The following is a 55,514-nucleotide window of genomic DNA, read 5'->3' as shown; positions in this document are numbered from 1 at the left end:
AACGGCGCGGCGGAAGGCGGGCGGAGGGCTGGCATGGACGGGCTCCTGGCGTCGGAGCCTCGTGCTTAGGCGGGCGCGTTGCAGGGGCGGCGGCGCGGACGTGCACGGCCCGACCGCTCGTCGTGCAGATCCGGTGCAGACGTAAAAAAGGGCGGCGCGAGATCGCGCCGCCCGAAAGTCGGAGGGGAATTCAGAGAGAGAGAGAGAGAGAAAACGGTCGGTCGCGGTTAGGCGGCCTTTTCGCCTTCGATCACGGCGGTGTCGGCGCCGGCGTTGATCGGGATGGTGCGGGGCTTGAGGGCTTCCGGCAGCTCGCGCTTGAGCGAGATGGTCAGCAGGCCGTCGGCCAGGGCCGCGTCGGTCACCACCACGTAGTCGGCCAACTGGAAGCGGCGGTCGAAATTGCGCTCGGCGAGGCCGCGATGCAGGTAGCGCTTGGTCTCGTCGTTGGCCGCCTTGCGGCCCGAGACGGTCAGCAGGCCTTCCTTGGCCTCGATCGACAGCTCTTCCGGCTTGAAGCCGGCGACGGCGATCTCGATGCGGTAGGAATTCTCGTCGGTGCGCTCGATGTTGTAGGGCGGATAGCCGGAGGCGGCTTCGGTCTTGGCGGCGGCGTCGAGTTGCGCGGCCAGGCGGTCGAAGCCGACGAGCGAACGGTACAGCGGCGACAGGTCGATAGTACGCATAAGTGTAGAACCTTCTCTTCAAGCAAGGTTGCAGTCAGTGTTCGAACCTTCGACGACCCGAGATCGGCCTCGTCTGTGATCCGGAAGGCCCGGCTGTCCAGCGCCTTCGGTTGAATAGTTGGGAGATGGTTTTTCGACTTCAAGGGGTGCGGCGTTTTTGAGTGCGGCCGTCGCGGGTCGCGGCCCGTGCAAGGTGGGCGGGCGCGTGGCTGGGCGGGCCGGAATCGCTTGATCGACCGCCACCCAAGGTTAAGGTCCGTCACCTCGACGACGACGGAGACAGACCATGCCCGCCCGCCGCCACCTGCTGATCCTCGCCGCCGCAGCGGCCCTTGTTCCCGCCACCGGCGCCCTGGCCGCCGACGCCGCCCTGAAGGCGGCCGTGGCTTCGCCGGACCGCACGCCGGCCAGTGTCGCCCGCGACGGCGCCCGCCATCCCTACGAGAGCCTGGCGTTCTGGGGGCTCAAGCCCGGCCAGACCGTGATCGAGGTCTCGCCCGGCGGCGGCTACTGGACCGAGATCCTCGCGCCCTACGCCAAGGCCACCAAGGGGACCTATGTCGCCGGCGTCGCCGACCTGGCCAACCCCAAGCTGTCGGAAGGCGCCCGCAAGGGCCGCGCGGCCTTCGAGGCCCGCTTCGCCGACGAGGCCAAGTACGGCAAGGTCAAGTTCGTCGACTTCGGCCCGGTCGCCGCGCCGCTGGGCGCGCCGGGCTCGGCCGACGTGGTGCTGACCGCCCGCAACGTCCACAACTGGACCGGCCGTCCGGGCGAGGTCGACAAGATCTTCGCCGACTTCTTCGCCGTGCTGAAGCCGGGCGGCGTGCTGGCCATCGAGGAGCACCGCGCCGAACCCGCCGACGAGAAAAGCCCCGGCGCCGGCGGCTACATGGCCACAGCAACCGTCGTGGCCATCGCCGAGAAGGCCGGCTTCAAGCTCGACGCCAAGTCCGAGATCAACGCCAACCCTAAGGACACCAAGGATCACCCCTTCGGCGTCTGGACCCTGCCGCCCACCCGCCAGTCGGCGCCGGGCGGCCAGCCGGCCGATCCGAACTTCGACCGCGCCAAGTACGACGCCATCGGCGAGAGCGACCGCATGACGCTGCGCTTCAAGAAACCGGCGTGATCTGGCGTCGCCATTTGAACAAGGTCGCGGTCTAGGGCTGGGATCCATGCGTAACGGGGGATCGATGGACCCAGTCTTTTCCTGGTCGCGTCGCGGCCTGCTCGTCGCCGCCGGCGCGGCGGGCCTCGTCGGCTGCGGCCGCAAGAAGGACGAACCGGCCCAGGCCGAGGCGCCCAAGCCCGCCGCGGCCGCCGCCAAGGGGGGAGCGTCCACCCTGGCCGGCGCGGTCGCCGGCGACTGGCGTAACGGCGCCGACAAGGCCCGCGACGCCTGGCGCCATCCCATACAGAGCCTGGAGTTCTGGGAAATCAGGCCCGGGCAGACGGTGGTCGAGTTCTGGCCCGGCGCGGGCTGGTACACCGACATCCTGGCCCCCTTCCTGGCCTCGACCGGCGGCAAGCTCTACGAGGCGGTGCTCGAGGCCGATCCGGCCGACCCCGCCGCCGCCGAGATCGTCGCCGCCTTCCGCCGCAAGCTGGAGGCCAAGCCGAAGCTCTACGGCAAGGTCGACATCACCACCTTCGGCCGCGGCAGCGGCCCCGTGGCGCCGGCCGGAACCGTCGACCGCGTGCTGTTCCTGCGCAACCTGCACAACTGGATGGCCGGCGGCATCGCCGAGAAGGCCTTCAAGGACGCGCTGGCGGCGCTGAAACCGGGCGGCATCCTTGGCGTCGAGGAGCATCGGGGCGAGCCCGGCCGCGTTCAGGACGTGCTGGCCGCCGACGGCTACGTCCAGCAGGCCTATGTCGAGCAGCTGGCCAAGGAGGCCGGCTTCGTCCTTGCGGGATCCAGCGAGATCAACGCCAACCCGAAGGACACCAAGGACCATCCGTTCGGCGTCTGGACCCTGCCGCCGACCCGCCTGTCGGCGCCGCGCGGCGAGCCCGCCGAGCCCGATTTCGATCACGCCAAGTACGACGCCATAGGGGAGAGCGACCGCATGACCCTCAAGTTCGTGAAGCCGAAATGAGCGCCCGGCTCGGCAGGCGGGCGGCGGTCGCCGGCGCCCTGGCGCTGGTCGCCGGTTCGGCTTTCGCCCAGGCCAGCAAGACCGCTCCGGCCGACAAGGTCTTCAGCTACCTGGAGAACTTCCTCAAGGTGCCGGCCCAGGAGCGCTCGCGCACCCGCGTCGCCTTCGCCCTGTCGCGCGACGGCAAGCCGGCGGCGGGCCTGAAGGCCACTCTGGTCGAGGCCGGCGGCGCGCGCACCCCGCTGCCGATCGGGAGCGATGGTCGCTTCGAGCGCCTGCCGACGCTCGCCCAGCTGCAAGGCGGGGCCAAGATCGAGTTCGAGGCGCCCGCCGACGCCAAGTTCGGCTCGACCCTGATCATCGAGCCCGTCCTGAAGCCGGCGCCCGAATACGATGTCGCCGAGTTGAAGACGGTGCTCGACTCGACCAACGGCGTCATCGGCAAGGCCGCCGGGCCCATGGCCATGCTGGCGCCGAAGATGACGGGCTTCGGCTTTCCCGGCGCGACCGGCGGCGTCGTGGTCGGGGCCGACGGCAAGTCGCAATCCCTGCCGCTGTCGGGCAAGACGCCGATCCTGCGCCTGGCCGACTTCAAGGGCGCGACCCGCGTGCGGTTGTCCGGAACCCCTGCGCGGGTTGGTTTCATCCAGAGCAAAAAATAGCGTGGAGAGCGTCTGAACGGTGTTTACTTGCGGCCCGGCTCCGGCCAGGGTGCCCACCAAGTTTTCACGCGCAGAACGCTCAAGCGCAGAAAAGAGGGAGACAGCGTTTATGGCCACGTTGCAGGAAATCACCGACAAGATCAAAACCGCCGTGGGCGACGACAGCGGCCTGGGCAAGAGCCTGAAGTTCGACCTGAAGGGCGAAGGCGTCATCCTCATCGACGGCGGTTCGGTGTCGAACGACGACGGTCCGGCCGACCTGACCATGACCCTGTCGAAGGAAGACTTCCTGGCCATCGGCGCCGGCTCGCTCGACCCGACCATGGCCGTCATGACCGGCAAGCTGAAGCTGTCGGACATGGGCGCGGCGATGGCGCTGCAGTCCAAGATGGCGGCGCTGTTCTCGAAGCTCCGCTAAGCCATGGGGGAACCTGCGCCGCTGGTCTCGATTCCCGAGGCGCCGGTTCCCGACCACGGCCAGGCCGAATGGTTTTCCGGCGCGGATGGGGCGACCCTCCGCGCCGCTCTGTTTTCGCCCGAAGGAAAAGCGCGCGGCTCGGTGGTGGTCAGCCCCGGCCGCAGCGAACCGATCGAGAAGTATTACGAGGTCGTCGACGACCTGCTGGCGCGGGGCTTTGTCGTCCTGGTGCACGACTGGCGAGGGCAGGGGCTTTCGCACCGCATGCTGCCCGATCGCCTGAAGGGCCATGCGGCCGGTTTCCATGACTTCGTCGGCGACTACCAGGCGCTGCTGGCGGCCTTCGATACGCGCCTGCCCAGGCCCTGGATCGCCCTGGGACATTCGATGGGCGGCTGCCTGACCAGCCTCGTCCTGGCCCACGGCGAGACCCGCTTTTCAGCCTGCGTGCTGTCGGCGCCGATGCTGGGGCTGAACACCGGCGGCAAGCCTTCCGGCATGGCCCGCGCCCTGGCCTGGCTGGCCGCGCGCACGCCCCTGCGCGGAGGCTACGTGCTGGGCGACGTCGGCGACCCGTTCAAGCACGTCTTCCCGCAGGACGCCCTGACCCACGACGCGGCCCGCTACGCCCGCCACCAGGCCCAGATCCGCGCCTGCCCGGACATCGCGCTGGGCGGCATCACCTGGGGCTGGACCGATTTCGCCTTTTCCGCCTGCGAGTGGCTGGTCCGCTCCAAGGGCGTGGAAGCCATCCTCATCCCGGTGACCATCGTCGGCGCCGGGGTCGACACCCGCGTCCTGACCTCGGCCCAGAAGGCTATCGCCGCTCGCATCCCAAAGGGCCGCTACATCGAGATCGAGGACGCCTTCCACGAGATCCTGATCGAGACCGATGACCGCCGCGCGCGGTTCTGGGCGGCGTTCGACGAGACGGTGGCGGACCTCTAGATCCTCAGATCCTCCCCCTCTGGGGGAGGTGGCCCGGAGGGCCGGAGGGGGGGCGTTTTCAGCTTTCGAGGCGGCAGCGGGCTCATCAGCCACACCCCCCTCCGTCGGCTTCGCCGACACCTCCCCCAGAGGGGGAGGATCTTTGGCTCTTATTTCGCCGACCTTTTCAGCGCCACCAGCGCCTCGTTCAGCACGCGCTGGTCGCCGGCGATGGCCATCTGGCCGCCGTGCTGGCCGATCGGCGCGCCGCGCCAGTCGGTGACGACGCCGCCGGCGCCTTCGATCAGGGGGATGGCGGCCTCGACGTCCCAGCTCTTGAGACCGGCTTCGATGACCATGTCCATCGTGCCGGCCGCGACCATGGCGTAGGCGTAGGCGTCGCAGCCCAGGCGGGCCAGCTTGGCGGCCGCGCGCACCTGGCGCCAGGCGCCCAGCTCGGCGCCGTCGAAGCAGGCTTCCGGGTCGGTGGTGGCGATGATGGCGTCGGTCAGCACGGCGCAGGGGCGCACGCGCAGGGTCTTCTCAGTTCCGCGGGCGATCAGGCGCGAGCCGCCGGCGGCCGAGCCGACATAGAGCTCGCCGATATAGGGCTGGCCGATCGAGCCCAGAACGGGACGCCCCTGGTGGCGCAGGCCGATCAGGGTGGTCCACAGCGGCAGGCCCGAGATGAAGGCGCGCGTGCCGTCGACGGGATCCAGCACCCAGACGAACTCGGCGTCCGGGCGGTCCTCGCCGTATTCCTCGCCGATCACGCCGTGCTCGGGAAAGCGCTCGGCGATCAGCTTGCGGATGGCCGCCTCGGCGCCGCGGTCGGCCTCGGTGACGGGGTCGAACGCCGCGTGAGTGTCGCGCGGTAGGTTCTTGCCGGCCGCCTTGTCCTCCAGCCCGTGGTCGGACCGGAACAACGGCAGGATGGCGTCCGCGGAGGCGGCGTTGAGCTCGACGATGAAGGCGTCGAGGGCGGCGAGGCGATCGGCGGAGAGCGTCATGGGCGCAGGCTTTAGCCCGCCTTGGCCCAGGACGCTACTCCACGAAAGCAGCTCAGGCTTCGAGCTGCTCGACGCCGTTCAGCGACTTGGCCAGGTCCAGCAGCCGGCGGCGCGGACGCTCGCCCAGCAGGTAATAGGCTCGGATCAGGTCGATCGTCTCCTTGCGAGCGAACATCTCGCCGCCCTCGGAGTCGTTGCTGGCCGTCGGCGCGGTGTCGCGGGCGACCGCCGACAGGCCGTCGTAGAAGTAGCCGACCGGCACTTCCAGCGCCTCGGACAGCTGCCACAGGCGGGCGGCCGAGATGCGGTTGGCGCCGCATTCGTACTTCTGGATCTGCTGGAAGCGCACGCCGACGGCGCCGGCCAGTTGCTGCTGGGTCAGGCCGAGCAGCCGGCGACGGCGGCGAAGGCGCTTGCCCAGGTGAGTGTCGATGTCGTTGCCCATGATGTGGACCCTTGACCCCCGATGGCTTTCCCCCGTCCCGAAACGGAACGGTCTGCCCTGACAGCCGCAAGTCGCGCGCCAAGCGAAGCTGGATCGCCTTTGAGGCGGCGAGGGTCTCCGGCGCCACAGTTCCGCCGCGGGCCAAGTCGAGCTAGTAAGGGCCGATGTCCGACGCTCGTGTTTCCCCCACCCAAGACTTCCTCTGGCGCCTCGAGGCGTTCGGCTACGACCTGTTCATGGGCCTTTTCAGGCTGCTGGGCGTGGACGCGGCCTCGGCCCTGGGCGGCTGGTTCGGGCGCACCTTCGGACCGCTGAGCGGCGCCCACAAGGTGGCCGACCGCAACCTGCGCCTGGCTTTCCCGGAAAAGGACGCCGCCTGGCGCGCCGACATGCTGCGCCGGCAGTGGGACGGCCTGGGCCGCACGTTCGGTGAGTTCCCGCTGATGGACAAGCTCCTGCCCTCGACCGGGCGGGTAGAGGTGGTGAACGCCGAGCGCCTGGCCCAGATCGCCCGCGACAAGGAGCCGGTGGTGTTCGTATCGGGCCACCTGTCGAACTGGGAAGTGATGCCGGCGGCGATCGTCGATTCCGGCGTCACCTGCCAGATGACCTATCGCGCGGCCAACAACCCCTACATCGACGAGCGTATCAAGAAGAGCCGCTTCCGCTACGGCGTGCGTCTGTTCGCCCCCAAGGGCGGCGACGGCGCGCGCGAGCTGCTCGACGCCATGAAGCGCGGCGAGTCGGTGGCGCTGATGAACGACCAGAAGTTCAATGGCGGGGTCGCCGCCCCGTTCTTCGGCCACGACTCGCGCACCGCCCCGGGCCCCACCCGCCTGGCCATCCGCTTCGGCACGGTGCTGCAACCGATGTCGGTGCAGCGCACCAAGGGCGCGCATTTCCGCGCCGTGGTCCACGACCCGATCGTCCCGCCCAGCACCGGCGATCGCGGCGCCGACATCGAGGCCGGCGTGCGGATGATCAACGCCTTCATGGAAGACCGCATCCGCGAGCGTCCGGAAGAGTGGTTCTGGGTCCACCGCCGCTGGCCCAACGAGGTCTATGCGGCGCTGCTGGCGGGGGAGATCCCCACGAACTGAGGCTCCTTCACTCCCGTCATTCCCGCCCTTGTGGCGGGAATGACGGGGGGAATGAAGGGGTAGGACTTCCCCTAAAGCTCGATCGCGCCCTTGTCGGTGCCTCGACGGAACGGGCCGCCGTAGTGCGGGTCCTGGCGGCGGCGACGGCAGGGGCCGAAATAGTCGCCGCTGCGGATGAACGGCCGCGGCTTGAAGATCACCATGTCGATGCGGTCGAGCAGCGAACGGGCCGTAACCGGCTTGACGACGATCTCGGTGACGCCGGCGTCGCGCGCCTCGAACACCCGGTGCCGTTCGGCAAAGCCGGTCAGCATGATGATCGGCAGGAACGGGTCGGGGCTGTCGGGCGAGTTGCGCACCAGCTGGGTGAACTGCACCCCGTCCAGCGGCGACATCTTGAAGTCGACTATGGCGATGTCGATCTGGCGATCCTTCAGGATCTGCAAGCCCTCGGCGCCGTCGATCGCCTCGTGCACATGGCGCACGCCGACCCCTTTCAGGATCGTGCTGACGATCGCCCGCATGTGGTGGTTATCGTCCACCAGGAGGAAACGGAGCTTATCGAGCACCGCGGACATGCGGGATTACGCCTCATACGCGAGTTTCAAAAGCGGGGCTGGGGATAACCATAACCGAGCGGACCTGTCGATAGGCGGTGTCCCGAAATGGTCAAGTTTGATCGCGTCACTGTCGCATTCCTGCGTCAACGACCCACAGGCTGGGATCGAGATTGCGGTCGCGCCACTTGAGGCGCCAGCACAGATGCGGGCCCGTGGCGCGGCCTTCCTTGCCGACCGCGCCGATGACCTGGCCCTGGGCCAGCCGCTGGCCGGCGGCCACGTCGACGCGCGAAAGGTGCAGGTAGGCGCTGATCAGGCCCTGGCCGTGGTCGATGAGAACGAGGCCGCCCTCGAAGTGCAGGCCGGTCTCGGCGAAGGCGACGACGCCGGCCGCCGGGGCGACCACCGGCGTTCCCACCGGCGCGGCCAGGTCGACGCCGTAGTGCGGGCGCTTGGGCTCGCCGTTGAGGATCCGCTGGCCGCCGAACCGCGACGAGCGCCGCGTGGCCTTCACCGGCCAGATGAAGCCCGTGCGGAAGAAGTCGCCGTCGACACGGCTGGAAAAGCCCGCGGCCTTGCGCGCGCCCTCGGCGGCGATGCGGGCCAGCAGGACCGGGTCCTCCGGCGAGACCTGCGACGGCGGCAGGCCGTCGATGCGCTGGATGTCGAAGGTTCCCGGCGCGATCGCCACGCGGTGGCTGGCCGAGCCGTCCGGCGTCTGGACGGTGATCTCGGCGCTGGGCGGGGCGTCGCGGTCGAAGCCGACCACGAACCAGCCGTCGGCCGAGGCCTGGGTGAGGGGAAGGCCGTCGACCAGCACCTCGGCGCGGGGCGCGGTGCGGCTCAGGGCATAGCCGCCCTGTTCCAGGCGACCGTTCACGACCAGCCCCGGCGCCGCGGCGGCGGCGGGGAAGGCGAGGGGAGCGACGCCGCCGACGAAGGCGGCGAGAAGCGCCCTGCGTTTCAGGCCTTGGTCTCCTGCCAGCGCTTCAGCGCTTCCTTCGGCGTGGCGTAGGCTTCCTGCAGCTCGGGGCTCCAGTAGCGCAGGGCCTCCAGCGGGATCTTCGCGCCGGTGACGGCGCAGACCACGTACTGGCCGGGCTGGAGCACGGCGAAGTCGCCGTCGCCATAGTGCAGGACGGCCAGGCCGGATTTTCCGAGGTCGCGATCGTAAGCGTTCATGGGTCTCTTCTACGCCAATCTCGGGGGCTAGAACAGGTCGCCCTGCGACGACGAAGGCGGCGCGGCGGGCTTCGGGCGGGGCTTGGGCGGCGCGGCCGCGACCGGCGCGGGCGGGGGAGGCGGGGGCGTCGCGCCTTCGCCGTCGATCACCGCGTCGCGCTCGCCGTGCTTGAACTTCAGGTTCACGCGCTCGCCGGCGGCCAGGTCGGCGGCCGAGCGGGCCAGGGTCCCGTCCATCTTGCGCACGAGGGCGAAGCCCAGCTCCAGCGGACGCTCGGGGTTCAGCGACTGGCGCAGCTTGTCCAGGCCCGCCAGGCGGTCGGCCTCGCGGTCGAGGCGGCGGCGGGCGACGGCGTTGAGGCGCTCCCACAGGGCCGGCAGGCGGGCGTGCTGGGCGGCGCGCTCGGGCGCGCGACGGGCGGCCAGGTCCAGGCGACGCGACAGGTCGGAAAGGCGCTCGCCCTTGGCCTGGCGCTGGCGGGCCAGGGCCTCGGGCGACAGGCGGGCGGTGATCTTGAGCAGGTCCTGGGCGTGGACCGAGGTGTTGCGCTCCAGCGCCGCGTCCAGGCGACCGGCGGCGATGTCGAACCGCTGCTGGGCCAGCGCCAGCAGGTCGTTGGGGCGCGGCAGGCCGCGAGCCGCCGCCTGAAGCCGCGTGCGGCGCTCCTCGACCACCCGGCCGGCGCAGCGCGACAGGCGACGGTCGTAGTCGGAGACGAGGCCCCGCAGCTCCGCCAGCACGGGCGTCGCCATCTCCGCCGCCGCCGTCGGGGTAGGCGCGCGGCGGTCGGAGACGAAGTCGATCAAGGTGGTGTCGGTCTCGTGGCCGACGGCCGAGATCAGCGGGATCGTCCCTTCCGCCACCGTGCGGGCCAGGGCCTCGTCGTTGAAGGCCCAGAGGTCTTCGACCGAGCCGCCGCCGCGGGCGACGATCAGGATGTCAGGGCGCGGAACCGGACCGCCGGGGGCAAGGGCGTTGAAGCCCCGGATCGCGCCGGCCACCTGGCCGGCGGCGGCGTCGCCCTGCACCACCACGGGCCAGACGATGACCCGGCAGGGCCAGCGGTCGCGGATGCGGTGCAGGATGTCGCGGATCACCGCGCCGGTGGGGCTGGTGATGACGCCGACCACGGCCGGCATCGAGGGCAGGGGCCGCTTGCGCTCGGGTGCGAACAGGCCCTCGCTGGCCAGCTTGGCCTTCAGGCGCTCCAGTTGGGCGAGCAGCGCGCCGACGCCCGCGGCCTCCATGCTGTCGATGACGATCTGGTAGCGCGAGCCGGCCGGATAGGTGGTGATCTTGCCGGTGACGATCACCTCGAGCCCGTGCTCGGGCCGCACGCCCAGGCCGCGCACATTGCCCTTCCAGACGACGCCGTCGATGGCGGCCTTGTCGTCCTTGATGGTCAGGTAGACGTGGCCGTTGGAGTGGTGGGTGACCTTCGACAGCTCGCCGCGCAGCCGCACGAAGCCGTAGCGGTCTTCCAGGGTGCGCTTCAGCGCGAAGGCCAGTTCCGAGACGGAATAGGCGGGCGCGTTGGAATCGGGGGCGAGGTCGGTCATCGCGGACAACATAAAGCCCTCCCCGCTGAACGGGGAGGGCTGCATGGCGAGAGCGCCTGAAACGACGCTTCTCTTCTTATGGCTGGCCGGCGCTTAGATGTAGCGGCGCAGCGAGCGGGCGAGCTCGGTGGCGCCGCCCTTCTTCTTGGTCGATTGCTGCGGCTGGTAGGCCACCCGGGCGTGCTCGACGCAGTAGGGGCCTTCCGACGAGCGGCGGCCGCAGAAGGTGAAGCTGTCCGACGACGGGTCGCCGATCGGCCACTTGCACATGTGCGCGCCGAGGGTCAGCACGGTGGCCGAGCCGGGGGCTTCGTTGCGCAGGATCGGAACGGACGGCTGCTGGTGGGCGGCGACCGGAGCCGGGGTCGGCGCGACCGGCTCGGCGGCCACGACGCGGCGCGGCGCGGTCGGGATCGTCGAGGCGGCGGCCGGACGGGCCGGACGCGGGGCCTTGAAGGCCGGACGGGCCGGTTGCGACGGCGCGGCGCGACCCGACAGGCCCAGGCGATGGACCTTGCCGATCACGGCGTTGCGGGTGACCCCGCCCAGTTGTTTGGCGATCTGGCTGGCCGAGAGGCCGTCCAGCCAAAGCTTTTTCAGGGTGGTGACCCGTTCGTCAGTCCAGCTCATGGCCCATCTCCGCCTAAAATCCGGGCCATGACGAGAAACCCCACCTCGCCATCGCCCTACATCTGGTGTACAGACCGCCCCGCCGGCGGCTGACCTACCAGATAGTGTAAAGAATGCGTTAAAGCGCACAATAGGCGCCATGTGGTCTGTCCACAGAAACTATATATTGATTCTCGGAGCGGGACGCTTGCGTCCGACCCTCGCCGGGCGCACATGGCGAAGGAATTTCCAGGATCGGGCCAATGAGAGACATGGCAGACAGCGTCGTTCCGCCGCAGCCGCGCGACTATCACGGCTGGAACTGGAGCGGGTTCCTCACCCTCTATCAGCGCGAGATCCGCCGCTTCTGGAAGGTGGGCATGCAGACCGTGGCCGCCCCGGTGGTCACCACGCTGCTCTACATGCTGGTGTTCGTGGTGGCGGTCGGCTCCGACCGTCCGGCGGTCGAGGGCGTGACCTTCGGCCACTTCGTCGCTCCGGGCCTGATCATGATGGCGGTGCTCAACAACGCCTTCGCCAATTCGTCCTCGTCGCTGATCCAGGCCAAGATGATGGGCCTGACGTCCGACTTCCTGACGCCGCCGCTGACCCCTCTGGAACAGGTGGCCGCCTTCGGCCTGGGCGCGGCCACTCGCGGGGTTGTGGTCGGCGCGGTCACCGCCGCCGTCATCGGCGTGCTGCCGGGCGCGGGGCTTCAGGTCTCGCACCTGTGGGCGATCATCTACTTCGCGGTCGGGGCTGCGATCATCCTGGGCCTGGCCGGCGTGTTGGCGGGCCTGTGGTCGGAGAAGTTCGACCAGCTGGCGGCGGTGACCAACTTCGCCATCATGCCGATGACCTTCCTGTCGGGCACCTTCTATCTCGTCGACAAGCTGCCCGAGCCGTTCCGCACGGCCAGCCACTTCAACCCGTTCTTCTACCTGATCGACGGCTTCCGCTACGGCTTCATCGGCCACGCCGACGGCAGCATCGCCATCGGCGTCGTGGTCACCGCCGTGCTGGCCACGGGCCTGTTCCTGTGGTGCTGGGCGCTGTTCCGCAGCGGGTACCGGCTGAAGAGCTGAGGGTTCTTTCCTTCCTTCCCGTCATTCCCACCCTTGTGGCGGGTGTTGACCGAGACTGACACTTGCTCATGACGGCCATCTGAGCGTCCGGGTGGCGTGTCGGTGTCAACTTCGCCTCACGACCCGTGGCGGAAGTCGGCGCCGTCCAAAATCCCTCTCTCTTAGAGAGAGGGTTTCTTTGGGTGTCCCCCCACCCATGGGCGAAATCAAACCCGTCCGCGCCCCGGCGAGTTGTCGGCAGCGGTGGATGCCCCGCCACAAGGGCGGGAATGACAGGAGTTTAGGGGGAGGCGTCTACCGCCCCACGCCCTTGACCAGCACCTCGACGTCCTTGGTCGGGCCGTCGTTGATGACGGCGATGTGGGTGTCGTTGATGAAGCGCAGCTGACCATCCACCTCGACACGGGCCGACACCGAGTAGCGGTGGTTCGGAATGATCTGGGCCGGATCATAGGCCAGCTTGAAGGCCACGGGCGGCGCGCGCGTGCCGTCGATCACGTCCTCGGCCAGCACCTTGGCCGGCGCGTCGGCCAGGCTGACGTCCTGCAGGCGCACGATCGTCCTGGTGTTCGGCGGCAGCATGATCCGCTCGCGCCAGACCACCGTCCCGGTGACGGCGGCGGGGCCGGCGGCGGGCGGCGTCGAGGCGCAGCCGGGCAGGGCGGCCAGGGCCAGCAGGGCGAGGGAAACGGCGGCCTTCATCGTGGATCCTCCATGCATCTCCCCCACGCCCAGGCTTAGGTCGGATCGCGCCCCGATGGCAAGTTAGCGGTCCCGCGCCGCCAGGGTGTGTCCGCCACGCCCCGCAGGGCGAAAATTCATAGTCATTTCATTGACAGGGCAGGGCTTCGCGTCGACAACGTCGGGCCTTCCAGTCCCCGCGCGAAAGCCCGGGGGCTTCTTGCCTTTTTGGGAGGCCGAATTGAGCACTGCGACGTCGTCCAACTCCTCGCAACACCACATCATGGGCGTCTACAACCGCGCCCCGCTGGCGTTCGAACGAGGCCGAGGCGCGCGCCTGTTCTCGACGACCGGCGAAGAATACCTGGACTGCGTGGCCGGCATCGCCACCTGCGGCCTGGGCCACGCCCACCCGGTGCTGGTCGACGCCCTGAAGACCCAGGGCGAAAAGCTCTGGCACGTCTCCAACATCTACACGATCCCCGAGCAGGAAGTGCTGGCCGACAAGCTGTGCGCGGCCACCTTCGCCGACGTGGTGTTCTTCACCAACTCGGGCACCGAGGCGATCGAGTGCGCCCTGAAGGCCGCCCGTCGCTATCACGCGGTGGCCGGCAATCCGGAACGCATCGACATCATCGGCTTCGACGGCTCGTTCCATGGCCGCTCGTACGCGGCGGTCAACGCCTCGGGCAACGCCGGCTATCTCGACGGTTTCGGCCCGCGCCTGCCGGGCTTCATCCAGCTGCAGTTCGGCGACCTGGAGGCTCTCAAGGCCGCCATCGGCCCGACCACGGCCGGCGTCATCATCGAGCCGGTGCAGGGCGAAGGCGGGGCGCGCGCCCTGACCGAGGCCCAACTGGTCGAACTGCGCCAGATCACCCGCGAGGCCGGCGTCCTGCTGATCTTCGACGAGGTCCAGAGCGGCATGGGCCGGACCGGCAAGCTGTTCGCCCACGAGTGGGCCGATGGCGCCGAGCCCGACATCATGTGCGTGGCCAAGGCCCTGGGCGGCGGCTTCCCGGTCGGCGCGTGCCTGGCCACCCACGAGGGCGCCAAGGGCATGACCCCCGGTACCCACGGCTCGACCTACGGCGGCAATCCGCTGGCCATGGCGGTCGGCACGGCCGCCTTCGACGCGATCAACACGCCCGAGCTGCTCGACAACGTGAAGACCGTCGCCGGCTACTTCACCCAGCAGCTCAACGGCCTGAAGGACCGCTTCCCGGACGTCGTGCTCGACGTGCGTGGCAAGGGTCTGCTGATCGGCATCAAGCTGGCGTCCAACAACCGCGAGTTCATGGGTCTGGCCCGCGACCAGCAGCTGCTGGTGGCCGGCGGCGGCGACAACTGCGTGCGCCTGCTGCCGCCGCTGAACCTGACGCTGGCCGAGGCCCAGGAAGCCGTGGCCAAGCTCGAAAAGACCTGCGAGGTCGTCCGCGCCCAAGCGGCGGCCTGACGTCTCGATGACCCGACGCCTCCGCCTCAGGGCGGGGGCGTCCACTCCAGCCCATTTTCGGAAAGGTGGCCTGAGATGACCGCCCCCCGTCACTTCATCGATCTCTGGAAGCTCGACGGCGCCACGCTGCGCCTGATCCTCGAGGACGCCAAGGCCCGCAAGACCGCCCGCAAGGGCTGGCCGCAGGGCCGCATCGACGCCGACGCGCCCGCCAAGGACCGCGTGCTGTCGATGATCTTCCAGAAGAATTCGACCCGCACCCGCTTCTCGTTCGACGCGGCCATGCGCCAACTGGGCGGCGACGCCATCATCTCCACGGCCTCTGACATGCAGCTGGGCCGCGGCGAGACCATCGAGGACACCGCCAAGGTGCTCTCGCGCATGGTCGACGCGGTGATGATCCGCGCCAACGTCCATGCCGACGTCGAGCGCTTCGCGCAGGTCTCGACCGTGCCGGTGATCAACGGCCTGACCGACAAGAGCCACCCGTGCCAGATCATGGCCGACCTGCTGACGATCGAAGAGCATCGCGGCGACGTGGTCGGCAAGACGATCGCCTGGGTGGGCGACGGCAACAATGTCTGCTCCAGCTTCATCCACGCCGCCCCGCTGCTGGGCTTCAAGCTGAAGATCGCCTGCCCGGCGGTCTATCACGCCGACCTGCACGACCTGGCCCGCGCCGCCGGCCTGAACGGCGACGTGACCATGAGCGAGGACCCCAAGGAGGCAGTGCGCGGCGCCGACGTGGTCGTGGCCGACACCTGGGTCTCGATGGGCGACACCGACCATGACGAACGCCTGAAGGCCTTCGAGCCCTATCAGGTCGACGACGCCCTGATGGATCTCGCCAAGCCCGACGGCGTGTTCCTGCACTGCCTGCCCGCGCACCGCGGCGAGGAAGTCACCGACGCCGTCCTCGACGGCCCGCGCTCGCTGGTCTGGGACGAAGCCGAGAACCGTATCCACGCCCAGAAGTCGGTCCTGGCCTGGTGCTTCGGGGCCATCGGCTAGTCCCTGCGTCCTTCGAGGCCCGTTTAGCGGGCGCCTCAGGATGAGGAATTCAGTGCAACAGGTCCTCATCCTGAGGTGCGAACCGCAGGTGAGCCTCGAAGGACGCAAGGAGGCCGCCATGGCCCGCATCGAGCTCGACAAGGACGTCCGCGAGGCCGCCCTGCGCAAGCTGACGCTCTACATGCGCGACGAGCTCGATCGCCCGGTCAGCGGCCTGGAGGCGGGCTTCCTGCTCGACTTCATCGGCGAGACTCTGGGCCCGGCGTTCTTCAACCAGGGTGTCCGCGACGCGCAGGCGCTGATCCTGCAAAAGCTGGAAGACGTGGTCTACGAGATCGAGAAGCCGGTCTGATAGAAACCTCCCCCTCTGGGGGAGGCGGCCGAAGGCCGGTGGGGGGAAGTTTCAGCTTCCGCGCCGCCCGCCACTTTCGCAGTAACATCCCCCACCGATCGCTGCGCGATCGCCTCCCCCAGAGGGGGAGGTTCCTGATCTCAGCGCCGCTTGCCCCGCCGCACGCCCTTCGGCAGGCCGCCGCGCGGCTTGACCGCCGCCTGCCGCCGCGCGCCCAGGCGAGGCCTCGGCAGCTTCGGATCCGCCGGCAGCGGGTCGGTGAGCATCTCGAACAGCAGGCCGCCGGTCACCGGCGTGGCCTCGCGCAGGCGCACCTCGACCGACAGGCCCAGCGGCCAGCGCTTGCCGGTGCGCTCGCCGACCAGCGAGTGCAGCTTCTCGTCATGGACGAAGAACTCGTCGCCCAGGTTGGAGATCGGCACCAGGCCGTCGGCGCCGGTCTCGTCCAGCTTGATGAACAGGCCAAAGCGGGTGACGCCGGTGATGCGGCCGCTGAAGGTCGCGCCCACCCGGTCTGACAGGAACGAGGCGATGTAGCGGTCGGTGGCGTCGCGCTCGGCGGCCATGGCCCGGCGCTCGGCGTGGGTGATGACCTCGGCGGTGTCCTTGATCCGCGCGATGTCCTGGTCGGTCAAGCCATCGTCGCCCAGGCCCAGGGCGCGGATCAGGCCGCGGTGCACGATCAGGTCGGCATAGCGCCGGATCGGGCTGGTGAAGTGGGCGTACTTGGCGAGATTCAGGCCGAAGTGGCCGATGTTGTCGCTGGAGTAGTGGGCCTGCATCTGGGTGCGCAGGACCACCTCGTTGATGATCGCCGCGTGCGGGCTCTCGCGCGTCTCTTCCAGCAGCTGGTTGAATCGCTTGGTCTGCGGGGCCTCGCCCTTGTTCCAGCGGATCTCCAGGGTCTGCAGGAATTCGGCCAGGTTCTGCACCTTCTCCAAGCTCGGCGTGTCGTGCACGCGGTAGATCAGCGGCGAGCGCTTGGCTTCCAGGCTCTCGGCGGCCGAGACGTTGGCCTGGATCATCATCTCCTCGATCAGCTTGTGGGCCTCGAGGCTGGCGCGGCGCGTGATCGAGGCGATCTCGCCGTCCTTGGTGATGACGATGCGGCGCTCGTCGCTTTCGATGGCCAGCGGCGAGCGCTGCTCGCGGCCCTTGCCCATCAGGCGGAAGGCCTCCCACAGCGGCGTCAGGATCGCGTCCAGCAGGGGCGGGGCCTTGTCCGGATCCTGGCCGGCCGGCGGGGGCGCGCCATCGATGGCGGCCTGGGCCTGCTCGTACGACAGCTTGGCGGCCGAGCGCATCAGGCCGCGGACGAAGCGGTGGCTCTTCTTGTGGCCCGACTTGTCGAACACCATCCGCACGGCCAGCGTGGCGCGGTTCTCGCCTTCCCGCAGACTGCACAGGCCATTGGACAGGGTCTCGGGCAGCATCGGCTCCACCCGGTCGGGGAAGTAGACGCTGTTGCCCTTGTCGCGGGCGTCGCGGTCCAGGGCCGAGCCCGGGCGCACATAGGCCGCCACGTCGGCGATGGCCACCCAGACCACCCAGCCGCCCTTGTTGCCGTCGCTGTCGTCGGGATGGGCATAGACGGCGTCGTCGTGGTCGCGGGCGTCCACCGGGTCGATGGTCACGAACGGCAGGTCGCGCAGGTCCTCGCGGCCCTCCAGCGTCGGCTCCCTGGCGGCCTTGGCCTCTTCCTCGGCCTCGTCGGAGAAGCCGGTCGGGATGCCGTGGCTGTGGATGGCGATCAGCGAGGCGGCGCGCGGGTCCTCCTCGTTGCCGACCGTCTCCAGCACGCGGCAGGGCTTGGGGCCGTAGCGGCCGGCGTGGCCGCTCTGCTGGACGACCACCAGGTCGCCGTCCTTCAGGTCGCCGACGCCCGGCTGGGCGACGTCGAGGATGAAGCTTTCCTTGGACTTGCGGTCGACCGGCTCGACGCGGATCTCGCGGCGCTGCTTGCGCACCACGCCCAGCACCTTGTGGGCGCTCTGGCCCAGGCGCTTGATCAGGCGGGCCTCGTACTCGCCGCTTTCCAGCTGCTCGAAGCGCACCAGCAGGCGATCGCCCAGGCCCGGCGCGCCGGCGGCGGCCTCGCGACGGTCGGGCGCCAGGCGCACCATCGGCACGTCGTCGTCGGCCTTGGTCAGCCTGACGAAGAGGTCGCCGTCGGCGTCGCGCTCGATCACGTCGGCCACGCCGACCGGCGGCAGGGCGCCGGCCTCGGCGAAGCCGCGGCGGCCGCGCTTGCCCAGCTGCCCCTGGGCCTCCATCTCGCGGATCATCTCGCGCAGGGCGCGGCGATCGGCGCCTTTCAGGCCGAAGTGACGGGCGATGTCGGCCTTGGCGGCCTCGCCGGCGTCGCGCAGGAACGCCAGCAGCGTTTCCTTGTCGGGCAGGCCGGCGGGCGGGCGAGCCTTCGAAGGCATCTTCGCGCGCGAGGGCTTCGGGGCAGCGGTCTTGGGAAGGCGAGGTTTGGCCATTGCTCCCCTCTAAGCCGTTTCAGGGCCGAGGGGAACGGGGCGGACCTAGTAGAGGTCTTCGATCCGCTGCGGCGTCTGCTGGGCGGGCGGGACCTCGGGCTTCTTTTCAGCCGGAGGCGGCGTCACGGGCGCGACCGGCGCCTGGACCACCGGCGGCGTCTCGGGGGCGATCTCCTCGGGCGCTTCCTCGACCGGCTTGACCGGCGGGGGAGGCGGCGGCGGGGCGACCTCGACCGGGGCCGGGGTCGCGTCCTTCACCGGCACGCCCGAGACCTCGGCCAGCGGCGCGGTCGAGACCGCGTCGGCCGGCTTGCCGGTGTCCAGCGCGCCGCGCAGGCCCAGCACGAAGCCCACGACGCTGACCGCCGACAGCAGGACCACCACCAGCGGCAGCGGCAAAGGACGTTCGAGCGTGGTCATGCCGTCAGTCTACTCCCCCCGGTCGCCTGCCGTCACGCCTCGGTCTTGGCCTTGGCCGGCGCCTTCTTGGCGGCCGGCTTCTTGGCCGCCGTGGTCTTGGCGGCGGCCTTCTTCGGCTTGGCCTCGGCGGCGTCGCCCTCGGCCTTGGCGGCTTTGGCCTTGGCCGGGGCCTTCTTCGGCGCGGCGGCCTTCTTGGCCGGCTTCTTGCCGCCCCCCTTGGCCACGCGCTCGGCCAGCAGGGTCACCGCTTCGGCCAGGGTCAGGGCCGCGGGATCGGCGCCCTTGGGCACGTTGGCGTTGGTGTCGCCGTGCTTGATGTACGGACCAAAGCGGCCCGACAGTACGCGCACCGGCTTGCCGTCTTCCGGGTGCGCGCCCAGCTCGGCCAGGGCCGCGGCGGCCGCGCGCTGCGGACGCCCGCCGCCGGCCCGCTTGTCGGCCAGGATGGCGACGGCGCGGTTTAGGCCGACGTCGAACACCTCGTCGGCGTTCTCCAGGTTGGCGTAGGTGCCGTCGTGCAGCACGAACGGCCCAAAGCGCCCCAGGCCCGCCGTGATCGGCTTGCCGTCGTCGGGGTGCATGCCGACCTCGCGGGGGAGGGACAGCAGCCGCAGGGCCTTCTCCAGGTCCAGCGCGGCCGGCGTCCAGCCCTTGGGCAGGGACGAGCGCTTGGGCTTCTCGCCTTCGGCCGCCACCTCTTCCACATAGGGGCCAAAGCGGCCGTTCTTCAGCCACACGGCGCGGCCGGTGGCGGGGTTGATCCCCAGTTCCTTGTCGGCGCTCTCGGCCTCGCCGTCGCCCTCGGCCACCCCCAGCTGGCGGGTGTAGCGGCACTCCGGATAATTCGAGCAGCCGATGAAGGCGCCGAACTTGCCGGTCTTCAGCGACAGCATCCCCGAGCCGCAGGTCGGGCACAGGCGCGGGTTCGACCCGTCGCCCTTGTCGGGGAAGATGTGCGGGCCCAGGGCGTCGTTCAGCGCGTCGAGCACGTTGGTGGTGCGCAATTCGGCGATCTCGCCGACGGCGGCGTGGAAGTCTTTCCAGAACTCGCGCAGGAATTCCTTCCAGTCGAGCTGGCCGTCCGAGACCAGGTCGAGGCGCTCTTCCAGCGAGGCGGTGAAGTCGTACTCCACGTAGCGGCGGAAGAACTGCTCGAGGAAGGCGGTGACCAGGCGGCCCTTGTCCTCGGGGATGAAGCGCTGCTTCTCCATCCGCACATATTCGCGGTCGCGCAGCACGGTCAGGACCGAGGCGTAGGTCGACGGACGGCCGATGCCCAGCTCTTCCATCTTCTTGACGAGGCTGGCTTCCGAATAGCGCGGGGGCGGCTCGGTGAAGTGCTGGTCGGCGCGGGCCTCGATGACCTTGGCCGCCGAGCCCTCGACGATGGCCGGCAGGCGGGCGCTGTCTTCGCCTTCCTCGTCGTCGCGACCTTCCTCGTAGACCGCGAGGTAGCCCGGGAACAGCACCACCTGGCCGGTGGCGCGCAGACCGGTGCGGCCGTCGTGGCTTTCCAGGTCGACCGTGGTGCGCTCGATGCGGGCGCTTTCCATCTGCGAGGCGATGGTGCGCTTCCAGATCAGTTCGTACAGGCGCCCCAGGTCTGGATCCAGGCGCAGCGAGCCGGGGTTGCGGCGCATGCTGGTCGGGCGGATGGCTTCGTGGGCCTCCTGGGCGTTCTTGGCCTTCGACTTGTAGATGCGCGGGGCGTCCGGCACGTAGTCCTTGCCGTAGACGTTGCCGATCACGTCGCGGGCGTCGGCGATGCCTTCCGGCGCGATCGAGACGCCGTCGGTACGCATGTAGGTGATCAGGCCGACGGTCTCGCCGCCGATGTCGATGCCTTCGTACAGCTTCTGGGCGGCCTGCATGGTGCGCTGGGCCGAGAAGCCGAGCTTGCGGGCGGCTTCCTGCTGCAGGGTCGAGGTGGTGAAGGGCGGGGCGGGCGAGCGCTTGCCCGGCTTCTTCTCGACGGCCTCGACCTTGAAGGTCGCGGCCTGCACGGCGGCCTTGGCGGCCAGGGCGGAAGCCTCGTTGCCGAGGTCGAACTTGGTGAGCTTCTTGCCGTCGTGCTTGACCAGGCGCGCCAGGAACGGGTCGCTGCCGGCCGAGACGTCGGCGTCGACGGTCCAGTATTCCTGGGTCCTGAAGCGCTCGATCTCGATCTCGCGGTCGACGACCAGGCGCAGGGCCACCGACTGCACGCGGCCGGCCGAGCGGCTGCCCGGCAGCTTGCGCCACAGCACCGGCGAGAGGGTGAAGCCGACGAGGTAGTCGAGGGCGCGGCGGGCCAGATAGGCCTCGACCAATTCCATGTCGAGGTCGCGCGGGGCCTTCATGGCCTCGGTCACGGCGCTCTTGGTGATGGCGTTGAAGGTGACGCGCTGGATCTGCTTGTCCTTCAGCGCCTTCTTCTTGTTCAGCACCTCGAGCACGTGCCAGCTGATCGCTTCCCCTTCACGATCCGGGTCGGTGGCGAGGATCAGGCGGTCGGCCTTCTTCAGCGCGTCGACGATGTCGGAGATGCGCTTGGACGACTTGGCGTCGACCTCCCAGCTCATGGCGAAGTCGTTGTCGGGCTCGACCGAGCCGTCCTTGCTGGGCAGGTCGCGGATATGCCCATAGGAGGCCAGAACCGTGTAGTCGGACCCGAGGTACTTGTTGATGGTCTTGGCCTTGGCCGGGCTCTCGACGACGACGACGTTCATTACGACTCTGAGCTAGGGGGAGGTGGATCGACCTTCCGGCGAACCAGGAGGCGAGCGCCGGAAAGTGGGGGCAGGGCGGGGGGTCTGTCAACGCGGGGTCGCGACAAGCTCGACGATTGGATAGCGGTCGTCCCCAGTCTCTCTCTTTAGAGAGAGGGCGACGACGGATTTGGTCGGAAGGCGCACAGCGTCGGAGCCGCGGCCGCCTCGGGTGTCAGGACCAACTGCTGATAGCGCTGTGTCGTCGCGCCTTGCGGAAGGAAGGTGACGACCCGGACCGGGCCGTCGCCCTCGCGCACGACCAGTTCGTAGGGCGTGGTCGCGTCGCCGCCTCGGCCTTTGCGGCGCTCGACGATGACCATGCCGTTGCGCAGGCCGGCGCGATAGGCGGCGCTGTCCTCGCGCAGGTCGGCGACGGTCATGGTTCCCTTGTCGTCGATCCTGGGCTCGAAGCCGCGATCGAAGGCCGGCGCCGTCACGTCCGTCACCGTGGCGCACGGGGCGAAGGCGTCCGCGGGCAGGCGGATCGGCCGGCCCTGGTCGATGTGGGCCTCGATGTCGGCCGTGACGTCCAGGCCCTTGGCTTTCGCGGCTTCGACGAAGGCGCGGACCATGGTGGCCTTGGGGGCGCGGTTTCGCGCCTGTTCCCGCAGCACGGCGTCCAGGCTCGACCCGGCCCGTCGCAGCTTCAGGTCCCAGATCGCGGCCAGCAGCGCGCCGCGCTGGTAGGCCAGCTTGTCGGCGTAGGGATCGGTCCAGAATTTCCCGGCCGCCTCGTCGCCGGGCATGGCGATGGCCGGCGAGGTCGCGTAGTCGCGCAAGGTCTCGTTCCAGGCGGCGGCGAAGGCCTGGGGCGTGATCTGGCGTTCGCGAACCATCAGGCGACGGGCGTAGAAATCGGTGAAGCCCTCGCTGAACCAGTAGCCGCGGGGCCCGAAGGCCTGGCCCAGCCGGTTCGGGTTCCAGGCGTGGAAGATCTCGTGCGCCAGCAGCACGCGAATCTCCTCCAGCCTCATGTTGGGCGTGACGGTCATGGCGAAGGCCTGGTGCTTGCCCGTGCCGTGGAACGACGCGCCACTCTCGGGCTTCAGGCTCATGGCGGTGACCAGGAAGGGTTTCTCCTGGTCGTCGCCGAAGAAACCGCGTTCGGCCCGCAGGATCGCTTCCAGCGCGCCGCTCAGCTCGGCGTCGGAGAAGGCGTGGGCGCCGCGAATGGCCAGCCGCACCGGACCGGCGCGTACGACGCGCAGGTCCCGGCCGCCGATCAGCACGCTCTGGCGCGCGTCCTCGTCCCAATCGGCGTCTTCGAGATTGCTGGTCAGCTTGAAGTCCCTGGGCCAGCCCTTGCCCCAGCGAAAGGAGACGGGGCCGTCCTCTCGCCCGTCGACCGTGACCAGGGCGCTCACCCCGTCGACATAGAACCACGAAGGCCGGATCCAGGGCTCGCTGGGATAGCTGTCGGACTGGACGGGGTCGCGCTTCAGGGTGTCGTTGACCCTGTAGCGGAGGGTCAGCCTGCGCCCCGGCCTGGAGCGGATGATCCGCGCCTTGGGCGTGTCCTCGACCATGGAGTCCGCGCCCTCGACCGTCAGGTCGGTCAGGTTGCGCCAGACGCCGCTGCGGCCCATCCAGTTGTTGGGCAGCGACAGATGGGTCTCGCCGTCGGCGTCGGCCTTGAAGGTCGCCGTGATCTCCAGCGCCGCCAGACCGCCGTCCTTCATCACGGGCGAAACGACATAGGCCACGGGGCCAGGCCCGGGCGCGGCCCACGCCGGAGCGGCCAGCACGGCCAGGGACAGCGTGGTTGCGACGCTCAAGGTCTTGGATTTCAACTCAACGCCCCCTCAGACGCCGGCCACCATGCCCCCAGGCAGCAGTTCGGCCCGGTCGGCCAGGGCCAGCTCCACCAGCGCCGCCATCACCGCCGAAGTCGGCGCTTTGACGGCGCGCACCAGTTCGTCGCGCGAAACGGCCGTGGGCGACAGCAGGGCGGCCACCTGTTCGCGCAGGGCGTCGTGGTCGAGATCGTCGGCCGCCTCGTCCGGATCCCAGGCCCGGTCGCGCTCGCGCATCGACGGCGAGGCGGACAGCGAGCGCAGCACGTCCTCGACCCCCTCGCACAGGATCGCGCCCTGGCGGATCAGGTCGTTGGGGCCCTTGGCGCGGGGATCCAGCGGCGAGCCGGGCACGGCGAAGACGTCGCGGCCCTGCTCGGCGGCCAGGCGCGCGGTGATCAGCGAGCCCGACTTCAGTTCGGCCTCGACCACGACCACGCCCAGGGACAGGCCCGAGATGATGCGGTTGCGGCGCGGGAAGTCCTTGGCCTGGGCGCGGCGCAGCGGGGCGCTCTCGGAAACGACGCAGCCGTGCTCGGCGATGCGAGCGTGCAGGCCGGCGTGCTCGGGCGGATAGATGTCGGCGATCCCGCCGCCAAGCACGGCGATCGTGCCGGTCGACAGCGAGCCCTCGTGCGCCGCGCCGTCGACGCCGCGCGCCAGGCCCGAGACCACCACGTGGCCGTGCTGGCCCAGTTCCGCCGCCAGTTGCCGGGCGAAACGCTGGCCGGCGGCCGAGGCGATGCGGGCGCCGACGATGGCGACGCTGGGCTGAGGCAGAAGCTCGTAGTGACCCAGCGCCCAGATCACCGGCGGCGGCGGGTCCAGCGTGGCCAGGCGATGGGGAAAGTCGGGCTCGCAGGCGCAGATCAGGCGGGCGCCGAGTTTGGCGCCATCGTCCAGCTCGCGCAGGATCTCGTCCGTGGGCGGCGGCCGCAGCGGGGCCGCGCGGCCCGCCCGGCGGGCCAGGTCGGGCAGGGCGACCAGCGCCCGCTCGGGCGAGCCGAAGCGCTGGAGAAGGTGGTCGAAGGCGACGGGGCCGACCGTCTCGGTGCGCGCCAGGCGAAGCCAGGCCAGGCGCTCCTGATCGGAAAGGCCCCGGGTCATCAGGCCTCTTCTTTCTGGTCTGGGGTCGGCGGCGCCTCCGCTGTCTTCTTCTTGCCGATCTTCGGCTCCTCGCCCTTCAGCAGGCGGGCGATGTTGTCCTTGTGGCGGATGTAGATCAGCACGGCCATGAACAGGCACAGGCCCAGGATGGGATAAGGACGGTCGGTGGCCAGGGCGAAGGGCGCGGCCAGGGCGGCGGCGACCAGGGCCGCCAGCGAGCTGATGCGGAACAGGGCGGCCACGGCCAGCCAGGTCGCCGCGGCCAGCAGGCCGACGGGCCAGGCGGCGGCCAGCAGCACGCCGTAGAAGGTGGCCACGCCCTTGCCGCCGTTGAACTTCAGCCAAACCGGGAAGATGTGGCCGGCGAAGGCCGCGCCGCCGGCCAGGGCGACCACCAGCGGGTTGCCGTGGCTGAGCAGGTGGGCCAGGCCCACGGCGACCGCGCCCTTGCCGCCGTCGCCCAGCAGGGTGATGGCCGCCAGGTCCTTGCGGCCCGAGCGCAGCACGTTGGTCGCGCCGATGTTGCCCGAACCGATCTTGCGGATGTCGCCGGCCCCGCCCAGGCGCGTGGCGATCAGGCCGAACGGGATCGAGCCCAGCAGGTAGCCCCCGATCACGGCGATCGCGAGGGTCAGATAGGCGACGGGGGCGAGGCTTTCCAAGAAATGCTACCTTTGCGCGAGCGAAACATGGCCAAGCTTGACCGGTGAGGCAAGCCTGTTTTCGCTTCTTATAGCCGCTTCGCGCGCCGGTTCATGCTTCCGTTTGGGAAGTTCGGCTTGGGCGTCCGGACGCGCCTGTTCTATTGAGCGGTCCATGAAGGATCCGCGCTACGCCCGTCTGATTCCCATCCTCGTCGCCGCCGTGCTCGGCGTCGGCGCAGCTTTGGCCCTGGCCCACTTCGTCGGCAAGCCCAGGGCCGCCGACCAGCCCGCGCCGGCGTCGCCCGCCAAGGTCGCGCCGCCCAAGCCGGTGGAGACCGCGCCGGAGCCGATCGCGGCGGCGACCTACCTGCTGTCGATCCAGGGGATCGCGCTCGGCCCGGATGACTATGTCGACGCCTTCGGCCTGAAGCTGGCGGGCGCCAAGGTCACGAAGGTCTGCAAGACGCCGGCCGGCTGGTCGCTGACCGCCGCGCGCGGCGGCGCGGGCCTCGACGGCCAGGCCTCGGTCGGAGCGGCCTTCCTCGACCGCGACCATATCGGCGACCTGCGCGGCCTGGCCCTGGTCGAGATCGCCGGCGGCGACGCCTCCACCGTCGGCGTGTCGGGCACGGCCCAGGTCGGCGTCTATGGCGACATGGGGCAGGCCCGCCAGATCAAGCTCAGCCCCGCACGCGTCGCCCTGGTTCCGGCGCAGGCCTGCCCGTCCTGACGCCTACCGCGCCGGGGCTGCCGCCAGGCCTGCAAGCGGCGCGAGCCTGCTCGCCAGGGTTTCCCGAACCTTCTGGCGACGGGCCTCCCAGCTCGCCGGGTCGCTGAGGGCGGGCGTCCAGGCGGCGTCGGGCTGGACCTCGATCGTCGTGCCCGGAACGCCCGGGCGGGACGTCGAGCGCGTCGCCTTGTCGCCGTTCTTTTCGAGCGCCGCCGCGATCTCGTCCATGCCGCCCCGGCAGAGGTCCTGGTCGTAGTCGCGCACCGGCGCGATCAGCGTCTCCTGCTCGAGCGCCGCGAGCAGGGCGGTGCGACGGGCGTCCTGGTCCAGCGTCCGCGCGGCCTGGATCAGCGGCACGCTGACGGCCAGAATTCGGTCGCGCTGGGCGATGGGAGCGGTGTGGTCGCCGCAACGCTCGCCGTCGACGGCGATGACGGCGTGCAGGTAGATCAGCTGCGACAGGGCCCCCATGCGCAGGCCCTGGGCGGTCTGCGCCAGGGCCGGATTGGCCTGGGCGGCGCGCTCGTACGAGGCGGCCATGGTCGACATCGTGTGGACGTACATGAAGATCGTGTTGTACCCGCCGCCGCGATAGACTTGGTATCGCTCCCAGTTGGCCATCTTCGTCGCCGCGTCCTGCGAGGCCACGCCCATAACGGCCGCCGACAGGGTCGGCCAGTCCTTGCGAGCGAGAGCGCCGTCCAGCTCGGCCTTGTTGTCGGGCATCTGCACGCCGGGCCGCTTGAGCACGCTGTCGCCCAGCTGCTCGCGCTTGGCTTCGAGCTGGGGGCTGGTCGGCGGCGCCTTGAACGGCGCGGCATGGGCGGTCGCGGTCAGGCACACGGCGGCAGCCGCGCAGAGCACGATCGGATAGGTTCGCATCTCGGTAAGCCCCCAGGTTACACGCGCAACCTAAGGGGCTGCGCGTGTTTCAACCAGAGGATTTCCGGGGGCTCAGCCCTCGGCGCGGTGCACGATCCGGCCGTCGACGATGGTCATCAGCACCTGGCCTTGCAGCCTGCGGCCGTCGAACGGCGAGTTCTTCGACTTCGAGAGCAGCTTGGCCGCGTCGACGATGATCGGCGCGTCGAGGTCGCACAGCACCAGATCGGCCGGCGCGCCCGGAGCGATGCGGCCGGTCTGCAGGCCAAGCAAGCTGGCCGGGGCCAGGGTCACCGCCCGGATCAGGTCGATCAGGGGCAGGCGCTCGTCGTGATAGAGGCCCAGCAGCGCCGGCAGCAGGGTTTCCAGGCCGACCGCGCCCGGCGCGGCCTGGTCGAACGGCAGGCGCTTGTCCTCGGCCGGGGCCGGGGCGTGGGCCGAGACGACGATGTCGATCAGGCCCGAGGCCAGGGCCTCGATCAGCGCCTGGCGGTCGTCCTCGCCGCGCAGGGGCGGGGTCAGCTTGGCGAAGCTGCGGTAGTCGCCGATGTCCAGTTCGTTGAAGCTCAGGTGGTTGATCGACACGCTGGCGTGGATGCGCAGGCCCTTGGCCTTGGCGCGGCCCAGGGTTTCCAGCGCCTGGGCGCTGGTCAACTGGTCGACCAGCAGGCGCCCGCCGGTGGCTTCCAGCAGGGCGACGTCGCGCTCCAGCATGATCCGCTCGGCCATCGGCGAGATCGACGGCAGGCCCATGCGCGCGGCGAACTCGCCGCCGGTGGCCGCGCCACCCTTGGCCAGCCAGGGGTCGAGCGGGCGATGGGCCAGGATGGTGTCGAAGCCCCTGGCGTAGGAGAGCAGGCGCTGGAACACCTTGCTGTCGGCGATCGGCCTGTCGGCGTCGGTGACGTAGACGCAGCCGGCCTCGCGCATCAGGCCGATCTCGGCCATCTCCTCGCCGCGCAGGCCCTTGGTGGCCGCGCCGGCGCACAGGATGCGGGCGGTGTCGATGTCGCGGGCCCGGCGCAGCAGGAAGTCGACCGTGCTGGGGTCGTCGACCGCCGGATCGGTGTCGGGCTGGACGACGAAGCTGGTCACGCCGCCGGCCGCGGCGGCGCGCGCGGCGCTGGCCAGGGTTTCCTTGGTCTCCGCGCCCGGTTCCCCGGTCTTGACCCGCAGGTCGATCAGGCCGGGCGCCAGCATGGCGCCGCCGCAGTCGACGACGCGCACGCCCTTGGACAGCTTGCCGAACTCGCGGCCCTTGGCCACGTCGGCGATGACGCCTTCGGAGACGATGACGCCGCCGGGACCGTCATAGCCGCTCTCGGGATCGACGAGGCGGGCGTTGACGAAGGCGAGCGGCTGGGGCGCGGTCATCGGCCTTCCTCCTCGAGACGGTGGGCGAGGGCGGCGAGCACGGCCATGCGGGCGGCGACGCCCATCTCGACCTGGTCCTGGATCAGGCTGACGGCCGGATCGTCGGCCACGTCGCTGTCGATCTCGACACCCCGGTTCATTGGCCCCGGGTGCATGACCTTGGCCCCCGGCGCGGCGCGCGACAGCTTCTCGCGGTCGAGGCCGTAGAAGCGGAAGTATTCGCGGGTCGAGGGCACGAAGCCGCCCTGCATCCGCTCCAGCTGCAGGCGCAGCATCATCACCACGTCGGCGCCGGCCAGGCCCGACTTCATGTCGTGGTGCACGGTCACGCCCCAGCGCTCGGCCTGGGCCGGCATCAGGGTGGGCGGACCCACCAGGCGCACGCTGGCGCCCAGGATCTGGAGCAGGGCGACGTTCGAGCGGGCCACGCGGCTGTGCAACACGTCGCCGCAGATGGCCACGGTCAGGCCCGAGACGCGGCCGAAGGCCCGCCGGATCGACAGGGCGTCGAGCAGGGCCTGGGTCGGGTGCTCGTGCTGGCCGTCGCCGGCGTTGACGACGCTGCCGCTGACCTTCTGGCTGAGCAGGGACGCCGCACCCGACGAGGCGTGGCGCACCACCAAGAGGTCGGGCCGCATCGCGTTCAGCGTCACGGCCGTGTCGATCAGGGTCTCGCCCTTGGCCACCGACGAGGTCTTGGGGTTCATGTTGACGACATCGGCGCCCAGCCGCTTGCCGGCCAGCTCGAACGAGCTCTGGGTGCGGGTGCTGTTCTCGAAGAACAGGTTCATCAGCGTCCGTCCCTTGAGCAGGTCGAGGGACTTGGACGTCTGCCGGTTCAACGCCACGAAGGCGTCGGCCAGGTCCAGAAGGTCGGCCGCCTGGGGAGCGTTGAGATCGCCCGCCGAAAGGAAGTGCCGCTTGGGGAACGAGAAGAGGCGCTTGCGGATCGTCTCGATCGCCGCGCTGGGGTCATGGGCTGAAGCCGTCATGAGCCCGCGTCATAGGCGGCTTTGGGCGGGAAGGGAAGGAGGTGCCGTTTTTTCAAAGATCACCCCTTTCGCACCACGATGTACCTCGGCATACCAAGGTGTGGAGCCAGCGTTCCCGGCTTCTACAGCGAGCGTCGAGAGACGCCCGCCCCCCATAGAAGGATGAAGCGCAATGAGCGCTCAAGATCCGTCGGCCAAGGTGGCTGCATGCTCCCCGAAATGGCTTCTCCAGTTTTTGGGTGGAGTGCTCGCCGTAGCGGCGAAAAACCTCCTCGGACACTGGATCGCGGATTTCATTCGCAAACTGGATGGGGACTAGGGGAGCTTACGGCTCCCCTCGGATCCCCCGCATCCGCTCCAGGGCGCCTTGCAGGATCCAGCCGGCGGCCATCTTGTCGACGACCTCGCCGCGGCGCTTGCGGTTGACGTCGTGCTCGTCGATCAGCACGCGGGTCACGGCCGCCGTCGACAGGCGCTCGTCCCAGAAGGTGATGGTCAGGTCGGGGCGCAGGCGCAGAAGGTTGCGGGCCAGGGCGCGGTTGGACTGGCAGCGCACGCCCTCGGTGCCGTCCATGTTGACGGGCAGTCCGATGACGATCCCGGCGACCTTGCGGTAGTCGATGATGTCGAACAGGGCCGCGGCGTCCTGGGTGAACTTGGTCTTGTGGATCACGGTCAGCGGGCTGGCGACCGTCAGGGTCACGTCGGACACGGCCACGCCGATGGTCTTTTCGCCGGGGTCCAGGCCGATGACCGGCTTGTAGTCGGGAATGGCGGCGGAGAATTCTTCGATGTCGAGAACGGGCATGGGCGGCTTCTAGCGCTTCGCGGGCCTTCAGGCGAGGAAAAGCCCCGTGCGCGAGCCGTCGGGCTTGTCAAAGACAAGGCTAGGCGGGTAACCCACCCCTTCGAATTGTCAGCGCGCGCTGATTACTCATCTGACTGGAGAAGGCCCCATGGCCATCGACGCCGCGACCGTCCGCAAGGTCGCCCGGCTCGCCCGCATCGCCGAACCCGAAGAGCGCATCGAAGCTCTGACGCAGGAGCTCAACGGGATCATGACGTGGATCGAGCAGTTGGCCGAGGTCGACACCGACGGCGCAGAGCCGCTGACCAGCGTCGTGGCCGCCGGCCTGCCGCTGCGCGACGACGTCGTCACCATGGGCGGCGAGCCGGAAGTCGTGACCGGCAACGCCCCCAAGACCGTCTCCAACTTCTTCGTCGTGCCCAAGGTGGTCGAATAATGAGCGCCCTTACCAAGCTCACCCTCAAGGGCGCCATCGACGGCCTGGCCGCCAAGGAGTTCACCTCGGTCGAGCTGACCCAGGCCCACATCGACGCCGTCGAAGCCGCCCGCGGCCTCAACGCCTACATCCTGGAGACCCCGGAGCAGGCGCTGGAGATGGCCGCCGCCTCGGACGAGCGCCGCGCCAAGGGCGAGGCCGGCCCGCTGGACGGCGCGCCGCTGGGCGTGAAGGACCTCTTCTGCACCAAGGGCGTGCGCACCACGGCCTGCTCGAAGATCCTCGAAAATTTTGTCCCGGCCTACGAGTCGACCGTGACGTCGAACCTGTGGCGCGACGGCGCGGTGATGCTGGGCAAGCTGAACCTCGACCAGTTCGCCATGGGCTCGTCGAACGAGACCAGCTACTTCGGCCCGGTCACCAACCCGTGGCGCGCCAAGGACAGCAACAAGGCCCTGACGCCGGGCGGTTCGTCGGGCGGCAGCGCCGCGGCTGTCGCCGCCGACCTGTGCCTGGGCGCCACCGCCACCGACACCGGCGGCTCGATCCGCCAGCCGGCCGCCTTCACCGGCACCGTCGGTATCAAGCCGACCTACGGCCGCTGCTCGCGTTGGGGCGTGGTGGCCTTCGCCAGCTCGCTGGACCAGGCCGGCCCGATCGCCAAGACCGTCGAGGACGCGGCCCTGCTGCTGAACTCGATGTCGGGCCACGACGAGAAGGACTCCACCAGCCTCGACATCGCCACGCCGGACTTCACCCAGTTCGTCGGCAAGTCGGTCAAGGGCCTGCGGATCGGCGTGCCCAAGGAATACCGCGTCGACGGCATGCCGGCCGAGATCCAGAAGCTGTGGGACGACGGCGTCGCCTGGCTGAAGGAAGCCGGCTGTGAGATCGTCGAGATCAGCCTGCCGCACACCAAGTACGCCCTGCCGGCCTACTACATCGTCGCGCCGGCCGAGGCTTCGTCGAACCTCGCCCGCTATGACGGCATGCGCTACGGCCTGCGCGAAGAGGGCGCCAACCTCGCCGAAATCTACGAAAACACCCGCGCCGCCGGCTTTGGCGACGAGGTCAAGCGTCGCATCCTGATCGGCACCTATGTGCTGTCGGCCGGCTACTACGACGCCTACTACCTGAAGGCGCTCAAGGTTCGCCGCCGCATCGCCGAGGACTTCGACAACGCCTGGACCAAGGTCGACGCCATCCTCACCCCGACCGCGCCGTCCGCGGCGTTCGGCCTGGGCGAGAACAGCAGCGACCCGATCGCCATGTACCTGAACGACGTCTTCACCGTGACGACCAACCTGGCGGGCCTGCCGGGCCTGTCCTTGCCCGCCGGCCTGGACGCCAACGGCCTGCCGCTGGGTCTGCAGATCATCGGCAAGCCGCTGGACGAAGGCACGGTGTTCTCGGTGGCCGGCGCCATCGAAAAGGCCGCCGGCTTCACGGCCAAGGCCGACAAGTGGTGGTGATGTGAATACGTGAAACCTCTCCTTCGACAAGCTCAGGATGAGGTTTCAGTGCAGGCTTCGAAATTGATCCTCACCCTGAGCTTGTCGAAGGGCGAGGATCACGCGCGAGAAAAAAGGGCGGCTCCAGCGATGGAGCCGCCCTTCGTCTTTCAGGACATTACTGCGGCGTGTTCGGCGTCACCGGGACCACCGGAACGACCGGCTGCGGGGCCGGAGCCGGGGTGGGCGCGGGCACGGCCAGCGGAGCCGGTTCGGCGACTATCGCCGCCGGGGCGGCGGGCGCCGGAGCCGGCGTCGGGGCCGGAACCGTGGCGCTGACGTTGCTCGAAGCCTCCTCGGCCGACGGCGCGCTTTCGACCGGCGCCGGGCGAGTCGCGCGACGGGCGGCCGGGCGCGGCTCGGCGCGGGCCACTTCTACGCGAGCCGCGGGAGCGGGAGCGGGCGTCGCTGCGGCGGGTTCGGGCATCGGAGCAGGGGTCGGCGCCGGCGCGGGCGTAGGAACCGCCTCGGCTTCGGCGACCTTCAGGCCTTCGTCCGGCGAGGCCGGGGCCTGGGCCTGATTGCTCATGATCCCCCAGGCCAGGGCGCCGACGGCGACCACCGCGACGGGCGCGCCGATCAGCAGAGGCAGGTTGCTGGAAGACTTCTTTTTGCGCGTCGAGGTGCGCGCGTAGACGGGAGCTTGCGGAAACAGGGCCGAACCGTCGCCAGCATTGGCGATCGCGGGTTCAGGACCATCGAGGTTCAAGGCAGGCATTTGGGTCCTCCTCAGCTTATCCTTGTCGGGATAAGTAACGGGAGGTTTCGAACGTGGTTCCTCCTGACCCGGAATGGCGCCGTTTCTGCCGGATTCAAGCCGCAATTCTTGTGCCGCTTGAGAGATCCTCCCCCTCTGGGGGAGGTGTCGCCGAAGGCGACGGAGGGGGGCGTTCTCAGCTTTCGAGGCCTTGGAAACTCATCACCTGCTCCCCCCACCGATCGCTACGCGATCGCCTCCCCCACAGGGGGAGGTTCCTTTCGGGACCTCAGTACCCCAGCGCGACCCCGTCCTTGCGCATCTCGGTCGCGGCCGCATAGCGCCCCGGCCAGCGTTCGATGGCCTGATAGCCGCCGTAGCCGCCCGCGTCGGTCTTGAGGCTCCAGCCGATGGCCTCCAGCGCCTTGCGGGTGGCGGCCGGAACGCCGCTTTCCAGATCGAGCGCGGCGATGTCCTCGGCGGCGATCCCGGTCGGCTCGGGCGAGCCGCCATGGTGCCAGCGCGGGGCGTCGCCGGCCTCCTGCACGCCCAGGCCGAAGTCGACCATGTTGCTGATGATCTGGGTCTGGCCCTGGGGCTGCATGTCGCCGCCCATGACCCCGAAGCTCAGCCACGGCTCGCCCTTGCGGGTGGCGAAGCCCGGAATGATCGTCTGGAAGGGGCGCTTGCCGGGCGCATAGACGTTGGGATGGCCGTCGGTCAGGGCGAACAGCTCGCCCCGGTCCTGGAACATGAAGCCCAGGCCGTCGGGCATCAGGCCCGAACCCATGCCGCGATAGTTCGACTGGATGATCGACACCATCATCCCGTCCTTGTCGGCGGTGGTGAAATAGGTGGTGTCGCCCTTGCTGGGCGCCGTGCCCGGATAGCTCGGCGTCCAGATCCTGTCGGGACGGATCAGCTTGGCGCGCTCCTTGGCGTAGTCCTTGGAGATCAGCCACTCGATCGGCGACTTGTAGAAGTCCTGGTCGGCGTAGAAGCGGGCGCGGTCCTCATAGGCCAGGCGTTTGGCCTCGACGGCGTGGTGGATCGCCTGGGCCGACTGGAAGCCCATGCCCGCCACGTCGAACTGCTCAAGGATATTGAGCACCTGCAGGGTGGCCAGCCCTTGCGTGTTGTCGCCTAGGGCGTGGACGTCGACGCCGCGGTAGCCGGTGGTGTGCACCGTGGTCCAGACCGAGCGGTGGGCCGCTAGGTCCGCCTTGGTCATCCAGCCGCCGATACGCTTGAAATAGGTCTCGATCGTCGATGCGATCTCGCCCTCGTAGAAGGCCCGGCCGCCGCCCTGGGCGATCAGGCGATAGGTGCGGGCCAGGGCCGGGTTCTTGAAGATCTCGCCCTCGACCGGGGTCTTGCCCTCGGACGCCCAGACCTTCTTAAAGTTCTCGACCTCCTCGATGTTGGACGCCGGATTGGTGAAGCGGCGATGGCTGCCCGCCAGGTAGAAGGCGACGTTCTGGGTGATCGGGTGGCCTTCCTCGGCGGTGGCGATCGCCGGCTCGAACAGTTCGGCCCACTTGAGCTTGCCGTAGCGCTCGTGCAGGGCCCGCCAGGCGTCGACCGCGCCGGGCACGCTGACGCTGACGGCGCCGTAGGAGGGGATCTTGCCGTCCCTGGCGCGACCGCGAACCGTTTCCAGCGACAGGCCCTTGGGCGAGCGGCCCGAGCCGTTCAGGCCCACCACCTTGCGTGTCTTCGGGTCCCACAGCAGCACGTAAGCGTCGCCGCCTATGCCGCAGGCGATCGGCTCGCACAGGCCCAGCATGGCGTTGGCGGCCACGGCCGCGTCGGCCGCCGAGCCGCCCTTCTTCAGCACGGCGATCGCCGCCTGGGTCGCCAGCGGATGGGCGGTGGCCGCCGCGCCGTGGATCCCCCAGGCCGCCGAGCGCGAGGCGAAGCTGGCGCCGTCCACCCGGTCGCCGCCATGCACGTCGGGGCGCTTACGGTTCGGGTTGGGACCGGTGATGATCTGCGACTGCGCCAGGGCCTGCCCCGCGAAGGCGACGGCGGGCAGGGCGGCGAAGAAGGTGCGGCGGCGCATGTCGAGGTCCCCACGAAAACGGCGAGTCCGTTTTTAGGGGCGGCGGGCGGGGGAGGCTAGGCCGTGCGCGAAAAGTGGGGACTGGGCAAAGATCCTCCCCCTCTGGGGGAGGTGGCCCGAAGGGCCGGAGGGGGGGCATTTTCAGCCTCCGCTTTGGAGGAAGGCTCGCGGCCACGTCCCCCCACCGATCGCTTCGCGATCGCCTCCCCCACAGGGGGAGGTTCCTTCCAGGCTACCCCAGCGCTAGGTCGTCCAGCTCCTTGCCCAGCACAAGCGCCAGGGCCTCGACCACCAGCACGTGGTCCTGGCGTTGCGGCAGGCCCGAGACGGTGACCGCGCCGATGCAACCCAGGCCCTTCACCAGCAGCGGAAAGCCGCCGCCGTGGGCGGCGTAGTCCCGCGTCGGCAGGCCGTGCTTGGCCTCGAGCGTCTCGCCCTTGGCCGCCAGGGCCAGGCCGATCCCGTACGAACTCTTGGAGAAATGCAGCACGGTGTTGCGCTTGCGGCGGATCCAGTCGGCGTTCTCGCCGGTCGAGCCGGGCAGGGCGGCGTGGAACAGCGGCCGGTCGCGCAGCGAGATGTCGATGGCTAGCGGCGCCTTGCGGGCCAGGGCCGCGTCGCGCAGGCCCGCGCCCAGGGCCCAGGCGGCGTCGAGGTCGAAGCGCGGGAAGACCAGGCTGGCCTCCTGGGCGGCGATGCGGTCCAGGTCGTCCTTGCAATTCATCGGGCGGCCTCGACCGAAAGCTCGCGGCGCTCGGCGGCCGAGCGGGCGGCCAGGTCCAGAAGCTCCATCACCTGCAGGGCCTCGCGGGCCGGGACGGGATTGGCCGCGCCGGTCAGGATCGCGTCGCGGACGCCGGCGTAATAGGCCGCGTAGTCGCCGCGCCGGCCTTCGACGACCTCGCTGGTCAGGGCGTCGCCGTCGGCGCGGGTCAGGGTCCCGGGGCGGGGATCCAGGCCAAAGCCCTCGTCGGCGGGGGTGAGGCCGCGCTTGAGCGCATCTTCCTGGGCGTCGAGGCCCTGCTTGACGAAGCTGCCCTTCGTGCCGTGCACGGCTAGGCGCAGGTCGGCCGCGGCGGTCAGCAGGCTGCCATGCAGGATCACCCGCAGGGCCGGATAGCGCAGCGTCACGTGGAAATAGTCGTCGGCCCCCGCGCCCTGGCGCTGGACGCCGATGTCGGCGTTGACCGCCAGCGGCGCGCCGAACAGTTGCAGCGCCTGGTCCAGCAGGTGCGGGCCAAGGTCGAACCAGGCGCCGGCGCCCGGACCCGCTCGCTCGCGCCAGCGGTCGCGGACCACGGGGCGGAAGCGGTCGAAGTGGCTTTCGTACTGCGTCACCTCACCCAGCGCGCCATCGGCGATCAGGCCCTTGAGCGTCAGGAAGTCGGCGTCCCAGCGACGGTTGTGGAACACCGACAGCAGGCGGTCATGGGTCTCGGCCGAGGCGATCAGGGCGCGGGCCTCGTCCAGCGTGACGGTGAACGGCTTGTCGATCACCACGTGCTTGCCGGCGGAGAGGGCCGCCTGGCCCTGCGGGGCGTGCAGGTCGTTGGGGGTGGCGATCACCACCAGGTCGATCGCCGGATCGGCCAGCGCCTCGTCGAGGCTGGCGACGACCCTGGCTTCCGGGTGGTCGGCAAGCACCTTGGCCGGGTCGCTCGACACCACCGTGTGCAGGACGAGGCCCGGCGTCGTGGTGATCAGCGGGGCGTGAAAGGTCTTGCCGACATAGCCGTAGCCGACGAGGGCGACGTTGAGCGGGGCGGTCGTAGTGGGAGACAACGTTGTCATACATCCAATCTAGGCCGTGATCGCGGCGAGGTCACGGCGCCGGCGGGCGAAATGCACAACGAAAAAGCCCCCGGCGCGGCTGCGTCCGGGGGCTCGATCTCAGCGGAGGGGCGAAGATCAGATCTTCACCGGCTCCATCTTGGGGCTCAGCAGGTGCACCACCAGCAGGGCGACCAGATAGGCCGTGCCGGCGACCACGAAGATCGGGGTGTAGGTGCCGATGTCCTCCAGCACCTTGCCGATGTACTTGGAGAACACCATGCCGCCCAGGGCGCCCAGCATGCCGCCGATGCCGACCACCGAGCCGACGGCGGCGCGCGGGAAGACGTCGGAGGGCAGGGTGTAGAGGTTGGCCGAGAAGCCCTGGTGGGCCGCGGTCGCCACGCCGATGATCAGCACGGCCAGCCAGACGTTGCTGGCGAACGAGGCGAACATCACCGGCACGGCCAGCAGGGCGCAGACCAGCATGGTCGTCTTGCGGGCGGCGTTGATGCTCCAGCCGCGCTTCATCAGGTTCGACGACAGCCAGCCGCCGCCGACGCTGCCGACGTCGCTCAGCAGGTAGATGGCGATCAGCGGCGGGCCGAAGGTCTTGAGGTCCAGGCCGTAGCGCTTGCCCAGGAAGTCAGGCAGCCAGAACAGGAACATCCACCAGATCGGGTCGATCAGGAACTTGCCGAGCGAGTAGGCCCAGGTCTCGCGCTTGGTCAGCAGCTTGGCCCAGCCGATCTTCTCGACGGGGTCGGCCGGATCCTGCTCGATATGGGCCAGTTCGGCCGCGCCCAGCTTCTTGTGTTCGCGCGGGCGGCGGTAGACCAGCAGCCAGATCGGCAGCCAGACCAGGCCGGCGACGCCGGTGACGATGAAGGCCATCTGCCAGCCGAAGGCCAGGGTGATGCCCGGCACGACCAGCGGGGTGACGATGGCGCCGATATTGGTGCCGGCGTTGAAGATGCCGGTGGCGAAGGCTCGTTCCTTCTTGGGGAACCATTCGGCCACGGCCTTGATGCCGCCCGGGAAGCCGCCGGCCTCGCCGACGCCCAGGCCCATGCGGGCGAAGATGAAGCCCGACAGTCCGCGCGCGCCGGCGTGGGCGATGTGGGCGATCTGCCAGATGGCGAAGGCGATGCCGAAGCCCCAGCGGGCCCCGATCTTGTCCATGATCTTGCCCCACGCCAGGTAGGCGATGGCGTAGGAGAGCTGGAAGTAGAAGACGAGGTCGGCGTAGTCGCCCTCGCTCCAGCCGAACTCCTTGGAGAGATTCGGCTTGAGCAGGCCGATGGTCTGCCGGTCCACATAGTTGATGACCATCGCCGCGAACAGCAGGCTGACGATCACCCAGCGATAGCGCCCGATCTTTTCAGACGGCGCGGGGGCCGCGGATACGTCCATGGACTTCGTCTTCCTTACCCTAGTCTTTGTTCTGGTTTGTTGTTTTGCGGCGGCCCGCCGTCAGGCGGGGACCGCCCTGCAGCGGACCTCGCCCAGCGGGCCGAAGCTTATGGTCGACTCGTCGCCGGCCGCTACGTCGTGGATGCCGGTGCTGGCGCCGGTGGTGACCAGCATGCCCTTCTTCAGCGGCCGGCCGCGCGAGGCGACGTGGCCGAGCAGGAAGGCCAGGGCCGCCAGCGGCGAGCCGGGGATCGAGGTCGCGCCGCCCTTGCCGACGCTCACGCCGTTGACGAAGGTCTCTGCCGGCATGGCTTCCCAGCCGATCTCGCGCCAGTTCTCGATGACCGGACCCAGGATCTGGCCGTCGTTGTTGCCGAAGTCGGAGACGACGATGGGCGGGCCCAGCTCGTTGATGGTCTTGAGCGGGCTGCCGGCGATCTCGACGCCGAGGATCAGCTCGCCGACATAGTCGGCGGCTTCTTCCGCCGTCCACTCGGTCTTGCCCTCGGGCGCGTCCTTGGACAGGCGGATGATGAACTCGGCCTCGACGGCGGTGAAGCCGCCGGCGATGGCGCGGAACGGGGTCGGCTCGGCGCCGGCGTCCCAGACGTTCTTCTTGAAGATGCAGCCGGCCAGGCGGTCGACGCCCAGGCGCTCGCGGTGCTGCGGGGGAACCAGGCCGACCTTCCAGCCGACCAGCTCGTCGGGCCATAGGTCGATGGCGATGTCCTGCACCGCGTAGCCGTCGGCCATCGACTGGGGCAGGGCGCCGCCGGGATAGCCGGGAACCGAAACGCCCTTCTGTCGGGCTTCAACGAATTGGGGGGCGATCGACGCCGGTGCGAATAGGTCGCTTTGCGCCTCAGAAACGGTCACGCCGCGTAGCCTCCCTCGAATTACTCATGGCTGGCCCGTTCGTCGGACCTGCGCTGTCTCTAATGGAAACCGGTGTCATTGACAATTGGTCCACTGAAACACGTCACGGCGCGGAGGGGAACCGTTCATGCGCTCGGAGACTCTTGTTTTCAGACAGGGATCGGGAAAATGGCGCAGTCGCAACTGACCGAATACCGCCGCAAGCGCGACTTCAAGAAGACCGCCGAGCCCAGCGGCGAGCGCGCCGTGGCGGCCGCGCCGCACCTGCGATTCGTCATCCAGAAGCACGACGCCACCCGCCTGCACTACGACTTCCGGCTGGAGGTCGACGGGGTTCTGAAATCCTGGGCGGTGACCAAGGGGCCGTCGCTGGATCCGGCCGACAAGCGGCTGTCGGTGGAGGTCGAGGACCACCCGCTCGACTACGGCGACTTCGAGGGGACGATACCCAAGGGCCAGTACGGCGGCGGCACGGTGCAGCTGTGGGACCGCGGCTACTGGGCGCCTGAGAAGGGTTTCGAGGACGTCGGCAAGGCGCTGCAGAAGGGCGAGCTGAAGTTCGTGCTGGAGGGCGAGCGCCTGCACGGCGGCTGGGTGCTGGTGCGCATGAAGCACGACCGCAACGCCAAGGACGGAAAGGGCAGGCGCAGCAACTGGCTGCTGATCAAGCACCAGGACGAGGCGGCCAGGCCGGGAAAGGGAGACGCCGTCCTGGAGGAAGACCGCTCGATCGCCTCAAGCCGCAGCATGGCGGATATCGCTGCCGGAAAAGGCAAGGCGCCCAAGCCCTTCATCCTCAAGTCCAAGGGCAAGGCGGACGCGGTGTGGAAATCCCGCACGAGGGCCGAACGCGAGGCGCTGTCCAAGGAAGCCGAGGAGACGCGCAGCTTCGCGCCGGCCAAGAAGGCCGGAGCGACCAAGGCCGACGCCATGCCGCGCTTCATCGAGCCCCAGCTGTGCAAGTCGGTCGATCCCCCCCCGGCGGGCGAAGGCTGGGGCCACGAGATCAAGTTCGACGGCTATCGCCTGCAACTGCGCGTCGAGGACGGCCGCGCTAGCTTGCGAACCCGCAAGGGCCTGGACTGGACCGACAGGTTCGCCGGGGTCGCCGAGGCGGCCGCGGACCTGCCCGACGCGATCATCGACGGCGAGGCCGTAGTGCTGGACGAGGCCGGCCAGCCCGACTTCGCGGCCTTGCAGGCGGCCTTGGCCGAGGGCGGGGAGGGCGAGATCATCTTCTTCGCCTTCGACCTGCTGTTCGAAGGGGCCGAGGATCTGCGGAGCCTGCCGCTGCGCGAGCGCAAGGCTCGGCTGAAGGCGCTGCTGGGCGAGGACGAACCTCGCCTGCGCTATGTCGACCATTTCGAGACGGCGGGCGACGCGGTGCTGCTGTCGGCCTGCAAGCTGGAGCTGGAGGGGATCATCTCCAAGCGGCTCGACGCCCCTTATCGTTCGGGGCGCAGCGAGACCTGGACCAAGGCCAAGTGCCGGGCTGGCCACGAGGTGGTGATCGGCGGCTGGACCACGACGGGAACGGCCTTCCGCTCGCTGATCGCCGGGGTGATGCGCGACGGCAGGCTGGTGCATGTCGGCCGCGTCGGCACGGGCTTTGGCAAGGACAAGGTCGCCACGCTGCTGCCGAAGCTGAAGGCGCTGGAGACCGACCGCTCGCCGTTCGAAGGGCGGGGCGCGCCGCGCGACGCCGCCAACATCCATTGGGTGAAGCCCAAGCTGGTGGCCGAGATCGAGTATGCCGGCTTCACCGGCGAGGGCGCGATCCGCCAGGCCGCCTTCAAGGGCCTGCGCGAGGATAAGCCCGCTTCGGAGGTCGAGGCCGACCCCGTGCCGGCCGGCAAGGCGGAATTGGCCGAGCCGGCGCCGAAGGCGACCGCCAGGTCGAATAGCGTCGTGCTGGGCGTCGCGATCTCTAAGCCCGACAAGCCGCTGTGGCCCGACGCCGGCGACGGCGAGCCGGCGACCAAGCTCGACCTCGCCCGCTACTACGAGGTGGTGGGAGAGTGGATGCTGCCGCACATCCAGGGACGCCCGGCGTCGGTGATCCGCGTGCCCGACGGCGTCGGCGGCGAGACCTTCTTCCAGCGCCACGCCATGCGCGGGATGTCGTCGCTGATCGAGACCGTGACGGTCAAAGGCGATCGCCAGCCCTACATCAAGTTCGACCGGGTCGAGGCCCTGGTCGCCGCCGCCCAGATCGCCGCTGTCGAGATCCATCCCTGGAACTGCCAGCCCGGCGATCCCGAGGTCGCCGGCCGGCTGGTCTTCGACCTCGATCCGGCGCCGGAACTGACTTTCGACGATGTCATCGTCGCTGCTCGCGAGATGCGCGACCGGCTTGAGGAACTGGGCCTCGTCTCGTTCTGCAAGACCACCGGCGGCAAGGGCCTGCACGTGGTCACGCCCCTGTCGGACAAGGTTCCCTGGGACCAGGCCAAGGCCTTCGCCCGCGAGGTCTGCGCCCGCATGGCCGCCGACGAGCCCGACCGCTACCTGATCACCATGAGCAAGAAGGCGAGGGCAGGCCGCATCTTCCTCGACTACCTGCGCAACGACCGCACCAGCACGGCGGTGGCCCCGCTGTCGGCGCGGGCGAGGCCGCGGGCGACGGTGTCGATGCCGCTGAACTGGACGCAGGTGAAGGCGGGCCTTGATCCGACGCGGTTCACGATCCGCACCGCGCCCGACCTGATCGGCAAGAGCACGGCCTGGGCCGACTATGCGGAGGCGGGCAGGGCCCTGAAGGCGGCGATCAAGCGGCTGGGGTAGCTTGGCTCCTTACTTGCCGCCCACCCAAACATCGTCATCCCTGGCGAAGGCGCGAAGCGCCGCAGACCAGGGACCCAGGGGACCGGGCGCGACGTTTGGATCCGCAAGCAGTAGCTGGCGCATTGCGGCCGCTCCTGGGTCCCGGCTCTTCGCTTCGCTGCGGCCGGGATGACGAAAAGGGTGGGGCGGTAAGGGGTTGCCCCACGCCCCCGCATCGTGACACCAACATCGGGTGACGATCGCGGCGACCAGGGATGAAGGACGGTTCACCGCCCTGGACGGGTTGCGCGGCGTCGCGGCCCTGGGCGTGCTGCTCTACCACATCGCCGACTGGTCGGGGCGGCGCGGGCATTTCGCCCACGGCTACCTGGCGGTCGATTTCTTCTTCTGCCTCAGCGGCTTCGTGCTGGCCCACGCCTTCGAGCAGCGCCGGATGGGGTTCGGCAAGTACCTGGTCGCCCGCTGGGTGCGGGTCTGGCCGATGCTGGCCATCGCCACGGTGGCCGGCGCGCTGCTGACCGGCAGGGGCGACGCCGAGACCTGGGCCGACTTCGCCAAGGGCCTGCTGCTGATCCCCAAGTTCGCGCCGATGGAGGCGGGCACCTTCCCGTCGCTGTTCCCTTTCAACCCGCTGGCCTGGTCGCTGTGCCTGGAGGTGCTCGTCAGCCTGGCCTGGTATCCGTTCCGCCGCGCGCCCGACATGGCGGTGATCATGTTCATCCTGATGTCGGGCGCGGCCCTGCTGTTCGTGGCCATCGGCATGGGCGGATTGCAGACCGGCTGGGACCAGGCGACCTTCGGCCTGGGCGTGCTGCGCGCGGCCTTTCCCTTCGCCATCGGCTGGATGTGCTGGCGCCATCGCGCCGCCTTCGCCACCCGCAAGACCTGGCTGCCTGCGGCGCTGCTGCTGGTTGTGCTGTTCCTGCCGGTCTGGCCCAGCTCGGTGGCCAACGGCCTCTACGACTTCGCCTGCACCGCCTTGCTGTTTCCGGTTCTGGTGCTGCTGGGCGCCTATGATCCCGGCGGCCGGCTGGCCAAGCTGTGCGAGCGGCTGGGCGGGGTGTCCTACCCGCTCTACGCCCTGCATTGGGCGTGCTGGTACGTGATGATCTCGATCTATCCGAACGGCTGGAAGCGCGACCTGCCGCTGTGGTTCTGCGTGCTGGCCTTCTTCGTGCTGCCGACGGCGTCCTGGGCGGCCTGGCGCTGGGTGGAGACGCCGCTGCGGGATCGTCTCAAGCGACTGACCGGAACCTGAGACGAGAAAATCGTCGCCCGCTGGTGTGCATCCGGCGAGGATGTGCGTCATGCACTCCGGGAAAGCTGTCGAGACGGACCGTGCGGGCCAAGAGTGAACAGGACCTGGGGAGCTTGGATCGGCGCTATCGGCCCGCGCTGATGGCGTTCTTCATGCGCCGCGCCGCCAGCCACAGCGACGCCGAGGACATGACCCAGGAGCTGTTCGCCAAGCTGGCCCTGTCCGACGGCGAGCGGACGATGGACAACGCCGACGCCTACATCTTCCAGATGGCCGCCAACCTGCTGCGGGACAGGGCAAGACGCGAGCGTGTGAGGTCGAGCTATAGCGCCGAGCTCCGCGCCGAGCCGCTGGACCTGGAGCCCCTCGATCCGGCCCGCGTGCTGATGGGCCGCGAGCGCCTGGGCGAGGTGTCGGACGCCTTGCGTGAGCTTCCCGAGCGCACCCGCGCCATCTTCCTGCTGTTCCGGCTGGAGGGCATGAAGCAGGCCGAGTTGGCGCAGCTCTACGGCATGACCACCAGCGGCGTGCAGAAGCATATTCTCAAGGCCATGGGCCACCTGACCAAGCGTACGAGGGCCGGGGAATGAGCGGTCCAGACATGAGCCACACGTCTGCCGAGGAGGCCCTGGACGCGGCCGCCGCCTGGTGCGTGCGCCTGGCCGAGGGCGAGCTGTCGCCGGCGGAGTACGACGACCTGCAAGCTTGGTTCGCCGCCGATCCGCAGCATCGGGAGCTGCTGGACGATGCCGTTTCGGCCTGGCGCGCGGTGGACGAGCAGGCCATGAGCCCCGGCATGGTCGCCCTGCGCGGCGAGGCCCTGGAAGACCTGCGCCGGGCCCAGCAGGCGCGGTGGTCGCGCAGGCCTGGGCGTCGCGCGGTGATCGGCGGCGCCGTCGCCGCCTGCCTCGTGGCGGCCCTGGCCGGCGGCGGCCTTGCCTGGCGGGCCAGCCTGCCGGACGTCTATCGCACCACCGAGGGCGAGCGCCGCATCGTCGAACTGCCTGACGGCTCGCGCGCCTCTCTGGATGCGGCCACCGTGCTGCGCGTGCGCTACGACGGCGGGCGTCGCCGGCTGTGGCTGGACGAGGGGCGCGCCAAGTTCTCGGTGGCCAAGGATCCGCTGCGACCGTTCTCGGTGGCCGCCGACGGCAAGCTGGTGGTCGCCACGGGCACGACGTTCAGCGTCGAGCGCCTGCCGGGCCAGATGCGCGTGGTGCTCTACGAGGGCCACGTGGCCGTGCTGGACGGGGAGGGCGGTCGTGGCCGTCCGCCGCCGTCGCTGAAGGTCGACGGCGCGCCGGCCGAGCGCCTGCTGACGCCGGACCACGAACTGGTCGCCTCGACGACGTCCGGGGCCACGGTTGTCTCGGCCACCGATCCGTCGCGCGCCGCCTCGTGGGAGAGCGGCCAGCTGGTGTTCCAGGACGAGCCCATGGACCTCGCCGTCGAGCGGGTGAACCGCTACGCTCGCGAGAAGCTGCGGATCGCCGATCCGGCGGTGGGACGGCTGAAGATCAGCGGCGTCTTCACCTCGGGCGATACGCGCGCCTTCGTCGACGGCGTCACGGCCGTGCTGCCGGTGCGGGCCGAGCCGGCTTCGGGCGAGACGGTGCTGCGGATCGACCGGGGCCAAAGTGACCGGGGGCAAAAAAAGATCAGCGGCGCTGGTGAGTCTTCCGCCGACTGAGGCGTCTCACTGACCAAAGCGCCGCCAAAGAACAATGATCGGCGCGAGGGAGGGAAGTGATGCGCAAGAGCTTCGACCGCCGCCTCGTCTGGGGCTCCACCACCGCCGCCGCCGTCCTGGCGGCCCTGATCGCACCGACCGCCGGCTACGCCCAGGCGCGGACGACCTACAGCTTCGACATTCCTGCCCAGGACCTGGGCGGCGCCCTGCGCGCCTTTGGTCGCGTGTCCGGCCAGCAGCTGGCCTTCGACGAGACCCAGCTGCGCGGCAAGCGCAGCGCCGGCCTGAAGGGCAGCTATTCCGCCGACGAGGGTCTCAAGCGCCTGTTGGCTGGGTCCGACATGGTGGCCCAGCCCACGGCCAGCGGCGTCTACGCCATCCGCGGCCGCGGCCTGCTGGTCGCCGCCAGCGCCACGGCCCAGGCCTCCCCGGCCGTCGCCGCCGAGCCCCCGGCCCAGCCCGAGGCGCCTTCGGAGGTGGAAGAGGTCATCGTCGTCGGCACCCCCGGCGGCGCGGGCATCGACAAGCTGTCGGCCAGCTTCGCGGTCAGCACCGTCAACGCCGCCGACATCACCAAGGCTTCGCCCAAGTCGAGCGCCGAACTGCTGGCCCTGGTGCCCGGCGTCTGGGTCGAGACCTCGGGCGGCGTGGCCGGCGCCAACGTCTTCGTGCGCGGTTTCCCCGCCACCGGCGACGCCGAGTTCCTGACCATCCAGCTGCAGGGCGCGCCGATCTATCCGCCCTCGACCCTGTCGTTCCTCGAGAACTCGTCGATCTTCCGCGTCGACGAGACCATCTCGCGGATGGAGGCGCTGCGCGGCGGTCCCAACCCGATCTTCTCCAACGGCCAGCCGGGCCTGACGACCAACTTCATGCTCAAGGAGGGCGGCGAGGAGACCAAGGGCCTGGTGAAGGCCTCGACCTCCGACTACGGCCTGCGCCGCGTCGACGGCGTGGTCAGCGGCAAGCTGTCCGACGACCTGTTCTTCATGGTCGGCGGCTACGTCGCCCGCTCGCCGGGCATCCGCGACACCCAGTTCGACAGCGAGAAGGGCCAGCAGTTCACGGTGAACCTCACCAAGAAGCTGGAGAACGGCAAGATCAACCTCTATGCCCGCGCCACCGACGACCACGGCGCCTGGTACCTGCCGTTCGCCATCAACGTACCCGGCGTCGACAAGGGGACCTACACCCAGCTGGGCGAGCTTTCGCGTCACCAGACCCTGCAGGTGCACGCCAACGGCGCGACCCGCGGCTTCGACCTGGCCGATGGCCGCGGCTGGAAGGGCTATGTCGCCGGCGGCAGCTTCGAGCACGAGTTCGGCGACGGCTGGACGGTGCGCGACCGCTTCAGCTTCACCAAGGGCGACGCCAACACCTACGGCCTGGTGCCGGACGGCGGGGCGGTGACGGCCGCGTCCGTCGCGACCGTCATCGGCGGCCCGGTGGTGACGCGCGGCGGGACCACGCTGGGCGCCAACGACTACGTGCAGGCCTGGGGCGCCTGGATCGTCGAGAAGGAGATCGAGGCGCTGACCAACGACTTCAGCGTCTCCAAGTCCTTCGGGACCCACGAGGTCTCGGCCGGTTACTACGCCTCCAGCTTCTCATCCGACGACTTCTGGACGATCGGCAACTTCCGGCCGATGCAGGTCAAGGCCAACGGCGACTACCTGGCCGCCAATGTCAGCTGCGCCAACCTGGCCACGGCCGGCAGCGGCACGGGCTGCTGGAACTACGGCCTGGTCTCGGCCGGCGACGGGCGGGTGGACGCGCTCTATCTGGCCGACGCCTGGCAGGCCACTGAAGCCCTTCGCATCGACCTCGGCGTGCGCCGCGAACGGTTCAAGACCGACTACGTGGTCGACGACGGCGCCGGCTATCCCGACGGCCTGGCCATCCGCACCACCGACTACAGCCAGAGCAAGACCTCCTACACGGTGGGCGCCAACTACGACCTCAACGACGTGTCGGGCGTCTTTGTGCGCTATTCGCGGGGCTACAAGTTCCCCAGCTTCGACAACTTCCGCGAAAACCTGACCGACACCCTGAAGGTCGACCAGTACGAGCTGGGCTACAAGCTGCGCAGCGGGCCGTTCGAGCTCTACGCCACGGGCTTCGCCAACGAGTTCAAGGGCGCCAAGTTCGCCGACGTCGGCGGCATCCAGGAAAGCAACACCAACAAGGCCCACGGCATCGAACTCGACGGCCGCTGGCGGTCGGACTTCGGCCTGTCGCTGGCGCTGAACGGCACCTTCCAGAAGACCGAGATCAAGCAGTCCTCGATCCCCGCCAACGCCGGCAACAGCGCCCAGCGCCAGCCCGACTGGCAGATCCGCTTCACGCCCAGCTGGGACGTGCAGCTGGGAACCGTGGACGCCACCTTCTACGGCACGCTCAGCGCCGTCGACGACCGCTATGGCGACAACGCCAATACCCAGGTGCTGAAGGGCTACGAGAAGCTGGATCTGGGCGCGATCTTCCGGGTGGGCGCCTTCGACGTGCAGATCGCCGGCGACAATCTCACCGACAGCCACGGCCTGACCGAAGGCGACCCGCGCTCGACCAGCGGCGCCAACGCCCGTCCGATCCTTGGCCGCTCTGTGCGGCTGAGCGTCGGCTACAACTTCTGACGATCTCGCGGGTTCTGACCTGCAACAGACCCTGCGCGCGGGCCGGCCTTCCTCCCTGCTGGCCCGCGTCTTTTTCTTCGATGAGGCCCCGATGATCCGCGCCCGCCTGCTCGCCGCCGTTTCCGCAGCAGCCTGGACGGCCATCGCGCCGTTCGCCTTGGCCCAGACGCCGGCGGCGGAGATCCCGACGCCGGCGGACACCTACCAGGAGCTGTTCCACCAGGTGCAGACCCGGCGGCTGTTTCCCGACGGCAAGACCTTCGTGGACGCCACGCCCAAGCGCGATCCGGCCGCGATCCTCAAGGACTATCGCGCCCATGCCCGCTTCACCGACGCCGAGCTGAGGCGGTTCGTGCGCGCCAATTTCGTCGTGCCGGAGGCCGGGGCGACGCCCGCGCCCAGCGCCGAGCGCTCCACGTTGAAGGCTCACGTCGCGCAGCTTTGGCCGCACCTGACCCGCGATCCGGTGAAGCCGGTGGCCGGCGGTTCGGCCCTGGCGATGGACAAGCCGTTCGTCGTGCCCGGAGGGCGTTTCCGCGAGATCTACTACTGGGACAGCTACTTCACGATGCTGGGGCTGAAGCTCGATGGGCGTTCGGACCTGGTCGAAAACATGATCGACGACTTCGGCGGCCTGATCGACGTCTACGGCCACATCCCCAATGGCGCGCGCACCTACTATCTCAGCCGCTCGCAGCCGCCGTTCTTCTACGCCATGGTCGGGCTCTCCGAGGCGAGCGATCCGGCGGTGGTCAAGGCGCGCGTCGACCTGATGCGGCGCGAGCACGCCTTCTGGATGGACGGCGAGAAGACCGTGGCGCCGGGCAAGGCCTGGCGTCGCGTCGTCGCCCTGCCGGGCGGGGCGGTGCTGAACCGCTACTATGACGACCGCGTCACGCCGCGCGACGAGTCCTACCGCGAAGACCTGGAGACCGCCCGTGAGGCGTCGCTGGCCACGGGCCGTCCGCCCGCCGAGGTGTTCCGCGACCTGAGGGCCGGGGCCGAGAGCGGCTGGGATTTCTCGTCGCGCTGGATGGCGGACGGCCATCACCTGAAGACCATCCGCACCACGGCCATCGTCCCGGTCGACCTCAACAGCCTGATGTATGGCCTGGAAACTGGGATCTCCGCCGGTTGCGCCCGCATCGCCGACGAATCCTGCGTCGCCGAGTTCGCCGGCCGCGCCAAGGCCCGCAAGACGGCGATGGACGCGGTGCTGTGGGACGCCTCGCGCGGTGTCTATCTCGACTGGCTCTGGACTGGCGGCGAGCGGATCGACGCCGTCAGCGCCGCGACCCTCTATCCGCTGTTCGTCGGCGCGGCCTCGCCGGATCAGGCCAAGGCGGTGGCGAGTGTGACCCGCGCGCAGTTGCTGGCCTCGGGCGGCCTGCGGACCACCGCCAATCGCACCGGCCAGCAGTGGGACACGCCCAATGGCTGGGCGCCGTTGCAGTGGGTGGCCGTCGCCGGCCTGCGCCGCTACGGCGAGAACGCCTTGGCCTCCGACGTCTCGAACCGCTGGCTGGCTACGGTCGAGCGCGAATATCGGGCCAGCGGCAAGATGCTGGAAAAGTACGACGTCGAGGAAGCCAAGGCCGGCGGGGGCGGGGAGTATCCGCTGCAGGACGGCTTCGGCTGGACCAACGGCGTGACCCGGGCGCTCCAGGAGAGCGCGGGGAACTAGAGCTCCGGCTCGTCCCCGCCCAGGCGCTCGATCTCGGCGACCAGGCCGTCGATATCGAGAATGGTCAGGGTGCGGCCCTGCTTGGCGATCAGGTTGCGGGTCTCCAGCCGGTTCAGCTCGCGGGTCACGGCCTCGCGCTGGGCGCCGGCCAGGACGGCGATCTCGGCGTGGGTGGGCGCGCGCACCAGGACGGCGCGGTTGTCCTCGATGCCGACGTCAGTGGCCAGGCGCAGCAGTTCCATCTGCACCCGGCAGGGCGCCGAGACGGCGTTCAGCTCGAACACCCGGCTGCTCAGCGCCCGGACCATGGCCGCCAGGTCCTCCATCACCGCGCGGGTGAAGTTGGGCGAGCCGGCCATCAGTTCGGCGACCAGCGGCTCGGGCAGGCGGCCGACCACCGCCTCGGTCAAGGCTGTGACGTTGGCCGAGCGCGGCAGGCGGTCGATGGCGGCGATCTCGCCGAAATAGGAGCCCGGCTGCAGCCGACGATAGCCGACCTCGCGCCCCGAGCGTGCGTACTGGTTCACCAGCAGGAGGCCCTGCACGACGACATAGATCGCGCCGCCCGGATCGTGTCGCTGCACGAGGCGCGCGCCGCGGCGCACGGACAGGATTTCGATGCGCGAGGCCAGGGCTTCCACCTCGGCCGGCGCCATGTGACGCAGCAGCCGGCAGCCGGCCAGGGCCTGAAGACGGGAGGCCTGATCGCCGAAGCCCGTCGCATTCGAAGCGCCAGCGGTGGCGGCGCTCGCGGAAGAGTCCATAATCGCCGCTCCTGAGTTCGCGTACGGGGAGAGTCGAGGGGGCAATGGGGGACTTAAACTACAAGGCCTTCATCAGCTACAGCCATGGCGACGGCAAGCTCGTCGATTGGCTGCACAAGAGGCTGGAAGCCTATCGCCCGCCAAGGGGCGTGGGCCCGGCGGACGCGCGTCCGCTGCGACCGATCTTCCGTGATCGCGCCGAGCTTTCGGCCGCCGCCGACCTGGGCGGGGCGATTCGCGAGGCGCTGGATCGTTCCGAGCACCTGATCGTCGTCTGCTCCGAGGCCTCGCGTCGCTCGAAATGGGTCGGCGAGGAGATCCGTCACTTCCTGTCGACCCATGGTCCGCAGCGGGTGATCTGCGTGCTGGTCGATGCGCCCGAGGGCGGCGGCGAGGTCATCGACTGCCTGCCGCCGGTGCTGCGCGAGGCTTTTCCGCCCGGCGGGGAACCCCTGGCCGCCGACCTGCGTCCGGGCGGCGATGGCCGGCGACTGGCGTTCCTGAAGGTGGCCGCCACCCTGCTGGGCGTGCGGCTCGACAACCTGATCCAGCGCGACGCCCGCCGGCGCTCGCGCTGGATGGCGGCGACCACCGCCGGCGCGCTCGGCGTGGCCGTGGTCACCGGAGTCCTGGCGGTGGTCGCCTTCGACGCCCGTCGCGAAGCCGAGGCCCAGCGCGCCGAGGCCGAGGACCTGGTGGCCTACATGCTGGGCGACCTGCGCAAGAAGCTGGAGCCGGTCGGACGCCTGGACGTCCTCGACGGCGTCGGCGCGCGGGCCCTGGCGCACTACGCGCATGTCGACGCTCGCGACCTGGACGACGAGGACCTGTCGCAACAGGCCAAGGCCCAGACCCTGCTCGGCGAGATCCGTGACAAGCGCGGCGACCTGAAGGGCGCGCGGCAGGCCTTCTCGCAGGCGGCCCTGACCTCCGAGGCGCTGTCGAACCGCAACCCGCAGGACGGAAAGCGCCTCTACGACCATGCCCAGAACGTCTTCTGGCTGGCCTATGTCGACTGGCGGCTGGCGCGCACGGCCGACGCCGAGGCGGGCTTCCGGCGCTATGGCGAACTGGCCGAGCGGCTGACGAAACTCGATCCCAATAATCTCGACTGGCGGATGGAAGTCGCCTACGCCCGCAACAACCTGGGCACGCTGCTGCTGGACGAAGGCCGCGGCAAGGACGCCCTGGCGGCCTTCGACGACGCCCGTGTCCGCTTCGAGGCGGCGGCCAAGGCGTCGCCCGACGCGGTCCAGCCGGTGAAGGATTTGGCCGACGCCCACGCGTGGCTTTCGGACACGCACTATCGATCGGGCAACCTGGCTAAGGCCTACGAGCAGCGCGCGATCGCCCAGACCATCGTGGCCGGGCTTCTGAAGAAGGATCCCGAAAACCGGCCGATGGCCGCTAAGCTCTATGCCGGACAGTTGGCCCTGGCCCGCCGTGCTTTGGACCTGGGCCGCGTCGACGAGGCGCGCCGGCTGGTCGATGGGGCCCGTCGCGGCTTCCGCGATCTGACCGCCCTGGATCCGGAGAACGCCACCTGGCTGGACTACGCGGCCAATGTGGAGCTCGACGCCTTCGACGTCGCCTTCGCCGCAGGCGATCTGCCGGCCGCGCGCGCCGCTCACGCCGAGGCGGTGCGCCGCATCGAGCGACTGCGGTCGCTCAATCCCGAAGTCTATGCCTGGATGGCGCGGCTCAACGGAAAGCTCAGGGTGCAGGCGATCCGCCTGGCCGAGAAGGACGGCAAGCCCGAGACGGCGAGGGCGGCCGCGCGCGAGATCGAACAGTCGCTGGCGAGCCGAAAGAAGGGTGATGGCGACGCCCAACTGGAGCAATGGCTGCTCGGCGTGGCCCATCTCGCGCAGGGGCGCTCGGCCGAGGCGATCAGCCTGCTGGGACCGCGCCGTGAGACCCTGTCGCCCGAGACGCTCTACGTCCTGGCCCGGGCCCTGCACGGCCAGGGAAGAATTTCCGAGGCCTCGGCCATAGTGAACAAACTTCGTTTACACGGTTATGCGAGACCCGACTTCGTTGCGTTTTCACGCGATTCATCTTTAGGTTAACTCGCCTATAGGGGGAATTTTCTATGCTCAGCCACAATGGCGCCAACCCGGAGCCGGATCTGGTCGTCGACATCATCGTCGGCTTCGATGGCAACCTCAGCTTCATGGACCTGGCCCCGAATCCGCCGGAGCCGCTGGACCTCGACCTGCAGCAGCGCTGCGTGCTGCAGTTCCGTCTCAGCGACGACCTGCTCTCGAAGGGCTGGGGCTTCCAGCCGACCCCGATCTCGTTCGAGAACGACTGGGGCCAGAACTTCTCCAGCTACTACTGGACCAACTACACGCCTCCGGGTGCGGAAGAGCCGGTTCCGTACGCCCAGTTCAAGGTCGTCTACGAATGCAAGCGCATGGGCATCTTCGTCTACAGCCTGTTCATGCATGACGCCCTGGGCCAGGCGATCGACCTGGATCCGCTGATCGAAAACGGCACCGGCCGCTAAGCTGAGCGCCGAAGCGTCTTTCGACGAGCTCGCCGCGCTGCTTCGGCGCGGCGAGCATCTTTCCGCCTACGATCTGGCGCGGCGGGCTCTCGACGAGGGCGAACGCTCGCTGATTCTGGCCCACGCGGCCGTGCTTTCGCTGGCCCGCGCCGGCGCCGCCGACTTCGCCCGCGCCGAGTTCGTGCGCCTGGGCCTTGCCAATTCCGACGATCCCGAAGCCCTGTCGCTGGGCGCGCGCCTGCTGAAGGACGTGGCCCTGGCGGCCGCTGGCCAGCGCCGACGGGCCTTCGCCCGCGCCTCGGCTCGCGCCTATGTCGCCACGGCCGTCAACGGCGGGGGGCGCTATGGCCTCGTCAACGCCGCCACCATGAGCCTGCTGGCCGGGGACGCCGCGCGGACCGCCGAATTGGCGGCGGCCGCTCTCGACGCCGCCGGCGCCGCGCCGCAAGCCGGCGAAGCCGGCTATTTCGATCGCGCCAGCCGCGCCGAGGCGCTGTTCCTCCTGGGGCGGCGTGAAGAGGCCGCCGAGATGCTGGCCGCCGCCGTCGCCGGCGCGCCGGCCAGCCTGTCGGCCCATGCCTCGACCCTGCGCCAGCTGTCGATGATCGCCGCCGAGATCGGCGCGCCGACCGCCTGGCTGGAGATCCTGCGCCCGCCCGCGACGGCTCATTTCACCGGCCACATGTTCGCCGCCCGCGCCTTTGAGGACGAAGCCGCCCTCAAGGCCAGGATGGCCGATCTCGTCAGGGCGCAGAGGATCGGCTTCGGCTACGGCGGCCTGGCCGCCGGCGCCGACATCCTCTGGGCCGAGACCCTGCTGGCGGCGGGGGCGGAGCTGCACGTCGTCGCGCCGCTGGGCCTGGCCTCCTATCTCGAGACCTCGGTGCGGCCGTTCGGAGAGCACTGGGTCGGTCGGTTCGAGGCCTGCCTGGCCAGGGCCGCTTCGGTGCGGTTCGCCGCCCGCGATCCTTATGCCGGCGACGACGAGGTCTTCGCCTATGCCAGCCGTTTTGCGATCGGCTGCGCGATCCTGCGGGCCGAGGGCCTGTCGGCCCGCGCGGTGCAGGTGGCCGTGTGGGACGGGCGCGAGTCGACGGGACCTGCAGGGGCCGGCGCCGACGTCGCCTATTGGCGCGAGACCGGACGGCCCCAGGCGATCCTGCCTTTCGAGCGGCCCGCGCCCGATGCGCCGGCCGTCGTTGCGTCGACCGAGCCCGGCGAGCGCGGGGTCAAGGCGATGCTGTTCATCGACGTGCGCGGCTTCGGCGCCCTGCACGACGCCCAGGTGCCGGCCTTCTTCGAGGTCGTCATGGCGGGCATGGCCGAGGCCATCGCCGGCCTCGCCGCGCCGCCCGAGCACGTCGAGACCTGGGGCGACGGCGTGTTCCTCGTCTTCGACCGGCCGTCGGACGCCGCCGAGGCCGCGCTCGTACTGCTGGAGGCCCACCGCCGCCTGAACCTGCGGGCGCGAGGGCTGCCGCGCCATCTCGCGCTACGCATCGGCGGGCACTACGGGCCGGTGCACCTGCGGGTGAACCCGATCACCGGCGCCCAGGCCGTTGTCGGCGCCCACGTGGTCGTCGCCGCCCGCATCGAGCCGGACGTGGCCCCGGGCGCGGCCTATGTCAGCGAGGCCATGGCCGGCATGCTGGCCACGCGCCATGCCGACCAGTACCGCTTCGGCTACGTTGGCCGAACGACGCCTCGCAAGAGCTTCCCGCCGGTCTCGATCTTCAATCTTTCCCGCCGCTAGGGCCTCGCTGCACCCCCTGTGAAAAATTGCACAGCGGGGCTGTAGGGCTTGGGACATTCTGTCGCAGATCAAGGACGGCCGGGCCGCAAAGCCTCCAGAGCGGACGTCCAACGATCAGGGACCCGGAGCCGTCGCGCCATGATGGCTCCGGGTTTCCCAGGCCATTGGCGCGCGAGGAAGTCTTGGGGGGCTCTTCGCATGCGGGGCGGGGGCCGCTCGTGACGCTCGCGAGCGGCCCATCGCCGACCCCAGGGTGGAGTAGCGGCGTTGCGAAGCATCGAGGACCGACGGCTTGAGCCGCGGGGCTGGCGATGAACGGGCTTCTGCTCTTCGCCGGCGACGCCAGCGGCCGTTCCGCCCAAACCGGAAACCTGTTCGATCTTGGCTTGGCCGATTGGCGCGACGTCGCCGCGCTTGGCCGTGTCGCCGCCGAAACCCGCACTGCATTGCGCGCTGCGCGCCAGCGTCGCGACATCGTCGACTTCCTGGGCGAGGTCGTCGGCTCGGCCCTTGAGCCCCGTCGCGGCGGCCGCGCGGTCGAGGCGGGCGAACTGTGCGCCGAAGCCCAGCGTCTGCTGGCCGCCTGGACCGATCTCGACGCCGTGCTGGAAGGGCAGGGGCTGGATCTCCAGCTCGGCATGGCCGCCTTCGCCCGCGACCTAGTCTCCTATGGCCGCGACATCGCGCCGTCTCTTTATCGGCAATTGCTGGCCGGAGATCGCGGCTCGGCGCTGGACGCGCTGCGACTTCAGGTTCGCATGCGCGCAGACCGCGCCACCGCCCTGGCCGCGGCGATGCGCGGTTTCGCCACTCGGGCCGGCGCCTTCGCCGCGGCTTTCGCCGCCTTCGAGCGTGACCCCGCGGTGCGGATCTCGCTGCGCGAGGCGCCGGAGCTGTGCCTGTCCTACGACGATGACGGCGTGGCGCGCCTGGAGCCGGTCAAGGGCGGCGCCGCTCGCCAGTTCTGGCGACTGCAGTTCGACCAGGCCGCCGACGCCCATCGCCTGCGCTCGGCCGCCGATCCGGCGCTGCGCCTGCACATAACCGCCGACGACAAGCTTTGGACGCTGGCCAACGCCTCGACGCCCTTCGGTTTCCCGCTGATCAGCGAGGGGCCGCCGCCTCGGGTGGGCGGGCAGGACGGCCTGCCCACCGGCGCCGATCTCTTCCGCGCGCCGCCGCGCCAGGGCGCGACGTTGGAGAACATCGCCTTTCCAGGGCACGCGCTCGACGTCGCCGAGGTGCAGGCCGGCGCGCCGCTGCGCCTGTGGGAGAAGACGGGTCTGCCGGCGCAGCAGTGGGCGTTCAGTCCCGCGCCGCGCAGCCGCCGTGAGATCGCCCTGCACGACATCGTCGCTCCGGCGGCCGGATTGGCCGCGACCGTTGCCGGCGTACGGGGCCTGCGCGGCGACTGGAACGCGGTGATCGACGACCTGGAGGCGGGGCTTGCCGCGCCCGAGGCCGTGGCGGCGGATCTCGACGCCGTTCTTCTCGGCTGGGGCCGGATGGCCGACGCCGCCGAGGCGGCCCTGGCCGAGTTCGAGGCCGAGGCGCGCGCTTTCGACACGGCCAGCTCATGATCCAGCTTTCCGCCCAGCCGCAGCCCGATCGCCTGAGGGCCGAGCCGCGTCCGATCGAAAACCGGCGCCCGTCCCTGGACCGTTGCAGGCAGGCCGGCGAACTGGTCGCCCGCGCCTTGGCCCGCGAGATCCGCTGAAGCCCGTTCCAGCAAAAAGAGGCTTGCCTGCGCCGGCCCGGGGCGAAACCGTCGCCCGCCGCGACTAGAGCGGGAATCGGAGGGGCAGATGAAGAAATCGGACTTCAGCGGCGCGTCGCTGCGCGCCCTGG

The 55,514-nt window shown here is 69.8% G+C and carries 52 protein-coding genes and 1 pseudogene (2 of these 53 only partly in view); 25 read left to right on the top strand and 28 right to left on the bottom strand.

The window, feature by feature from the left end; genetic code table 11:
* Together DDF62_RS09490 and DDF62_RS09485 are read right to left on the bottom strand one after the other, a co-directional pair.
* Positions 1-35, bottom strand: partial view of a DUF4153 domain-containing protein gene (locus DDF62_RS09490; RefSeq protein ID WP_116488885.1) — the 5' end (the start) only. It extends 1,552 nt beyond the left edge of the window; the window shows 35 of its 1,587 coding nt (coding positions 1-35); its start codon is at positions 33-35; the stop codon falls past the left edge of the window.
* A gap of 192 nt (positions 36-227) precedes the next feature.
* A complete protein-coding gene (locus DDF62_RS09485) occupies positions 228-686 on the bottom strand; it encodes an Hsp20 family protein (protein ID WP_116488884.1) in 459 nt (152 codons plus the stop codon).
* A gap of 286 nt (positions 687-972) precedes the next feature.
* Here DDF62_RS09485 and DDF62_RS09480 point away from each other — a divergent pair, with 286 nt between their 5' ends.
* The 5 genes from DDF62_RS09480 (at position 973) to DDF62_RS09460 (ending at position 4,813) form a co-directional block, all read left to right on the top strand.
* Complete coding sequence (locus tag DDF62_RS09480) at positions 973-1,815, top strand: class I SAM-dependent methyltransferase (RefSeq protein WP_116488883.1); 843 nt, start codon at positions 973-975, stop codon at positions 1,813-1,815.
* A gap of 64 nt (positions 1,816-1,879) precedes the next feature.
* Complete coding sequence (locus tag DDF62_RS09475; protein ID WP_116488882.1) at positions 1,880-2,785, top strand: class I SAM-dependent methyltransferase; 906 nt, start codon at positions 1,880-1,882, stop codon at positions 2,783-2,785.
* A complete protein-coding gene (locus DDF62_RS09470; RefSeq protein WP_116488881.1) occupies positions 2,782-3,447 on the top strand; it encodes a hypothetical protein in 666 nt (221 codons plus the stop codon). The genes DDF62_RS09475 and DDF62_RS09470 overlap by 4 nt, the downstream gene beginning before the upstream one ends.
* A 109-nt stretch (positions 3,448-3,556) precedes the next feature.
* Complete coding sequence (locus DDF62_RS09465) at positions 3,557-3,865, top strand: SCP2 sterol-binding domain-containing protein (protein WP_101715565.1); 309 nt, start codon at positions 3,557-3,559, stop codon at positions 3,863-3,865.
* Positions 3,866-3,868: 3 nt separating this feature from the next.
* A complete protein-coding gene (locus DDF62_RS09460; protein ID WP_116488880.1) occupies positions 3,869-4,813 on the top strand; it encodes an alpha/beta fold hydrolase in 945 nt (314 codons plus the stop codon).
* 149 nt (positions 4,814-4,962) lie between these two features.
* Here the strand turns inward: DDF62_RS09460 and hisN are convergent, their stop codons facing one another.
* Together hisN and DDF62_RS09450 are read right to left on the bottom strand one after the other, a co-directional pair.
* Entirely contained in the window at positions 4,963-5,802 is an 840-nt protein-coding gene (hisN, locus tag DDF62_RS09455; protein ID WP_116488879.1) for a histidinol-phosphatase, read from the bottom strand.
* A gap of 52 nt (positions 5,803-5,854) precedes the next feature.
* Positions 5,855-6,247 carry a helix-turn-helix domain-containing protein gene (locus DDF62_RS09450; RefSeq protein WP_101719651.1) on the bottom strand — a complete coding sequence of 131 codons (393 nt, stop codon included), beginning with the start codon at positions 6,245-6,247 and terminating at the stop codon, positions 5,855-5,857.
* 164 nt (positions 6,248-6,411) lie between these two features.
* Between DDF62_RS09450 and DDF62_RS09445 the strand changes: the two genes are divergently transcribed.
* Positions 6,412-7,347: a lysophospholipid acyltransferase family protein gene (locus tag DDF62_RS09445; protein ID WP_116488878.1), complete on the top strand. Its 936-nt coding sequence runs from the start codon at positions 6,412-6,414 to the stop codon at positions 7,345-7,347.
* A 71-nt stretch (positions 7,348-7,418) separates the two neighbouring features.
* On the opposite strand, the gene DDF62_RS09440 is transcribed toward DDF62_RS09445, so the two are convergent.
* From DDF62_RS09440 to gcrA, 5 genes are all read right to left on the bottom strand, one after another.
* Positions 7,419-7,925 carry a response regulator gene (locus tag DDF62_RS09440; protein ID WP_101719653.1) on the bottom strand — a complete coding sequence of 169 codons (507 nt, stop codon included), beginning with the start codon at positions 7,923-7,925 and terminating at the stop codon, positions 7,419-7,421.
* Between the two features lie 106 nt (positions 7,926-8,031).
* On the bottom strand, positions 8,032-8,787 hold the full coding sequence (locus tag DDF62_RS09435) for a M23 family metallopeptidase (RefSeq protein WP_341871565.1): 756 nt from the start codon (positions 8,785-8,787) through the stop codon (positions 8,032-8,034).
* Positions 8,788-8,870: 83 nt separating this feature from the next.
* On the bottom strand, positions 8,871-9,089 hold the full coding sequence (locus tag DDF62_RS09430) for a DUF2093 domain-containing protein (RefSeq protein ID WP_058347630.1): 219 nt from the start codon (positions 9,087-9,089) through the stop codon (positions 8,871-8,873).
* Positions 9,090-9,116: 27 nt separating this feature from the next.
* Positions 9,117-10,649 carry an exodeoxyribonuclease VII large subunit gene (gene xseA / locus DDF62_RS09425; protein ID WP_116488877.1) on the bottom strand — a complete coding sequence of 511 codons (1,533 nt, stop codon included), beginning with the start codon at positions 10,647-10,649 and terminating at the stop codon, positions 9,117-9,119.
* Between the two features lie 93 nt (positions 10,650-10,742).
* Positions 10,743-11,279, bottom strand: a complete 537-nt coding sequence (gcrA, locus tag DDF62_RS09420) for a cell cycle sigma 70 cofactor GcrA (protein WP_116488876.1) — start codon at positions 11,277-11,279, stop codon at positions 10,743-10,745.
* Positions 11,280-11,521: 242 nt separating this feature from the next.
* Here gcrA and DDF62_RS09415 point away from each other — a divergent pair, with 242 nt between their 5' ends.
* Positions 11,522-12,343 (top strand): ABC transporter permease, encoded by an 822-nt coding sequence (locus DDF62_RS09415; protein WP_101719657.1) that lies wholly within the window; start codon positions 11,522-11,524, stop codon positions 12,341-12,343.
* Positions 12,344-12,637: 294 nt separating this feature from the next.
* On the opposite strand, the gene DDF62_RS09410 is transcribed toward DDF62_RS09415, so the two are convergent.
* Positions 12,638-13,045 (bottom strand): YbaY family lipoprotein, encoded by a 408-nt coding sequence (locus DDF62_RS09410; RefSeq protein WP_116488875.1) that lies wholly within the window; start codon positions 13,043-13,045, stop codon positions 12,638-12,640.
* 220 nt (positions 13,046-13,265) lie between these two features.
* Between DDF62_RS09410 and DDF62_RS09405 the strand changes: the two genes are divergently transcribed.
* The 3 genes from DDF62_RS09405 (at position 13,266) to DDF62_RS09395 (ending at position 15,843) form a co-directional block, all read left to right on the top strand.
* A complete protein-coding gene (locus tag DDF62_RS09405) occupies positions 13,266-14,480 on the top strand; it encodes an aspartate aminotransferase family protein (protein WP_116488874.1) in 1,215 nt (404 codons plus the stop codon).
* Between the two features lie 75 nt (positions 14,481-14,555).
* Complete coding sequence (gene argF, locus DDF62_RS09400) at positions 14,556-15,491, top strand: ornithine carbamoyltransferase (protein ID WP_116488873.1); 936 nt, start codon at positions 14,556-14,558, stop codon at positions 15,489-15,491.
* A gap of 88 nt (positions 15,492-15,579) precedes the next feature.
* Positions 15,580-15,843, top strand: a complete 264-nt coding sequence (locus DDF62_RS09395) for a DUF2164 domain-containing protein (RefSeq protein ID WP_244286777.1) — start codon at positions 15,580-15,582, stop codon at positions 15,841-15,843.
* A 140-nt stretch (positions 15,844-15,983) separates the two neighbouring features.
* On the opposite strand, the gene rnr is transcribed toward DDF62_RS09395, so the two are convergent.
* From rnr to plsY, 6 genes are all read right to left on the bottom strand, one after another.
* Positions 15,984-18,326 (bottom strand): ribonuclease R, encoded by a 2,343-nt coding sequence (gene rnr / locus DDF62_RS09390; RefSeq protein WP_116488872.1) that lies wholly within the window; start codon positions 18,324-18,326, stop codon positions 15,984-15,986.
* 45 nt (positions 18,327-18,371) lie between these two features.
* Complete coding sequence (locus DDF62_RS09385) at positions 18,372-18,746, bottom strand: hypothetical protein (RefSeq protein ID WP_116488871.1); 375 nt, start codon at positions 18,744-18,746, stop codon at positions 18,372-18,374.
* A gap of 32 nt (positions 18,747-18,778) precedes the next feature.
* Complete coding sequence (topA, locus tag DDF62_RS09380; protein WP_116488870.1) at positions 18,779-21,454, bottom strand: type I DNA topoisomerase; 2,676 nt, start codon at positions 21,452-21,454, stop codon at positions 18,779-18,781.
* Between the two features lie 146 nt (positions 21,455-21,600).
* Positions 21,601-23,271, bottom strand: coding sequence for a M61 family metallopeptidase (locus DDF62_RS09375; protein WP_116488869.1), 1,671 nt, complete (start codon positions 23,269-23,271; stop codon positions 21,601-21,603).
* A gap of 27 nt (positions 23,272-23,298) precedes the next feature.
* Entirely contained in the window at positions 23,299-24,396 is a 1,098-nt protein-coding gene (gene dprA / locus DDF62_RS09370; protein ID WP_116488868.1) for a DNA-processing protein DprA, read from the bottom strand.
* Positions 24,396-25,058 (bottom strand): glycerol-3-phosphate 1-O-acyltransferase PlsY, encoded by a 663-nt coding sequence (gene plsY / locus DDF62_RS09365; RefSeq protein ID WP_116488867.1) that lies wholly within the window; start codon positions 25,056-25,058, stop codon positions 24,396-24,398. The genes dprA and plsY overlap by 1 nt, the downstream gene beginning before the upstream one ends.
* Before the next feature lie 154 nt (positions 25,059-25,212).
* On the opposite strand from plsY, the gene DDF62_RS09360 reads away from it, so the two are divergent.
* Positions 25,213-25,770 (top strand): hypothetical protein, encoded by a 558-nt coding sequence (locus tag DDF62_RS09360; RefSeq protein ID WP_116488866.1) that lies wholly within the window; start codon positions 25,213-25,215, stop codon positions 25,768-25,770.
* A 3-nt stretch (positions 25,771-25,773) separates the two neighbouring features.
* Here the strand turns inward: DDF62_RS09360 and DDF62_RS09355 are convergent, their stop codons facing one another.
* The 4 genes from DDF62_RS09355 to ruvX form a co-directional block, all read right to left on the bottom strand.
* Positions 25,774-26,652 carry a hypothetical protein gene (locus DDF62_RS09355; RefSeq protein ID WP_116488865.1) on the bottom strand — a complete coding sequence of 293 codons (879 nt, stop codon included), beginning with the start codon at positions 26,650-26,652 and terminating at the stop codon, positions 25,774-25,776.
* Positions 26,653-26,724: 72 nt separating this feature from the next.
* A complete protein-coding gene (pyrC, locus tag DDF62_RS09350) occupies positions 26,725-28,026 on the bottom strand; it encodes a dihydroorotase (protein WP_116488864.1) in 1,302 nt (433 codons plus the stop codon).
* The gene (locus DDF62_RS09345) at positions 28,023-29,018 is read right to left on the bottom strand and encodes an aspartate carbamoyltransferase catalytic subunit (protein WP_101715586.1); all 996 of its coding nucleotides are present in this window, start codon (positions 29,016-29,018) and stop codon (positions 28,023-28,025) included. The genes pyrC and DDF62_RS09345 overlap by 4 nt, the downstream gene beginning before the upstream one ends.
* A gap of 325 nt (positions 29,019-29,343) precedes the next feature.
* Positions 29,344-29,826: a Holliday junction resolvase RuvX gene (ruvX, locus tag DDF62_RS09340; RefSeq protein WP_101719669.1), complete on the bottom strand. Its 483-nt coding sequence runs from the start codon at positions 29,824-29,826 to the stop codon at positions 29,344-29,346.
* 148 nt (positions 29,827-29,974) lie between these two features.
* On the opposite strand from ruvX, the gene gatC reads away from it, so the two are divergent.
* A complete protein-coding gene (gene gatC, locus DDF62_RS09335; protein WP_116488863.1) occupies positions 29,975-30,262 on the top strand; it encodes an Asp-tRNA(Asn)/Glu-tRNA(Gln) amidotransferase subunit GatC in 288 nt (95 codons plus the stop codon).
* A complete protein-coding gene (gene gatA / locus DDF62_RS09330) occupies positions 30,262-31,734 on the top strand; it encodes an Asp-tRNA(Asn)/Glu-tRNA(Gln) amidotransferase subunit GatA (protein ID WP_116488862.1) in 1,473 nt (490 codons plus the stop codon). Before gatC ends, gatA begins: the two co-directional genes overlap by 1 nt.
* Before the next feature lie 19 nt (positions 31,735-31,753).
* On the opposite strand, the pseudogene DDF62_RS26635 reads toward gatA, so the two are convergent.
* The 7 genes and pseudogenes from DDF62_RS26635 to DDF62_RS09300 form a co-directional block, all read right to left on the bottom strand.
* Positions 31,754-31,836 (bottom strand): annotated as a pseudogene (locus DDF62_RS26635) (hypothetical protein); the annotation flags it as partial.
* Positions 31,837-31,891: 55 nt separating this feature from the next.
* Positions 31,892-32,491 (bottom strand): hypothetical protein, encoded by a 600-nt coding sequence (locus DDF62_RS09325; RefSeq protein ID WP_116488861.1) that lies wholly within the window; start codon positions 32,489-32,491, stop codon positions 31,892-31,894.
* A 268-nt stretch (positions 32,492-32,759) separates the two neighbouring features.
* A complete protein-coding gene (locus DDF62_RS09320; RefSeq protein WP_116488860.1) occupies positions 32,760-34,532 on the bottom strand; it encodes a gamma-glutamyltransferase family protein in 1,773 nt (590 codons plus the stop codon).
* A gap of 232 nt (positions 34,533-34,764) precedes the next feature.
* Complete coding sequence (locus DDF62_RS09315) at positions 34,765-35,256, bottom strand: heme-degrading domain-containing protein (RefSeq protein ID WP_116488859.1); 492 nt, start codon at positions 35,254-35,256, stop codon at positions 34,765-34,767.
* On the bottom strand, positions 35,253-36,323 hold the full coding sequence (locus DDF62_RS09310; protein WP_116488858.1) for an oxidoreductase: 1,071 nt from the start codon (positions 36,321-36,323) through the stop codon (positions 35,253-35,255). The genes DDF62_RS09315 and DDF62_RS09310 overlap by 4 nt, the downstream gene beginning before the upstream one ends.
* Positions 36,324-36,440: 117 nt before the next feature.
* Entirely contained in the window at positions 36,441-37,715 is a 1,275-nt protein-coding gene (locus DDF62_RS09305; RefSeq protein WP_116488857.1) for an MFS transporter, read from the bottom strand.
* Positions 37,716-37,775: 60 nt separating this feature from the next.
* Entirely contained in the window at positions 37,776-38,591 is an 816-nt protein-coding gene (locus tag DDF62_RS09300) for a 2-keto-4-pentenoate hydratase (RefSeq protein ID WP_116488856.1), read from the bottom strand.
* 168 nt (positions 38,592-38,759) lie between these two features.
* On the opposite strand from DDF62_RS09300, the gene ligD reads away from it, so the two are divergent.
* The 6 genes from ligD (at position 38,760) to treF (ending at position 48,640) form a co-directional block, all read left to right on the top strand.
* Positions 38,760-41,375 (top strand): DNA ligase D, encoded by a 2,616-nt coding sequence (gene ligD / locus DDF62_RS09295; protein ID WP_116488855.1) that lies wholly within the window; start codon positions 38,760-38,762, stop codon positions 41,373-41,375.
* A 232-nt stretch (positions 41,376-41,607) separates the two neighbouring features.
* A complete protein-coding gene (locus tag DDF62_RS09290; RefSeq protein WP_244286776.1) occupies positions 41,608-42,633 on the top strand; it encodes an acyltransferase family protein in 1,026 nt (341 codons plus the stop codon).
* An 80-nt stretch (positions 42,634-42,713) separates the two neighbouring features.
* Positions 42,714-43,223, top strand: coding sequence for an RNA polymerase sigma factor (locus DDF62_RS09285; RefSeq protein ID WP_116488854.1), 510 nt, complete (start codon positions 42,714-42,716; stop codon positions 43,221-43,223).
* Positions 43,224-43,234: 11 nt separating this feature from the next.
* On the top strand, positions 43,235-44,323 hold the full coding sequence (locus DDF62_RS09280) for a FecR family protein (RefSeq protein WP_116488853.1): 1,089 nt from the start codon (positions 43,235-43,237) through the stop codon (positions 44,321-44,323).
* A gap of 59 nt (positions 44,324-44,382) precedes the next feature.
* Positions 44,383-46,956, top strand: a complete 2,574-nt coding sequence (locus DDF62_RS09275) for a TonB-dependent receptor (protein ID WP_116488852.1) — start codon at positions 44,383-44,385, stop codon at positions 46,954-46,956.
* 91 nt (positions 46,957-47,047) lie between these two features.
* Positions 47,048-48,640: an alpha,alpha-trehalase TreF gene (treF, locus tag DDF62_RS09270; RefSeq protein WP_116488851.1), complete on the top strand. Its 1,593-nt coding sequence runs from the start codon at positions 47,048-47,050 to the stop codon at positions 48,638-48,640.
* Here treF and DDF62_RS09265 read toward each other — a convergent pair.
* Positions 48,637-49,404 carry a Crp/Fnr family transcriptional regulator gene (locus DDF62_RS09265; RefSeq protein ID WP_244286775.1) on the bottom strand — a complete coding sequence of 256 codons (768 nt, stop codon included), beginning with the start codon at positions 49,402-49,404 and terminating at the stop codon, positions 48,637-48,639. The two genes, treF and DDF62_RS09265, sit on opposite strands and share 4 nt — an antisense overlap.
* Before the next feature lie 44 nt (positions 49,405-49,448).
* Here DDF62_RS09265 and DDF62_RS09260 point away from each other — a divergent pair, with 44 nt between their 5' ends.
* The 6 genes from DDF62_RS09260 to DDF62_RS09240 all read left to right on the top strand — a co-directional run.
* Positions 49,449-51,473 (top strand): toll/interleukin-1 receptor domain-containing protein, encoded by a 2,025-nt coding sequence (locus DDF62_RS09260; protein WP_116488850.1) that lies wholly within the window; start codon positions 49,449-49,451, stop codon positions 51,471-51,473.
* A 23-nt stretch (positions 51,474-51,496) separates the two neighbouring features.
* Positions 51,497-51,913: a hypothetical protein gene (locus DDF62_RS09255; RefSeq protein ID WP_101719683.1), complete on the top strand. Its 417-nt coding sequence runs from the start codon at positions 51,497-51,499 to the stop codon at positions 51,911-51,913.
* A gap of 130 nt (positions 51,914-52,043) precedes the next feature.
* Positions 52,044-53,666, top strand: coding sequence for an adenylate/guanylate cyclase domain-containing protein (locus DDF62_RS09250; protein ID WP_244286774.1), 1,623 nt, complete (start codon positions 52,044-52,046; stop codon positions 53,664-53,666).
* 311 nt (positions 53,667-53,977) lie between these two features.
* On the top strand, positions 53,978-55,246 hold the full coding sequence (locus tag DDF62_RS09245) for an RICIN domain-containing protein (RefSeq protein ID WP_116488848.1): 1,269 nt from the start codon (positions 53,978-53,980) through the stop codon (positions 55,244-55,246).
* The gene (locus tag DDF62_RS25565; protein WP_165832216.1) at positions 55,243-55,383 is read left to right on the top strand and encodes a hypothetical protein; all 141 of its coding nucleotides are present in this window, start codon (positions 55,243-55,245) and stop codon (positions 55,381-55,383) included. Before DDF62_RS09245 ends, DDF62_RS25565 begins: the two co-directional genes overlap by 4 nt.
* An 88-nt stretch (positions 55,384-55,471) precedes the next feature.
* Positions 55,472-55,514, top strand: the start of a protein-coding gene (locus DDF62_RS09240; protein WP_116488847.1) for a zinc-dependent metalloprotease. 2,462 nt of this gene lie beyond the right edge of the window; 43 of the gene's 2,505 nt are visible here — the first part of the coding sequence; it begins with the start codon at positions 55,472-55,474; its stop codon lies off the right edge, out of view.

Origin of the sequence: Caulobacter radicis, assembly GCF_003094615.1 — a bacterium.
Classification (GTDB): Bacteria; Pseudomonadota; Alphaproteobacteria; order Caulobacterales; family Caulobacteraceae; genus Caulobacter; species Caulobacter radicis.
The sequence above is the reverse complement of the archived record's forward strand: the minus strand, read 5'-3'. Positions and strand labels throughout refer to the sequence as shown.

Excerpts from the sequence above, each read along its gene's own strand:
- DDF62_RS09485 (WP_116488884.1), bottom strand. The coding sequence starts at position 686 with ATGCGTACTATCGACCTGTCGCCGCTGTACCGTTCGCTCGTCGGCTTC.
- DDF62_RS09480 (WP_116488883.1), top strand. The coding sequence starts at position 973 with ATGCCCGCCCGCCGCCACCTGCTGATCCTCGCCGCCGCAGCGGCCCTT.
- DDF62_RS09475 (WP_116488882.1), top strand. The coding sequence starts at position 1,880 with ATGGACCCAGTCTTTTCCTGGTCGCGTCGCGGCCTGCTCGTCGCCGCC.
- DDF62_RS09470 (WP_116488881.1), top strand. The coding sequence starts at position 2,782 with ATGAGCGCCCGGCTCGGCAGGCGGGCGGCGGTCGCCGGCGCCCTGGCG.
- DDF62_RS09465 (WP_101715565.1), top strand. The coding sequence starts at position 3,557 with ATGGCCACGTTGCAGGAAATCACCGACAAGATCAAAACCGCCGTGGGC.
- DDF62_RS09460 (WP_116488880.1), top strand. The coding sequence starts at position 3,869 with ATGGGGGAACCTGCGCCGCTGGTCTCGATTCCCGAGGCGCCGGTTCCC.
- hisN (WP_116488879.1), bottom strand. The coding sequence starts at position 5,802 with ATGACGCTCTCCGCCGATCGCCTCGCCGCCCTCGACGCCTTCATCGTC.
- DDF62_RS09450 (WP_101719651.1), bottom strand. The coding sequence starts at position 6,247 with ATGGGCAACGACATCGACACTCACCTGGGCAAGCGCCTTCGCCGCCGT.
- DDF62_RS09445 (WP_116488878.1), top strand. The coding sequence starts at position 6,412 with ATGTCCGACGCTCGTGTTTCCCCCACCCAAGACTTCCTCTGGCGCCTC.
- DDF62_RS09440 (WP_101719653.1), bottom strand. The coding sequence starts at position 7,925 with ATGTCCGCGGTGCTCGATAAGCTCCGTTTCCTCCTGGTGGACGATAAC.
- DDF62_RS09430 (WP_058347630.1), bottom strand. The coding sequence starts at position 9,089 with ATGAACGCTTACGATCGCGACCTCGGAAAATCCGGCCTGGCCGTCCTG.
- xseA (WP_116488877.1), bottom strand. The coding sequence starts at position 10,649 with ATGACCGACCTCGCCCCCGATTCCAACGCGCCCGCCTATTCCGTCTCG.
- gcrA (WP_116488876.1), bottom strand. The coding sequence starts at position 11,279 with ATGAGCTGGACTGACGAACGGGTCACCACCCTGAAAAAGCTTTGGCTG.
- DDF62_RS09415 (WP_101719657.1), top strand. The coding sequence starts at position 11,522 with ATGAGAGACATGGCAGACAGCGTCGTTCCGCCGCAGCCGCGCGACTAT.
- DDF62_RS09410 (WP_116488875.1), bottom strand. The coding sequence starts at position 13,045 with ATGAAGGCCGCCGTTTCCCTCGCCCTGCTGGCCCTGGCCGCCCTGCCC.
- argF (WP_116488873.1), top strand. The coding sequence starts at position 14,556 with ATGACCGCCCCCCGTCACTTCATCGATCTCTGGAAGCTCGACGGCGCC.
- rnr (WP_116488872.1), bottom strand. The coding sequence starts at position 18,326 with ATGGCCAAACCTCGCCTTCCCAAGACCGCTGCCCCGAAGCCCTCGCGC.
- DDF62_RS09385 (WP_116488871.1), bottom strand. The coding sequence starts at position 18,746 with ATGACCACGCTCGAACGTCCTTTGCCGCTGCCGCTGGTGGTGGTCCTG.
- topA (WP_116488870.1), bottom strand. The coding sequence starts at position 21,454 with ATGAACGTCGTCGTCGTCGAGAGCCCGGCCAAGGCCAAGACCATCAAC.
- dprA (WP_116488868.1), bottom strand. The coding sequence starts at position 24,396 with ATGACCCGGGGCCTTTCCGATCAGGAGCGCCTGGCCTGGCTTCGCCTG.
- DDF62_RS09360 (WP_116488866.1), top strand. The coding sequence starts at position 25,213 with ATGAAGGATCCGCGCTACGCCCGTCTGATTCCCATCCTCGTCGCCGCC.
- DDF62_RS09355 (WP_116488865.1), bottom strand. The coding sequence starts at position 26,652 with ATGCGAACCTATCCGATCGTGCTCTGCGCGGCTGCCGCCGTGTGCCTG.
- pyrC (WP_116488864.1), bottom strand. The coding sequence starts at position 28,026 with ATGACCGCGCCCCAGCCGCTCGCCTTCGTCAACGCCCGCCTCGTCGAT.
- DDF62_RS09345 (WP_101715586.1), bottom strand. The coding sequence starts at position 29,018 with ATGACGGCTTCAGCCCATGACCCCAGCGCGGCGATCGAGACGATCCGC.
- ruvX (WP_101719669.1), bottom strand. The coding sequence starts at position 29,826 with ATGCCCGTTCTCGACATCGAAGAATTCTCCGCCGCCATTCCCGACTAC.
- gatC (WP_116488863.1), top strand. The coding sequence starts at position 29,975 with ATGGCCATCGACGCCGCGACCGTCCGCAAGGTCGCCCGGCTCGCCCGC.
- gatA (WP_116488862.1), top strand. The coding sequence starts at position 30,262 with ATGAGCGCCCTTACCAAGCTCACCCTCAAGGGCGCCATCGACGGCCTG.
- DDF62_RS09325 (WP_116488861.1), bottom strand. The coding sequence starts at position 32,491 with ATGCCTGCCTTGAACCTCGATGGTCCTGAACCCGCGATCGCCAATGCT.
- DDF62_RS09320 (WP_116488860.1), bottom strand. The coding sequence starts at position 34,532 with ATGCGCCGCCGCACCTTCTTCGCCGCCCTGCCCGCCGTCGCCTTCGCG.
- DDF62_RS09315 (WP_116488859.1), bottom strand. The coding sequence starts at position 35,256 with ATGAATTGCAAGGACGACCTGGACCGCATCGCCGCCCAGGAGGCCAGC.
- DDF62_RS09310 (WP_116488858.1), bottom strand. The coding sequence starts at position 36,323 with ATGACAACGTTGTCTCCCACTACGACCGCCCCGCTCAACGTCGCCCTC.
- DDF62_RS09305 (WP_116488857.1), bottom strand. The coding sequence starts at position 37,715 with ATGGACGTATCCGCGGCCCCCGCGCCGTCTGAAAAGATCGGGCGCTAT.
- ligD (WP_116488855.1), top strand. The coding sequence starts at position 38,760 with ATGGCGCAGTCGCAACTGACCGAATACCGCCGCAAGCGCGACTTCAAG.
- DDF62_RS09280 (WP_116488853.1), top strand. The coding sequence starts at position 43,235 with ATGAGCCACACGTCTGCCGAGGAGGCCCTGGACGCGGCCGCCGCCTGG.
- DDF62_RS09275 (WP_116488852.1), top strand. The coding sequence starts at position 44,383 with ATGCGCAAGAGCTTCGACCGCCGCCTCGTCTGGGGCTCCACCACCGCC.
- treF (WP_116488851.1), top strand. The coding sequence starts at position 47,048 with ATGATCCGCGCCCGCCTGCTCGCCGCCGTTTCCGCAGCAGCCTGGACG.
- DDF62_RS09265 (WP_244286775.1), bottom strand. The coding sequence starts at position 49,404 with ATGGACTCTTCCGCGAGCGCCGCCACCGCTGGCGCTTCGAATGCGACG.
- DDF62_RS09260 (WP_116488850.1), top strand. The coding sequence starts at position 49,449 with ATGGGGGACTTAAACTACAAGGCCTTCATCAGCTACAGCCATGGCGAC.
- DDF62_RS09255 (WP_101719683.1), top strand. The coding sequence starts at position 51,497 with ATGCTCAGCCACAATGGCGCCAACCCGGAGCCGGATCTGGTCGTCGAC.
- DDF62_RS09245 (WP_116488848.1), top strand. The coding sequence starts at position 53,978 with ATGAACGGGCTTCTGCTCTTCGCCGGCGACGCCAGCGGCCGTTCCGCC.
- DDF62_RS25565 (WP_165832216.1), top strand. The coding sequence starts at position 55,243 with ATGATCCAGCTTTCCGCCCAGCCGCAGCCCGATCGCCTGAGGGCCGAG.